The organism is Paraburkholderia sp. SIMBA_030 (assembly GCF_046535245.1).
In the GTDB taxonomy this organism is placed as follows: Bacteria; Pseudomonadota; Gammaproteobacteria; order Burkholderiales; family Burkholderiaceae; genus Paraburkholderia.
On record NZ_JAWRXB010000034.1, the window covers coordinates 1 to 42,915 of the forward strand.

The following is a 42,915-nucleotide window of genomic DNA, read 5'->3' on the forward strand; positions in this document are numbered from 1 at the left end:
GCAGTTGAAACCGCACCATCGTGGGTGGTCCAACAGCTAAGCACGCTTGTTGGACTGCAAGTGACGCAAACCGACCCTCAACAGACGGTGGACTAAGCACCAGCTAGTCGGCAGCTTCCTAGGCTACAGCGGCCATTCACTCTTCGAGTCCTTCGACAGGTCATCGGCCAATGCCGACGTTCGCAAAACGGCATATCGAACAGCCGCGAATGTGGTTTTGGAGAATGAAATGCTCACTCCCAACCCGTCCCAAATCTCCGAGTGACCTCTCGACCGTCGGCTTTTCGATCCGGTAGACAACAGCGTTCGGCCGCAGCCGCAGCCGCACTGGGACTGGCGGCCAGATGGAAGGGCGGGTGTCTTCTACTAAGAGAAGAGGCCGCGCGTCTTTTCCGAAAAGGGGCAAGTCTCCGCCAATGCAGCATCCTACAAGGAGATTGGGCTGTATTCAGCAGTGCATTTGCTCAGAAACTTCAAAAGCAATTGACTTACTATTTCAGGCTGTTCTTGTTGTACCCAATGTCCAGAGTTATCGACTAAATGGCAATCCAACATCCGTGTGCACGCGGTGTCCTGCATTTTCGTCAATTCCCCAGGCTTTTGGTATACTCCCCAGTCGCTTTTGCCAGCTATAAAGCATGAAGGCACGTCGATCGTGCGACCAGAAAATAGCCGAAGCTCTGCCATATATTTTCCCTCAGTCAAACAGCGATACCATTGAAGCGCCCCCTGAAATCCTGTTCTTTCGTATTCTGAGCTATACACCCGCAGCTCATCTTCCGGGAGCCATCTGCATGCAGCGATAGCAGCCGCGGTTGGCATATCCAGTGCCACGATTTCTGCCATGCCCTTATCTTTATCCATAATATAGTAGGTTGGCAGTTTCGCGAGTTCAGCTGCCGTCCATGACGTCAGCGGGAATGGCTGATTTTCCTCGAAATCTGCGCTTTTAACATGATAATAGGCGCGAAGGAAGGAATGTAGTCCCTGTATGCAGTTGCGCATATCATTTTCGGCTTCGCGCGTTGAGTAATACCACTGGTAATGCTTTCGCGGAGGCTGTTGCGCGGATAATTCATCGTGAATGCTGGCGCCTGCGTATGTCGCTACTTTGCTGGTTTCCCGCGTATCGTGATCCGTATTGAAAGGCATCAATGGAGCGCCGCCAAACGGAGCTCCCATCAAGACCACCGAGCGAAAAATATCTGGTCGCGTAAGTGCACAAAAAGCGGCGACAGGTGATCCAAAATCATGACCAACTACTGCCGCGATCGACTGATAGCCAAGCGCCGAGATAAGTCCGACGACATCTATAACCAAATTAAGTAGCCGGAAAGAACCAACATCGCCGTCGTAATTGCCATCCCAACCGGTAGTGCGTCCATAACCTCTTTGATCAGGAGCGATCACATGAAACCCCGCAGCTGCCAAGGGCAACATGATCTTTCTCCAACTATAGGCAAGTTCGGGAAATCCATGTAGCAGAACAATAGCAGGCCGCCCCTTCGTTTCAAAACCAGCTTCCAGGATATGCATCGTAAGGCCATTGAAATTGTTCACAACGCTTGAACGTATGCCAGGAGGAAGCATTGTTTCAATACGATCAGGAATTTTTGTCATTGCTCGCTTTGCGTTTGGGTTGCACAGTTCGGAAGTCAAACAACTACGTTGATAAACACAAACTCCAATTTAACATCGAATCTGCCCGATTAGCCGCCGTCCGTCGTGGCACAACCTTTGTGCCCCTTCAAGCGACGGGTGTCCAAGGCTTGTGAGGATTCCGCAACGATCTGACGAGATTTTCGAAAGTGCACCTCTATTGCGTATGGCGGAGGCTTTGTCAAGTTGAGGGAAATGGTTTGTGAGTTTCCGATGACGTAAGGTTTCCTCATTAATTTGCAGGGGAAAATCGCACGCCTGCCCAGTCATGCCATTCGAGCAAACGCGCCTTGAGTTGCGCACGATGGCAGGCCGCCTTCATCCGGTGCCGGGGCAAGGCGAAGTGCTGACGGATCGGACCAAAACGCGAGAGAAACGCCTGCGTGCGCCGTGAATCGCGGAAACCCTGCATCTGACGTTCACGCCGGCGCGTGGGCTGGTGGCTGTTTTCAGCGCGGTTATTCACCCGGGCCGCTGCCTTCACGAATACGTGCCTGACGCTCGCCAGTTCTGGGATTTCGGCCTTCGCCGCCGGGTAGCTGCGCAGTTGATCGGTGACGATCTTCGAGGGCACCGGGTGTGAGCGCAGCACCCGCTTGAAGAAGCGTTTGGCCGCCCCTTTGTCGCGGCGCTTTTGCAGCAGCACGTCCAGTTCGGTACCCTGTTCGTCCACCGCGCGCCACAAGACATAGGGCTCGCCGCGCAGGTTCACGAACATTTCGTCCAGATGCCAGGTCGAACCCGGTTTGCCGCGCGCGGCCTTCGCGCGCCGCGCAAACTGGGCACCGAACCGGTCGCACCAGTTGCGCACCGACTCGTAGGTGACGCTCACGCCTCGCTCCAGCAGCAACTCCTCCACCTCCCGTAGGATGGAAGGACGCCGGGTATCGTCAGCGTCAGCGGAGTCAGTAATGAATCACTTGATCAATCGTCGTCTCTCAAAGTGACAACAAATGCGTTGGTCCATGAAGGGGGCTCACTATCTGCTGCAGACCCGCGTCGAGCTGCTCGATGGAAGACTGCACTTCAGGTCGCCTGAGGCCGTTCGACGTTGAACGAACACTCCCCCACTTTTCGTCCACTCCCGGCAATTGTGAACACCAACAGCAACCGGTGCTTTACCGCCCTGAGAACGTCGCGCTGCGTACGTTCCAGGTAGAAGGCCAGCTCAGCAATGAAGGGGCTCAAGTGGACGACCACGCGTTACGCACGTGGGCGGCCCGTTTTCTGCAGCGCTTTCCGCAGATCCTGAGCCGTTTCCCGGCCGTCTATCTCGCGGTTTTCGATCCCCACATGCGGCTTTCCGCGGACCTGCCCGGCTCGCGGCTGGTCGCGACATTGCCGGAACACCGCCTCTACGAACTCGATCGCTAACGCGGCGGGACAGCCGCGTCAGTGCATTCCGGGGCGCCCGTTGATCGCCCTTCGCCTTTACCGTCCCTCGGTACTGACCGCAACCGCACGACGTCCGGCCAGGTTCTGCTGACGCAACTGTTCCGTCGTTTCGCCAGAACCGTCCGGGCGCCAGCCCGGCGGCAGGATGACGTAGCTGATCGCAGTCCACACGCTGCCCGCCGATGCGATATCGCGCGCAAGGCTGACCCAGTGCTCGAACTCGACGACAAGCGGATTGTGCGAGCGCGTCGGCGTCACAAGGCCGTAGCGGCACGGTTCGTCAGCACGTTCCTCGACGTAGGTGCCGAACAGGCGGTCGAAAATCACGAGAACGCCGCCATAGTTCGCATCGAGATAATCGACGTTCGACGCGTGGTGCACGCGATGTGCGGAAGGCGTATTGAACACGTATTCGAGCCAGCCGAGGTTCGGCGTCCACGTGTTATGCAGCCAGAACTGATAAAGCAGATTGAACGTCAGCGTCGCAAGCACGATTTCAGGGCGCACGCCGAGCCACACGAGGGGCGTGAAAAATAACGCCGAGCCGGTCAGTTTGCCGGTCAGGCCGAGCCGGTACGCAGACGAAAGTGTCAACTGGTTCGGCGAATGGTGAACCGCGTGCGTCGCCCAGAAAAAGCGCATACGGTGCGACGCGCGATGATACCAGTAGTAGCAGAACTCCTGGCCGATAAAGAGCAGGAACACCATCAGCGCGCTATCAAGCGTGACGGTAAAAATGCGGTGATCCCAGGCGAATGCGAAAACCGGTGTCGCGAGCGAAAGCGGCAGCAGTGCGAGCAACTTGCGGCCGACCAGATCCGCGAGCGAAATCCAGACCTCATACCAGTCGAATGGCGTGGCGCTGTCGCGCTGTTTGCGGGTGAGCACGCACGCCTCGATCAGCGAGACGACGACGACGAACAAGGTGACACAAAGCGCGATTTTTCCAGTGGTCAACATGATGGGCAGATAACGGGTTGGAGTGGGACGCGTCGTCTGCGGAAAGAAGCCGCTATCGCGTCGGGGTGACGCTAATGTAGTGGGCCGCCCGGTTAAAAACCATGCGGAAACCATGTCGCCAGATGTCACGGAAATCCGGCCGGAACGTCCGGCTGGCGCCGCGGGGCGGCCGCTGACGGAAACCGGCGGCGGTGTAACACCGCGACATCTTTTGCAGCGCGATTATTTCGCGCACTCCTTCTATAGTTCGTCCCGTTGCCACGCCGCAGTGCGTGACTGAACCGAACCTGGAAGGACATCTGATGAAACTCCGTTACCTCGCCGCAGCCACCGCCTCGCTGCTCATCGCCGTCAGCACGCCCGCCTTCGCCGGGTGGTCAGGTCACGGCACTGCGTACACGCCGCACGGCACCTACAACGGCGCGCATTACGGCTCATGCTCCGACGGCAGCTGCTCGCACGCCGGCGGCGTCGCGAATCCGTACGGCGGCATCGCCACCAACAGCGGCACGGTGACCCGCACTGCACCTGGCCAGTTCTCGAATTCGGGCACGGCCACCGGCCCGAACGGACGTCAGGTCCAGCACTCGGGCGACACGAGTTGCGCAGGCGGCACATGTGACCACACCGGCAGTCTGACCGGCTCCGACGGCCACAGCGCAACGACTTCAGGCAGCGTGATGCGCAGCGCGCCGGGACAGTATTCGTCCTCGGGCACGGTGACCGCCGCGAACGGCAACACCACCAGCCACTCGGCGTCGACGAACTGCGCCGGTTCCACCTGCGCACGATCCGGAACCGTGACGGGCACCGACGGCGGAACCGTCACGCATTCCGGCAGCGCGACACGCGTGGCCCCCGGCGTGGTGACGACAGGCAGCGGCACAACAGTTGTGCACGGCGGCACGGTGACCACCGGCGGCACGGTCACGACAGTGGGCGCCACGGTCGCCGTGGGCACCACGCCGGTCGTGATCGCACCGGCACCCGTCGTGGTGACACCTCCGCCTGCGGTCGTGGTCGCGCCTCCGCCGGCCGTGTATGTCCCGCCGCCCGCGCCGCCGGTCGTCTATGTCGCGCCGCCCCCGCCGAAGGTCGTCTATGTCGCGCCACCTCCGCCACGTGTCGTGTTCATCGCACCGCAGGCCCGCACGTTGTATGTCGCGCCCCACCCTGTGTACGTCGCACCCGCGCCGCACGCCGCGGTGATGGTGCCGGGCCACTGGGTCGGCCGCGTCTGGGTGCCCCCGCACTGGGCGTAACGGCAAACGTCAGATCAATGCATTAACCCTGCCGGCGACGAGCGTCGGCTGAACCACGGAGTAGATGATGAAAAAGATGATCGCAGTTCTTGTCTTGTGTATTGTTTCTGCAGCGGCTTCGGCTCAGGGTGCGCTGCCGCCGGGCGACACCACGCGCAGTGAGCGTGCAATGCAGCAATTGCAGTCGCGCTTCGCCAGCGCGAACACCACGCGCGACGGCAAGCTGACGCGCGAACAGGCGGCTGCCGGCATGCCGATGGTCGCGAAGCACTTCGACGAAATCGACACGCAGCACGTCGGTTATGTCACGCTGCCGCAGATCGAGGACCTGATGAAGCAAAGATCAATGGCACGCTGAATGCCGACGAGCGCGGGAGACGCGTCATGGACCAGGTGAACAGGATTATCGTGCTGGACGACGAAGCCGAATTGCGCAACATGCTGCAACGGTTCCTGACAGGTCACGGGTTCTACGTGCGCGTCGTCGCCGATGGCAAGCAGCTCGACCGCTACCTGCAGCGCGAACCGTATGACCTGCTCGTACTGGACCTGATGATGGAACCGGAAGACGGCCTGACAGTGTGCCGCCGGCTGCGCGCCGAAGGACAGACGCTGCCCATCCTCATGCTGACCGCGAAGGGCGATCCAGTCGACCGCGTCGTCGGCCTCGAAACGGGCGCCGACGATTACCTCGCGAAACCATTCCTTCCCGACGAACTTGTCGCGCGCATCCGCGCGCTGCTGCGGCGCCAGAAGATGGCGGCCGGCGGGCCGACCGTGACCTCGCAGACGCTGCGCTTCGGCGAATACCAGTTCGATGTCGCCACGCAGACGCTGCGGCATCGCGGCGAGGCCGTCGAGGTGCACTCCGCGCAGATGTTGCTGCTGCACGCGCTCGGCTCGTCGCCGAACCGGCCGGTGAGCCGCGAAAACCTGCTCGCGCGGGCACGTGGTCGCGACCACGATGCGCTCGATCGCAGCATCGATGTGCAAATCCTCCGGCTTCGTCAGATCATTGAAGACGATCCGTCGAAGCCACGCTTCATCAAAACCGTATGGGGTGTCGGCTACATGCTCGTGGCGGGCATCGAGTCGTGACCTCTTCTTCGCGCACCAGGTGGCTGCCGCGTTCGCTGCTCGCGCGCAATATCGCGCTGCTGGTGGCGCTCGTCGCGCTGACCCAGGTGTGCTCGTTTTCGGTACTGTTGCACTACGTGCAGCGCCCGCGCATCGACCGCGCCGCGATCATCTTCTCGGATTACATAAAGACGCTCGACGGCGTGCTCGCCGGCATGCCACCCGACGAAGGCCGTGCGGCGGCCGCGCGCCTCGGCGGCCAGTCGCAGCCACCCGACGATCTCGAACCTGAACCGCGGCGCAGCCCAACGCGTATTTTTCGCACCTGGCAGCGCGACGTTTTTGTTCGCGCGATGCAACACGATCTGCCGCCGGACATGCAGGTGCGCTGGCAGACCGGCGACGGCGAGCGCCTCTGGATTCGCGTGCATGTCGCCGGTGAGCCCTGCTGGATTGCGCTGCCGATGACCGAAGACGCGCAGGCGAGCGGCATCACCACGACGCTCGTGCTCTCCGTGGGCCTCGCGCTCCTGGCCGCGCTGACGGGTTACCTGATCCAGCTGCACATCAACCGGCCGCTGAAGGATCTGGCGCGCGCCGCGCGGCACGTCAGCGCGGGCGAAGCGCCCGTCGCGCTGCCCACTGACGGTCCGACGGAAATCGCCCAGGTCAGCACCGCGTTCAACCAGATGACGCAGGCGTTGCAACAGGCCGAAGCGACACGCGCGCTGATGCTCGCGGGCGTGTCGCACGATATCCGCACACCGCTCACCAAGTTGCGTCTCGCGATGGCGATGGCGATTCCGCGCGGCGCAGACGATACGTTCGTGGCGTCAGCGGAAAGCTATCTCGACCACATCGACACGATTCTCCAGCAGTTCATGGACTACGCCGGCAGCGGCGAGCGCGAAGTTCCGGTGCCAGGCGACCTCAACGCGCTCATCGGTCAGCTCGCTGCGGATTTTGCGGGGCTCGGGCATGAATTCGAACTGTCGTTCGCGGACATCCCCGTGTTCGCGTACCGACCTGTGAGCCTGATGCGGCTCCTCATGAACCTGATGCAAAACGCGATCGTCTACGGGCAGACCGGGCTTTGTGTACGAACCTGGATCGAAGGTGGCGCCGCGTGCATCGCCGTATGCGATCGCGGCAGCGGCATCGCCACCGAGGAACTGGAGAAGCTCAAGGCGCCCTTCAGCCGCGGCACGAACGCCCGGAGTCATTCGGGCGGCACAGGTCTCGGGCTCGCGATCGTCGAACGCATCGCTCGCCTGCATGGCGGCTCCCTCACGTTTCGCGCGCGTGAAGGTGGCGGTCTCGAGGCGCTCGTCACGTTGCCGCTCAACCGGCATTCTTCATAAAAATGCGCGTTCGGGCCGCGTGCGCGCGCTGAAAATCGCCGCGACATCAAACGACATAATTGCTGAATGGCGCGCGCTACCGGTTCCTTTCATACTCGCGTCTGCGGGTTGCGGCACGCCTCTCTCACAGACCGAACGCTCCCACGCAGATGTGATCTCCGATAGTTTGTGATCCTGTGGATCGAACGATTGTCGGTGACCTCTCCCCGACAATTGGCGGCACAACGGTGCCGAAGACAGGATCGACATGCAAACCTCTTTCAAATCCCTCGTTCGCAACGCAAAGCGTCTGGCAGGCACGGCACTCGTGGCGGGATCGATGCTTCTGGGCGGCTCTGCCTCAGCTGCCACGAACGTAACGCAAGCCAGCGCCGCGCCGCCCGCTCGCGCCGACATCATCTACGTGTACGCGTTCGTTGCCACGCCCGACCAGGTGAAAATGGACAGCGGTATGTCGCAGAAGCTGAAGATGGCAATGAGCGGCGAATCGTCTGCACAAAAGCAGGATCAGACGGCCGTCGATACACGCGTACAGGTCGCTGACGAAATCGTGCGCGAGCTGCAATCGAAGGGACTGCACGCAGTGCGCATGGACGGCCCGGCACCGGCGAACCAGAACGCGCTGATCGTCGAAGGCAACTTCCAGATAATTGACGAAGGCAATCGCCGCCGTCGCATCCTCATTGGTCTTGGCGCCGGCAAGAGCGAAGTGGGCGCATCGGTCCAGATCCTCTACAAGCCCGCCAATGGCACGCCGATGCCGCTGCAAAGCTTCTCCGCCGATGCAAATAGCGGCCACATGCCCGGCGTCGCGGAAACAGCAGGTGTCGGCGCAGCTGCTGGCCACGTCGCAACTGCTGCGGCAACGGGCGGATCGCTGCATGGCGTGTCCGAGGTGAAAGGCGACAGCGTCGCCGGCGACGCGAAAAAACTGGCTGATTCGATCGCTAAACAGGTTGCGGCAGCGAGCGCAGCGAACGGATGGATGTCGGCTGAACACACGGAGTGATGCGTGCGCGTGAAGGACAGGTGCACCTGTCCTTCACGCCGGTGAAGCAACTGGGAGCTGATCACATTTAAAAAACGCCCCGACGCGAGACTGGCTTCTTGTGAAATCCGCCTTGACGATGTACCGCGAGCAGCTGCGCGAGATTCTCGATCGCAAGCAGATCCATGTGCTCTCCAGGATGTTGCGCCGGTGGTGTACCGGCGTCATGCGTTCCAAGGTTGAACCGATGAAGGACGTCGCGCGATTGATTCGTCGACACTTCGACGGCATCGTCGCGTGGGCCCAGACGCGCCAGACCAACGGGTTCATTGAAGCGATCAACGGCCTGTTTCAAGCGGCCAAGCGCAAGGCGCGCGGATACGCCAGCTTCAAAACCATGCGAACCGTGCTGTTCCTCATCGCCGGCAAGCTCGACTTCTCGGCCCTCAATCCGCATGCCTCGTGAGCCGCATTACCCACTGCATTTTTGAAAGAGCCAAAAATTTAATCGTGCTCGCGAAGCCTGATTTGATCCGCAACGGATAGAAATCTCCAAAGGATCGGTCCGCTCGAACGCCGATTCTACGGCAAAAGCACTCTAACAGCGGAGACCGGCTGTCAACGACCTTCAACACCATTCCAACGTAATAAGCCCGCAGGGTAAGGACATAGCGTTACGCCAGCGCAGCGAAGTTCGAAGTTGGGCAGCGAGCAGGCCGGACTCTAAGGTCCGCTGCCAAGAGCTAAGCCGACTTCTGAATGTCCGAGCCGCGGACGGGCGACCGACACTTCTTGGCCGGTCACGGCCGGAAGTCACTGCGTAGCTCCGGTAAGCTGTGAGCCTGATCGGTCGACCTCAACATTCATTAAGGCGCGGACATGCGCCATCGTGCCAGTGGCCAAGGCCTCCAGGCTATAACCCCCTTCCAGAATCGAAACGATGCGCCCCTCGCACGTCGCATCGGCAATACGCATCAACTCACTGGTAATCCAACGAAAATCGCTGTCCTCGAGGTTCAGGCTTGCGAGCGGGTCCAGTCGGTGCGCGTCGAAGCCTGCCGAAATAACGATGAGTTGGGGGCTGAACTGGCGTAGCGCCGGCAACATGTCGGACTCGATCCGTGCACGGAAGAGTGCCGAATCACACCCACGGGGCAACGGGACATTGACAATGTTGTGGCTGACGCCGGTCTCGGATGCGGCGCCCGTACCGGGATACAAAGGCGACTGGTGGCTGGAGGCGTAAAACAGCTCCGGGCGATTGAAAAATGCTGCCTGGGTGCCATTGCCGTGATGGACGTCGAAGTCGACGACCGCGACGCGCTCCAGCTTGTGTACTTCATGAGCGTAAGCCGCAGCGATTGCAGCCTGATTGAAAATGCAAAAACCCATTGCCCTCGCTGGCTCGGCGTGATGACCACACGGACGCGTGGCGCAAAACGCGTTGCGCGCCTGCGCGTTCATCACCGCATCGACGCCGGCACAAGCCGCGCCGACGCAGCGCATCACGGCTTCCCAGGAGCCTGGCGACATCACTGTGTCGCCCGCATCGAGCGGCACATAACCCTGCTGCGGGGCGGTCTCCATGACTTCTTCGACGAAGGCCTGGTCGTGGATCAATTGCACCTGATCGAGTGTGCCCATCGGCGCATCGCGCCATTCCAGCGCCGCAAATTCCGGCGACTGCAACGCGCGCAACACGACCTTCAGACGTTCCGGCGATTCCGGATGGTCAGGGCCCGGGCGATGATCCAGACATGCAGCATGGGAAAAAATAATGGTGGTCGTCATTTACATTGATACGCGGCGCAGACCGCGTCGTCTCCTTATTGCCGCGCACTCGCAGCGCTGCGAGAGTGCATAACGCGGTAGTGGTGCGCCTCATCACCCCGCCCCAAGCTTTCTGACTGCAAGAAGCGAGCATAGAGCAGCACGTACTTTCACGATAATCAGACATTGCTTGCAACATCATAGACGTTCGCTTATGGATCACTCCGGTGCCCGAGCGCAATCGATTTTTCCACGCTGCGACTACTGCGGAGCCGAGCAACGGGCTTAATGGCCGAGTTCGCAAGTGCTGATCTGGCCGGGCTCCGCGATCGTCGGCCTGCACCGATTTCCGCACTCGACCCGGAGTGGTCGGTGGCGCGAGCTCGAACGCGACAGCAGCTTCCCCGAGGTACTACGGGCATTGACATGACCGCGTTGACCAACAATTGCTCGGCAAAAGCGGAAGGTGGGTATTCGTCGTTTTCCCGCCATTACCGGCGGTCGCGGCATGCAGGATGATCTGCCGTAGAGCTTGGAGGCCAGCTAAGACGCGCATGGCGTCTGCGACCCGGCACTTCAGGGAAGAGAGGGCCTCAGCATCATCCCCGGAGTGAGTCCCGGTGCCACGCAAGATATGGCAAGTATCCCGGTCGCAGCGGCTGCGTCAGCCTGCTTGCGGTCGAAATCCCCAACGTCTCTAGATCGGCTTCCGAAAGCTGACACGAAATGATAATGCTGCCATCGTCTTCGAACGAGATGAGCTTGACATCAAATGCTGCATCTATGTGCGCTGCCAGAGGCAATGCGTTATACGGATCGAGACGCTCTGCGTCCAAGGAATCTCTCCATGGCTTGATATGGGAGGCAATCAAGAGCGATGGATGCTCGATGCCGGTCAGCGCGCACCGATTTCCCCACGCGTCAAGTACAACTTCCCGGAGGAGATCCTGCCCAATGCGTTGACGGGCAATTGCTTCCCGGGTTGTATCGGCTTCGCCGCAGGCGACTCGGAAACGGTAGGCTTGCAATAGCCGAGAGGCGGCCAAACTGAGTGGGTCAGCCTGAATTGGAACCGCAGCGTGGGTAGGACCGTACGCCAACGGGGCTGCGCGCAACCTCCGGTAGCTCTCCAGAAAGGCGTCCAACTCTGTCTGGCTGCCGAAGCCAACAATCGGCCAAGGCTTACTTTGCTCGCCGTCGTGCTTGTGTATTGCACACTGACGTGCGGTAAGCGCGACCTGCCGTTCAATCCAATTGCCAACGACGTGTGAGGATGGTGAGAGTCCCATATCCGGGCTGAGCGCAGGAGGGTCTAGCGCAAGTTCCGCCCAGTTATCGCCATGATTTTCGCGCCAGTAGAAGGCGATCGTTTGCTTGCCAGAGAGCCTGAGACGGAAACCGTTCCCGCTGTCAAATTCGCTGACGTTACCGCGGAATGTTGATCGGACCAATTCAGCAATCTGTTCGTAGTGAGCAAACTTCTTCGTCAGAAAACCCATCGTCAATTCACCAAATTTTTGGGATTGCCACAGCTTAGGAGAATGGCAGGCATGCCGTTGCAAATACAAAGGCCTAGACTGCAGGACGCAAGGGGCGGTGGCGCGACTTCCTATGATGTAGTAGGGGAGCGATCGGTGGCCAACCGAGAGGAAGCCACCCACGCGAGGTCCGAGGTTCAAATGCGAAGTTCCACTTTGGCCCGAATAGTCGGCACTACCGTTCGGCGATCGAACGGCAGATTTTTGCTGCGAAAAATAAAGAAAAACTCAATTAGCGGCACAGACCGTGATCGAACCGCCGTCGACGTCGAGACACACTTGATCATTCTTGTGGAAGCCGGCGGCGGTTAGCGTATGCGCCAGCTTCCTTCGTTCGGAAAAGAGCGTCGTAATATCTGGGCAAATCCACACGTAGAGGTTATTTGGCGTGGCTCGGACACCACCCTGATACAACGTGCCGGTAATGTCCAGTAGCACGGGGATACGTGCGTTCATCGCATGCGGCAGTGGCTTGGCTTTGCCCAATTTGACATGAATTTCCATGCGTTCCGTACCGTCGGCGTAAGTGGTGCCTAGGCCTCGAATCACCCCAAGTACCTTTGCTCCCATGCTTGCTCTCCCATCTGTAGCTCTTCAGATTGCTATAAGTTACGCCGTGAATTTCGCTGGTCAAGTCAGTTAGTAGCTGCGAATGTGCGACTCCCCTCGCCGAGCGTCACATTCCCGAGCAAAGGCGACGCTTAAATGCCACGACAGAACGCCGCCGAGCGGCAGCAAGTGGCCCAGACTGTGTCAAAACGCATTTTTGGAGCGTTAAAATTTTCCATCCGATAGCGGGGGATGAGCAAGATGAAACGCTTCGTTCAAGGCGACAATCGTACTCAAAGCTTTCTCCTGCCAGAAGCGCTTGATGACTACGTGACGGACACGAATCCTGTGCGCGTAGTTGATGTCTTTGTAGATGAGCTTGATCTTCATAAACTCGGGTTTGAAGGTGTTGAGCCGGCGCTGACCGACCGGCCTTCGTATCATCCGGAGGTGATGCTCAAGATCTACATCTACGGTTACCTGAACCGTATTCAATCCAGCCGTCGTCTTGAACGCGAGGCCCAGCGCAACGTCGAACTAATGTGGCTCACGGGCCGCCTGGCGCCGGACTTCAAGACCATTGCGCGGTTCCGTAAAGACAACGGCAAAGCGATCCGCAGCGTCTGCCGTCAGTTCGTCGTGCTATGCCAGCGTCTGGACCTCTTCGCCGAAGCGATCGTTGCGATCGACGGCAGCAAGTTCAAGGCGGTGAACCATCGCGACCGCAACTTCACGAGCGCCAAGCTCGAACGACGCATGCGCGACATCGAGTCAAGTATTGCTCGCTATCTCGAGGCGATGGACACAGCGGATCGTCAGGAGCCTGCAATCGCGAAGGCCAGAACAGAGCGACTGCAGGACAAGATTGCGGCCTTGAAGAAACAGATGCAAAGCCTCAAGGAGATCGAGGCCCAACTCAACGCGGCACCCGACGGACAGGTATCGCTCACGGATCCGGATGCCCGTTCGATGAAGACACGAGGAACTGGAGTCGTGGGCTACAACGTCCAGACGGCGGTTGACACGAAGCACCATCTGATCGTCGCGCACGTCGTTACCAATGATGGCATCGATCGTGATCAGTTGACGTCGATGGCGAAGCTTGCCCGTACAGAGATGGCCGTCGACAAGCTCACCGCGGTTGCGGATCGGGGCTACTACAAGAGCGAGGAGATCCTAGCTTGCCATGAGGCCGGAATAAGCGTGTTCGTTCCGAAGTCGGTGACATCGAGCGCAACAGCTAATGGGCGCTTCGGCAAGGACGACTTCATTTTCAACGCACAGACGAACGAATATCGGTGCCCGGCAGGTGATCGCCTCATCTGGCGATTCTCAACTGTTGAGCGCGGTCTGAAGATCAGTAAGTACTGGAGTTCAAATTGCCAGCAATGCTCGCTAAAAGGGGACTGCACTCCAGGCCCTCAACGTCGCGTGGCACGCTGGGAACATGAAGCTGTTCTTGACGGGATGCAGGCGCGACTTGATCACGCCCCTGAGATGATGCGCATCCGCAGACAGACTGTCGAGCATCCGTTCGGGACGAACAAAGCATGGATGGGCGCCACTCATTTCCTGACACGGACCATCGAGCGCGTGAGCACGGAGATGAGCTTGCACGTGCTGGCGTACAACATGAAGCGAATGGTCAAGCTACTCGGTTCAGAAGCGGTCATGAAGGCGATGCGGGCGTGACGCCCGTACGGGTTTGTTCAACCGTTGCGATAGTTCCGCTGTGATTTGACGTTCGGGTTGCCGCAATCGAAAAGCCGCGACCTGCGGCGAGACAGGTTTCGTCAATTCCCGGTGGCTACGCGTTTTGACACAGTTTGGGCCGATTGCGGCCGTTGCGTTGCTCTCCTGTGAGCAACCCGCCCACCGCCCTTGCTGCCAAGGCGTTGATTTTCTAATGCTCCGTGCCGATGCCGACAAATTTGATATGGATGACAGCAATTCGGAGGCGATCGCCACGAATAGCCGGTAATCGTTCCCCTTGATGTTGAATACGATGCGATTCTTACCAACAAAGCTCGCCGTCGGATACCGAGCTTTAATGTCCTGCGGCGTCGTCCATTCGACCTTGGTGGCTTCTTCATGCCATGAGAGCAGCGCTTGTTCGACCCTTGGGTGTTTTTCGCAGAACGCCGATCCGGTCTCCCAGTAATGCGGAAATCGTGGCCGGTGGATGGTTCGGGTAGAACAGACGCATCAGCTCCATGCCGGCCCCCTCCACGCGGTTCGCCCCGGCGTCAGGCTCGAATCATCAGGGTCGGGTGATAGCGCCAGACCTTCGGATCGGCGCTCAACAGCGCGATACCTTCATGCAACGCCTGCGCGATCATGACGCGATCGAATGGATCCGCGTGGTCATCGTGCAGCGGCAGCGCGGCGACCGCCTCCGCGTGCTCACCAGCAATCGGCAGCTCGGCGAAGCCAGCCAACCGAAACGCCGAGCGAGCATCGTGCGGATGCACACGCAGGTTGCCCTTTGCATGTTTGATCGCGATCTCCCAAATGGCTGCGGCGCTCACCAGAAGCGTATTGGCCGGATCCTCGATCAGGCGAATCGCCTCCGACGACAGCTGCGGAGCGCCTTCGGCGGCCCACAGCGCGATATGCGTATCGAGCAGCACCCTCACGGCGCCAGCCCTTGCCGTGCGCTCGCGTCGAAGTCCGCGGCGATCGCCTCGTCGCCCGCGTTGAACGCTTCAACGGTGGCCGGTATGTCCAGTCCCGCGAGCAGGTGCCGAGCAGCGCCGATGCGCCGCGGTGCGGTAAACGGTACCAGCCGCGCGACAGGGGTGCCGTTGCGCGCGATGACGACTTCGCTTTCCTCGCCTAGCTCGAGCCGCTCGACCAGGCTCGACAATTTCGATTTCGCGTCATGCATGTTGACCGTGAGCATTGCACCCCCGAGGTTAGCTAATCACTGTTAGCTAGTATGCCGGCGTTGAGCGCAAAAGACAAGCAAGCCCCGCACCTTTTGCCGACCGCTGCTCGCGGAAAGTGATGCAACTCGCAATTTCCCTAATCTAAGCCGCGTTCACAGAAGCGCTAACCGGTTCGTCATTTCTGCTAGCGCGCCTTGGCTGGATCGAAGTGTCTGCAGTAGTCCTAATTAGTAACGGTTCGTCGCACGAAGGGAAGTTGGCAGTCTCACTGAACGGGTGCCGGCGCGTTCAGGAGCAGTACGTGACGTGCCTGGCAGTGAAGTGGTCTGCCCTCTTGGCATGGCATGGGGAAATCCCACACGCTACCATCGCTCCACGGCGCCGCGAACGCGTCGCCGCCCCCGAGAGCGTCTCGTGCAGGCGGTCGATCTCCGCGAGCAGCGCCACATCCTCGTCCGTGTAGCGCCGCGCAAACTGCGTGCATGTCCCGCGCTCGCGCAGCCCCAGCGTTTTCGTCTCCCGGAACTGCGCAATCAGCCCTCGAATACCCCGACACCCGCCGGATTGATCTGGTCCCCGAAAAATGGACGCCATAAGGTTGATAATCAGCCTTGTGGAGAAAGCGATGAAATCAGTACCGAGACGGAAGTACACGGAGGAGTTTCGCGCAGCAGCGGTCGAGCAGGTGATTGTAGGCCGGCGAGGATTGCGGGAGGTTGCGCGAAGTCTGGAGATGTCAGATAAGACGCTGGCGAACTGGGTTGGCGATGCGCGTAAGGGGCAGGCCCCAGTCAAGCGTGGGCAAAGGCCCCCGGTCACGGATCTGGAGGCTGAGAACGCACGCCTGAAGCAGGAGAATGCACGGCTGCGAATGGAGAAAGAAATACTGAAAAAAGCAGCGGCGTACTTCGCGAAGGAGTCGCTGTGAGGTACGCCTGGATCGAGCGACACCGAAACGCTTACCCGGTCGGATTGATGTGCGAGTCGCTGGGCGTGTCGAAGAGCGGCTGGTACGCCGCACGCAAGCGCGCGCCGTCGCAACGGGCCGTGGAAAACGCGCGTCTTGTTACACGGATGCAGTCGCTGCAGCGGCGCCATCGCGGCCGCTACGGTCGCCGGCGCATGCATCGGGCACTGCGGGATGAAGTCGGCCCCATCAACGAGAAGCGGGTTGGTCGTCTGATGCGTCAACACGGTTTGCAAAGCCGGTTGCGTCGACGCTTCCGGGTTGTGACCACCGACTCCCGGCACGCGTATCCGGTAGCGCCCAACGTGCTGGCTCGCGACTTCGAGGCGAGCGCGCCCGACCGCAAGTGGCTGGTCGACCTGACCTACGTGGCGACCGACGAAGGCTGGCTGTATCTCGCCCTGGTACTTGACCTGTTCAGTCGCAAATTTGTCGGCTGGGCGATGAGCGAGCGCATCGATGAAGACCTGGCACTGCAGGCGCTGGTCATGGCGCTGGAGTGGCGCCGCCCCACGGGCGAGCTCATGCATCATTCTGACAGGGGGTCGCAATATGCGGCCAACGAGTACCGCAAGGTGCTTGCTGCGCGTGGCATTACCGTCTCAATGAGCCGCAAGGCGAGCTGTTGGGATAACGCACCGATGGAATCGGCTAACGGCACGGTAAAGGTCGAGTGCGTGTATCCAGAGCACTACGCCACGCGCGAACAGGCCCGGTTGTCCATCACGGAGTACCTCACGTACTACAACACTGAACGCCTGCATTCATCGTTGGATTACGTGAGCCCGAGTGAATTCGAGCGGCGCTGGCGCGCCGAGAATCAACGCAAGGAGGAACCCGCGTCATAACATAACGAGTGTCGAGTTACCCACCGCCGGTCGACGTCGTGGTCGTGACAGGCGACCCGCCGACCGGCCGTGGATAACTCTCGAAGCCAGTTCATGGCGTCCACGAAATGGGTACCGCTCCAGATATACTCAGACAGCACCCCGTGATCCGCACGCGAGCGCCCGAAGTACCCAAACCACCCCCGCACGTGCTCCACGAGCCGGCGCCTCCGCCCGTCGGCCTCAAGCGCCCTCAGTTCCACCCCGGAAACCCCCGCAAGGAACTCCCGCACCTGCCCGATCGTCGCAAGCTCTGTTGTATTCATGTCGATCACCATCCCTCAACGATCGACCCGAGCCCACTCTCAGACTCCTTTGCCGTTGGAATCACGCTTTCCCGCCCAGACTCGTTTGCCATTGGACAAGGCTGAGACTTCGCATCCTTAGCGACATCCGCTACCATGCGGCAAGAGGACTGATTGGCTCTCCACCAAAACGCGCCATTGCCGCGCCCCGCTTTCGACCCCGCTTTTTTCAATCCCATGTCGCGCAAGAAAAAACCCAGCAAGGCCTCGGCCGCGCCTCCCGTCGCGAAAAAGACTGTGCTGCCAGACCAGGCAGAGGCAGCACTGGGCGCGTCGCGCTACAGGGAGGCGATTGAGCATTTCAAGGAACTGCTCAAACAGGAGCGCCGTCCCGCCTGGCTAGAAGGGCTGGCCGCTGCATATGCCGGACGTGCCGAACAATTGGCGCAAAAGGGCATGATCAACGAAGCGTTGGCACTGTGGCGCACACGCGCCGACATGTGCGGCACCCCGCTTATCGAAGGACCTTACGTGGGCTGGCTGCTAAAGGCGGGAGGGGGCGAGCAGGCCCTACGCCTGTTGGCCGGCGCAACGCAGAAGCTTTCGCCCGACGCGCAGACGCAGCTGGAAACGCAAGTGGCTGCGGCAGTCCTGGTGGCGCCTGACAGCGCCCTGACGGGATTGGCTGCGGACAGCCCCCTCCTGCGCCATCGGGCCGCGGCCCGGGCGGCGCTTGCTGCGTTTGCCCGGGGCGATGACGCCGCCATGGCCGAACACGTGCAGGCGATCCCTTTCCGCTCCCCCTATCGTGACCTGCGCACTCTCCTCAAGGCGTTCTCGCTCTACAGGACCGACCCTAAGCAAGCCGACGTCGCGCTAAACCGGATACCGGCCGATGGTCCCTTTGAACGGTTGGCCGCAGTGCTCCGAGTATGCGTGCTGCCCGGCGAGGCGTGGCTCGCGTCGCTGAACAGCCTGAACGACGAGGGCCGGGCGCTGGTGCTCGATATAAAGGGCTGGCCCGAGGAGCGGCGGCCGCTCGTGCTCGAACTGGCCAGGCTGAGCGACGGGCCAGCATCTGCGACGATGCTCTACGATCTGCTTGTGCGTCACCGCAGCGCGTTGCCTGCGGACAGGGCGGCGCAGCTTTGCCGACGCCTCTTGCCGCATGCCCCGGAGCGGCTGAAAAGCTACCCGGCGAGTTTTGGAGTGCTGTCCGCTGCCGAAAAGGACCACATCCTCGCCCTGGCAGCGGAGTTAAAGCGCGATCCGGAACAGGCCGAAGACCACTGGCTGAATCTGGTTGAGCGTCTCCGGGCAGACCCGGCCCAGCGCGCCCGCGCCGCGCTGGTGCTGCGCCGTCTCGCCGACGAACGCTCTCGCTACGACCGGGGAGGGCCACCCGACGAGGACGCCCTCGCCTGGCTAGCGCAAAGCCTGGAACTGGACCCGGAGGACCGGGCAACCCACGTCACGCTGATACGCGCCCTGCGCGTTCGTTCCGAGCCCAAGGAGTTGCGCAAGTGTCTCGAAGCGGCGCTTGCGCGCTTCCCGGACGACGCCGACGTGTTGCTTGAGGCCGTGGAAACCGCGCTGGCGAGCGGCGCGTTCAAGAAGGCGGCGACGCTGGCCAAGCGCGTGCTGGAGCTCGATCCCATCAACCCGCGGGTGCGCACCGTGGTTGGCCACGCCCATCTATCCCACGCGCGCAAACAGATCGCGGGGCGCAATCCGGTGAGTGCGCGCCGCGAGCTGGACGAAGCGGCGCAATGGCTACGCACCAACGCCGACTATGGCTCGATTAAGCTGCTGCGCGGCATCATCGACGAGCGTTGCGAGGAAGGCGATGCGCTGTTGCGCGAGGGTCTTGCCGAGATGGGTTGCGCGCTCGTGGGAAGCTTTCATCTGGTGCTTGAGGCCTCCCATACCAGACACGATCCCAAGGCGCTCTTGCGGCGCGCCGGCATTGAGCGCAACAGGGTGCCCGCGGCTTCCGAAGTCGTGGCATTGGCGCATGCGCTGAACACAGCGCGCGTCGGCGACAAAGCGGTGCAAACCGCGCTTGACCTGCTCGGCGACGCACTCCGGGGGGCCTCTGCGGCGCAGTTTGCCGAGTCCGACCAACTGGTGGTGTGTGAAGCGCTGCATCGGCACAACAAACGCGCCCTGGTGCGCCGCTATGCCGAGGCAGCGCTGCAGCGCTGGCCGGCGCGACCGGTGTTCGTCTACCTTAGGGCGTCAGCCGCCTACGGAGCGAATCCCTGGCGCATGCCGCAGCGCGAACTGCTGGCGCTGGATCGGGCGCTCGAAGTCGCCCAGGCCAGCGGCGACCAGCGTACTGTGTTGCGGCTGGACGATCTGCTCGCTGCCGCTACGGGACATATCGGGTTGCCGGGCGAGGATGACGACGACTACCTCGATGGGCTGCCCGGCGATGATGCGGGCACGGTGCTTGAGATGATGCTGGCCGCGCTCGGCGAGGATGCTTTCCTCGCGATGGTCCGCAAGCAACTGGGCAAGCCTCTGTTCGACGAGATGCGGCGAGACTTCGGGGGCAACAGGAAACAGTTCATTCGCGCTCTGATCGGACTGCTCGCTGACATCGGGCCGCCTCCTGGCCTGGGCGACACAGGAGCGTATGCCGATCCGCAGCCGATCGTGCCTCTTAAGCCGCCACCGCGCCGCAAGCGCCGCACAGCCCCGACCGACAAGCAAAAGGACCTGTTCGATGACTGATCCGTACCGCGTGCTTGGTGTTGCCAACACCGCCGACGATGAGGCGATCCGCGCCGCCTATCTTGCCGCAATCCGTGCCTGCCCGCCCGAGCGCGACCGCCTGCACTTCGAACGGGTCCGCGCCGCCTATGAATCCATTGCCACAGAGCGCGACCGGTGGGCTCACGCCTTGTTCGACGTGGCGGCGCCGACAGTTCAGGAAGTGCTCGATATCGTGAGCGCCGACATGCGCCCAGGTTGCCCCGACGAGCGGCGTCTCTACCGCCTCCTGGGGGGAAAATGAGGCTGCTCGATGTCGAAGAAAAGGAACGCCTCGTCGAAGAGTTTCGCGCGAGCCTGGAACACTGGGAGGCTGACGACGAGGACTCGAATGAGGGGCCTGGCGAGCCCGTCGACCTGCGCACGCTGCTTGCCGAGATGGCCGTGCTGAAAAACGAAGTGCGCCTGGAGTCGCGCCAGTTCAAGAGTGCGCTGGAGGAGCTGCGCAGTTTCGGCGAGACGCTGCGTGAGCACAACGAACGGCTCACGCGCGATCTCGAACGTGCGCGCGAACAGGCGGCTGTGGTCCCGCGCGAGGCCGAGCGCCGCTTGCTGCTGGGCATGCTCGATCTGCGTGACCGGCTGCAGGCCGGCGTGGATGCCGCCGCAGCGCGGCGACCTTCCCTGCTCGCCCGCATGGTGCCCGGCGACACGCGCTTCGCGCAAAGCCAGGGCCTGGGCTTGACGCTTACACTGCAGCGGCTCGACGAACTGCTCGCGACCCACCGGGTGCGGCCCATTGATGCGCTCGGCGCGCGGCTCGACCCGCAACGCATGCGCGCGGTCGGCGTCGAGTCGGCACAAGACGCGCCCGAGGGCATCGTACTGCGAGAAGTGCGGCGGGGTTTCCTGCATGGCCAGGAGCTGTTGCGCGCCGCAGAGGTCATCGTGAACAAGAAAGGAATGCAAGCATGAGTGAGGTCATTGTCGGCATCGATCTGGGCACCACCAACTCCGAGATCGCCGTGGTGCGCGACGGACGCGTGGAAGTCATACCGGTGTCCGGTGGCGTACCTATCCTGCCTTCGGTGGTGGGCATCGCCGACGACGGCACGCTGCTCGTTGGCGAAGCGGCGAAGAACCAGTATGTGTTGCACCCGGATCGCACGGTGCGTTCGATCAAACGGCGCATGGGGGAAAGCGCGCGCGTGACGATGGGCACGGCGGACTACGCGCCACAGGAAATCTCGGCGATCATTCTGCGCCAGCTGAAGAGCCTCGCCGAAACGCACCTTGGCCATGCCGTAACGCGAGCCGTGATCACGGTGCCGGCCTTCTTCTCAGACGCGCAACGTCAGGCCACCCGCGAAGCGGGTGAGATTGCCGGTCTGGAAGTCGTGCGCATCATCAACGAGCCAACCGCTGCAGCGCTTGCCTACGAGAGTCGCCACAAGGGCGCGCGCAAGGCGCTGGTGTACGATCTGGGCGGCGGCACCTTCGATGTTTCCGTCGTTAATCTCGAGAGCGACGTGGTGGAGGTGCTGGCAAGCCATGGCAACAACCATCTTGGCGGTGACGACTTCGACCGCAAGCTGGTCGATTTTGCGCTCGAGCATCTCAAAGAGACGAACGGTGTCGATGCCAGCCGGTCCGTCACCGCCATGGCCCGGCTGCAGCGCGCAGCAGAAGCGGTCAAAATCGCGTTGTCCGACCAGCCCTACGCCACCTTCGCCGAAGAATACCTGCTGGAGCAAGAAGGTGTGCCAGTGCACCTGTCGCTGGAGATCTCCCGCGACGACTACGAGGCGATGATCAAGCCCTACATTGACGAGACCCTGGACGCGGTGCACGTGGCGTTAAGCGGCGCCGCTCTTACCGTTTCCGATATCGATGAGATCCTCCTGGTGGGCGGGGCCACGCGCACGCCGCTGGTAGCGCGCCGCCTCGAACAAGATCTGGGGCTGCCACCCCGCAGCGAAGTGGATCCCGACTTGTGCGTGGCCATGGGAGCGGCGATCCAGGCGGCGCTCATCGCTGGTATCCAGACGCACACTGTACTGATTGACGTGACGCCCTACACCTTTGGCACCAGTGCCATCGCCGAGCTTAACGGGGAGCCCTACCCGTACTGCTTTGTCCCGCTCATTCGCAAGAACACGCCCATCCCGGTAACCAAGAGCGAGGTCTTCTATACGCTGTTCGATGGTCAGGAGAGGGTGGATGTGACCGTATACCAGGGAGAGGACCCGGACGCACTGAACAATATCGAGATTGGCCGTTTCACTGTCGAGGGCCTGCTGGGCAACGCTCTGGCCGGCAATCCGATCGTGCTTGGCCTCTCCCTTGATCTGAACGGGATACTGCAGGTGACGGCGCGCGAGAAGCAAAGCGGGCTCGAACGCTCGATAACCATTGCCAATGCCATCGCCCGCTTCGAGCAGGACAAGCTCGACGAGGCGCGCAATCGGGTTCACGCGCTGTTCGGTGAACACGAGCGGGGCCGCGCGCCCGAACGCGACAGCCAGAGCGATAGCCGTCGTCTGGGCGTGGAAGCGCGCGCCCTTGTCGAGAAGGCCGAGCGCTTGCTCGAGAAGGCCGGCGCGGAGGACTCAGAAGACCTGATCGACGCGATCGAGGCTGTCCAGGACGCCCTGGACGGCGACCATGCGTCATTGCGAGCGGCGGTGGCGTCTCTTGCCGACCTGCTGTACTACCTGGAGACGTGAGTTGGAACGCTGTCCTGGGTGTCGAGCCCGGCTTGCCGAGTCCGCGACGTGCCCACGCTGCGGCTGCGATCTCACGCTCGTCCGCCGCGCCGAAACTCAAGCGCGACGCCTCATTCTTCGCGCAGTGCGCGCCTCGCTGGAGGGGGATCGCCAGGAGGCGCAAGCCTGCGCAGCCGCATCTCTCGCGCTCGAGAACAGCCGCCTCGGACAAGCCGTGTTGAAAAATACATCCTAGCGAGAACCCGGTCCGCGCTCGCAACTTAAACTGACCTGTTCTTGTGGAAATTTCGCTCTGGCCTGACTGGATGCGCTTCAGGCCAGCCAATCTCGTCACGTTCGTGAGCAACTCAGTGTTCGAGAAAAACCAAAAAAACACGCACTCAGCTCAACAAGGCAATGCTGCCGAATTCCCCTCGGGAATCGGCTTCATAGAGCCGGTGCGACGTCACCGGCAACCTGGCACAACTCGAAACAGCGTACGCAGACGTCAGGCGGGCGATCCGCGGCATCGGTCGCAATCTACGCATCAAGCAGATCCTCATACATCAGTTCCCTATGCCCGCATACTCACTGATACGCTTTCCCGCGCCCGACCTGTTTACTGTCGACATCCGAATGACCGCTTGCGACCCACAAGGGACGGTGGAGCCCGAGATACTTAATCGGCAGCTTTCAGTGGCACATCGGCCATTCGTTCCAGTCTCCCCGCAGGTCATCGGCAAACGACCGTAAGCGCTAAATTGAGCACACATCGCCAGACATTCCGTTACCGGGTAACATAGTTTCAAGAATCAGTTACCGGGTAACGAGAATGGAGAGTGCGAGATGGGATTGACGACGGCACAACGGCAAGCTGCGTATCGGGCAAGGCGAGCCACGGCGGGCGAGAGCGGTAACGGAGATCGGCGGCTCGATATGTGGGTGAGTACGGAAGCCGATCTTGCCTTGGCTCGCCTGGCGCGACGCTATGCGGTGACGAAGCGTCAGATGCTGGAACGGTTGATCACGCGAGCGGACGACGCGATCGTGCGTCGGCTTGAGCCTGACTCGCCGCAATGGGACGCCTACTTCAGCGCCGAGCGATAGCTTCACTGCCCGATGTTACCGGGTAACCACGGTTCAAGTGCAAGCAATTTGTCGTTAAGTCGCTTAGGGCGGCATCGCCGCACTTTTCTGTTTGGCGAAGTTGAACGGCAGCAGATCGGTGATGTCGGCATCCGGTGCACGCTGTGGCAGCTCGGTCAGAACGTGCAGCAGATACGCATAGGGTTCAACGCCGCAGGCGCGACACGTAAGCATCAAGCTGTAGACCATCGCGCTCGCTTTCGCGCCGGCAACCGAGTCGCTAAAGAGCCACGATTTTCTGCCAGTGCAGAATGGCCTGATGTCGCGTTCGATCACGTTGTTGTCTATTGGGGCTCGACCGTCCATCGCGTAACGGCTCAGGTACGGCCATTGGTTCCGGCAGTAGCTGATTGCCTTGCCCAGCAGACTCTCGGGCAACACCTTCGGCGCCAGCTCGTCGAGCCACGCCTTGAAGGCGTTTAGCAACGGCACGCCATGCTGCTGCCGAAGGCGGTATGTGTAGCCGACGCGCGTCTCGCCGTCGGGCAGTTCGCCTTTGGCCAGCGCCTCGACCTGGTACAACGCCTGGAAGTACTCGAGCGCCTTGGCCACGCGGGGGCTGGGCTTATTCTTCTGCCCCTTGAGGACATCGGTGAATGCCCTCCTCGCGTGCGCCATGCATCCGAAGTGTGTGGCCTTCTTGAGCGTACGCCACGCGGCGTAGCCGTCACTCATCAACATGCCCTTGTAGCCGTCGAGAAACGCTTTCGGATATTCCTGACCGCGTCCGGGCTGGTACTCGAACAGCACGACAGGCTCGGCGCTGTCTTGCGCGCTGCGATAGCACCACATGTAGCTTTTGCTCTGCGCGGACTTATCGGGCTCCTTAAGTACCTGGACCGTCGTCTCGTCGCCGTGGATCAACGACTGCCCCAGCAGGACCTGCCTGAGCGCTTCGTACAGCCGGCTGTAATGCAGTTCGCCGCAGCGGATGATCCAGTTCGCCAGCGTGCCTCGTCCGATCGGGATGTTCGAGCGCCCGAGCACGTCTTCCATGCGGTACAGCGGCGTGCCGTCGACGTACTTGCCCGCCGTGACGGTGGCGATTATCGCCGGGCTCGCGTGGCTACCCGGCAGCGGCTGCGCTGGCATTGGCGCGAGGATGATCGGGGTCCGTTCGGCGTAGCTCTCACAATTCCGACAGGCGTACTTGAAGCGGACGTTCTGTCGGACCGTCACTTTGACCTCGACGTGCAACTGTTCGCTGACGTCCTCGCCGATGCGATGCAGAGGCTTGCTGCAGCATGGGCAAGCCTGCTGATCCTCGGGCAGATCGTACTCGACGCGTTCGCGCGGCAAGTTTGCCGGCAGCGGCTTGCGGCCCCGTTTGCGAGACTCGGGCGGATCGACATCGGGCAGCCCGGTCTCGGGAAGCCCGGGCAGATCGTCGTCCTCGTCGGCTGGCTCGGTTTCGGCGATCTGCTCGGCCTCGTCGAACACGCGATCCTTGCGCTTCTCGCTCTTCGGCGCGAAACGCTGAGCCAGCGCGAGGCGATACTGCTCTTCGAGCATCTCGACGCGCCTGATCAGATCCGCGATCTGCGCATCGCGCTCAGAGATGCCCGTTTCGAGATCGCGGATATAGGCCTTGGCGGCCGGCGGCAATCGGAAAAGGTTGGGTGCGCTCATGCGTTCCACAATAGCGAAGCGCAGCGCCGCATGGGTTTACGGGAATTTGTAAAAATCGCGCTCGCCGTTGTTTACCGGCAACAACTGTTCGGGCGCGATTCAGTTCGTATAGCTGTACTGCCGCTCGGGATGGCGGTGCACGGCATCGATGTTGATACCATCGAGCAGCCAATGAAGCTGCTCGGTCGTGAGTTCGATCACCGCCTGCTGCCGGTGTGGCCAGGCGAAGTGATCCGCCTCGAGTCGTTTCAACATCAGCCAGAACCCGGAGCGATCGTAAAGCAGCAGCTTGACCCGGTTACGCTTGCGGTTGTGGAAGGCGTACACGGCGCGCGCGAGCGGATCGAGCTGCATCGATCGCTCGACCAGGGTAACCAGGCTGTTGATGCCGCTGCGGAAGTCAATCGGCTCGCGGTGCAGGTAGATCCGCAGGTCAGCGTCGAGGCGGAACATCAGCGTACCCTCAGCGCGTCGATCATTGCCTTCACGAGCGCCGTGTCGTGCCCCATGCATTCGAGTTCCAGGCTCACACCATTGGGCAGTTGCGCGACCAGTCGCGACGGCAATGGCGGACGTTGCGACGCAGGCATGGATTCACGGCGTACCGGTGCGGGCAATAGTGCCCCGGGCTTCTCCGGCTGCTGCGGTACAACCACCGCAGTGGCGTCCGTGACCTCTACTACCGGAACGAATGCTGGCGGCGGGACCTCGGGCGTATCCGCCACAGCGGTGGCGCCCGCATGCCGGGCCTTATGTCTGCTGATCCAGCGCCAAAGCTGGTTTGCATTCACGCCGGCCTTGATCGCCATGCCGGCGACCGACACCCCTGGTTGCAGGCAGGCCTCGATCAGTCGTTGCTTGCCGCGTTTGTCAAAACTACGCTTGCCGTCTGCGCTTATGCCTGTTACACGCAGCGGCAAGAAATCTGCACTGTTCTCGTTCACGAGGGTGTGTCCACTGAAAAATGGGTGGACACATGCTGCGCCTTCAGCCTACGAGAAACCATGTGCGCTAGAAATCGCGCTTACAAACGACCTGATAGATCTCGCAGGCCGGGCGATGCGATGCATTAGCGCGTACCCCTTTTGTTCGAGGTTTGAGCATGAAAACCGGGTGCCAAATTGTTCACGAATGTTTTCCAACTGGATAGTGAACGACCGGCCATCGACGTCGGTGAGCAGCAAAGTGACGAGCGTCCCAGGCCACGCGTTGATGTGAGGGACAGGTGGTAGCGTGACCGTCGCCGCAGCGCCCAGTGACGCGCGAATGGGTTCTGTCGCAGTAAGGCAAGCGGGTCGAGAAAAGACAATATGAAAAGGATTGCTTATGAAGCCAACGAGTAAAATTGCTGAGCGGCAGCCAGGACAGTTTTTCCCGAGCATTGCATCTGTCCTTTCTTGATCATGTGCATCAGCTCGATGCCACCCAGAATGACGCGCGCAGTTGAAATCCTTAAACCCGAGCATCGGCCGGGTTCGGCGTTTGATGGCCCGATGGTCCCTCCACAATGTTGTTCAAGTACCTGATCTGACGAATCTTGATGGACATCTCGCGCTCGGCATTCTCTTGGATCGGAACAGAAAATCGATGGTGTTTCCCGCCTTATCCACCGCCCGGTAAAGATACTTCCACGAGCCCTTGACCTTGATATAGGTTTTGTCAACACGCCAGCTCTTGCCGACCGGACGCTTGAGCTTGCAAAATGTCTTTTCGAACAGCGGCATCATCTTGATGACCCAGCGATGCACCGTCGAATGATCGACGCCAATGTCGCGCTCAGCCAGCATTTCCTCAAGATTGCGAAGACTCAGCGAGTAGGCAACGAACCATCGCACGCACAGTAGCATCACTTCAAGCGGATAGTGCAGCCGCTTCAGAACCTTGACGATGCCCGGAGCGAGCGTCGTTCGTGGCGTCAGTGTCTTCTTCATCGCGCGGCCAAAGCGTTTTCGTCAACCTCGAGTTTTACCTTCTCCGCGTTGATGCGACAGAACCCCCAGGACGACTGCAGTCGCGCTTCGTGCGTGATCCGTGGCGGACGGCCACTACGCTCGCCCTCGCGAATGCCTTGTGCACCTTGCTGGGCAATGCGCTTGCGCCACAGGCAGACCTTTTGCACCGATACACCCAGTTCCCGCGCAATCACCGTATTGGATTGGCCCTCGTGGGCCCCACAACGCGATGCGCGCCCGCGTCACATCTCGCTGCGCAGCCGTCTTCCGCTCGATCAACGATAGCAGATCATGTCGCCAGCTTCACTGGCGTTGCATGGCGGCCTCGATTGCATGAGAGCGGTTGATCAGGGTGTCCAACGATAAACAACCACGCTAGAAGCGTTGTAGTTGTCTTTTGTAATGACGTACTCCCCGGTTGTCCGACGGTACGATCGCAGGCCGTACATCGAATCCACGTCATTGCCGACGTACACGGTATCGGGGCTGCTGTTGGTCAACGTGGCGTCCAGGCTGCCTGTGTTGAGATTAAAGGCATCGATATTGGGCACTGTGTGTACGTATCCGACAAAGAGATAGTTGCCAGTAGCCGTGATCGACTTGGGATTGGCGCTGGTAATGTTGATTACCGGATTTGCAGTGGTGGTATTGCCAGCGCGCCAGCCGTGATAAACCTCGACCCGCGATCCGATCGACGTCCAGTCTGTGCTCCCGACAATGCCTTGCGCGAGGATCATGGTGTCGCTTTCCGGCAGGTAGATGATTCGCGTCAATGGCTTGATAGTGCCCGGAATCGGAGTTGGAATGCCAGCCCCCCATGTCGGTTTGCCGCTGGCATCAAAGCCAGTGAGCGCATAGTGCCAGATGGCGTTTGTCCCGTCCAAACCGGCCCAGACGTCGCCGTTGCTGTCGAGGCAGAATCCTTCCCTGATCCTCGCGGCCGTATTGAACGCTGCACCGGGAAGCGTGGCATCCGGTATGGCGATGTAGCCATTCGCAGCGTTGAAGTGGAAGAAGTAAAAGTTATCTGGGTCCTGGCCGCCCGCCACAAGAATCCGGTTTGCGCCGACCGCGGCGAGTTGACCGAAGTGCTCACCGCGTCCCAGATCGTTGATGTTGAGTCGTGGATCGGACGGGTAATCGATCGCGTCAACGGTGTTCGCGACGAAGGTTCCGCCAGCGGAGCCTGTGTAGATGTTGGTGCCTCCATAGAAATAGGCGCCGTCTGTACCTGGGTCCGGAGCGGCGACTCCCTCAAAGTTGAGAGACTGAAGCTTCCATTGCAGGCTGCCGGAGCGGCCGTACGAATGAATGTCGGTGCCACCGTCGCGGCCGAGGTCCCAGGTGCCGCCCCAAGGGTTATTGAGCACATACAGGTTGCCGGTGGCGTCCTTGCCGATGCCCACGACGCGGGTGAACCGCTTGGCCCCTACCTGACCTTTGATCCCGGTCGTGGTGTCGAGGTATCCGCCCTGAATGCCAAACGTGCTGACAAGACATGGAGTGCCCGAGATGTTGTAGGTCTTGATGTTCATGTCGGGTCCCTCGTCGCCGGCCATGAGCTGCACAGTCGTCGCATCGAAATACAGCGCCGACGGTCGGGAGGCAGTGGACATCTGGATGGTGTTCCGCGGTCTGCCGGTTGGATCGAATTCGAGGATTGTGCCCGCACTCTTCTGAGCCACCCAGATGTTTCCTGCTCCGTCCACGGCGAGCGCGCCGGGACCTGAGACGTTGATATCCCGCTGCCACACGCCGGCAGTGGTGTAGACCCGGACGCGATTTCCGGGAAAGTCGCTCGCATAGAGGAGTGAGCCCGACGTCGCGAGTCCGGTGATGACATCAGCCCGCTTCTCAGCCGTTGTCGCGCTGACCGATATGAGCAGATCGCGGGTTTGACTGGTTCGGCCGTATCGGCCCACCGTGCCGCTGCCGTAAGCGGCGTTATATTGCAAGGCAGTGAAGATTGACGTTGCATTGCCCGTTATGGCGCCGCCCTGAAACTCGCCGTGCCCCCCTATGGACCCGATGCTTTTACCGTTCGCGTAAATTGCGACGCCCCCTTCGTTTTCGTCCCACATGGACGCCGTATAGATGACGCCCTCGGGCGCTACCCACATGGAACGGGCGACGCTACCCACGCGGGTGGTGTTGGTCCCGAATGTGTTCGCCAACCAGTCGGACGTGTACGCCGCCTGACAATGTGGCGCGATCACAGCAATCAGCATTGCTGCAACGAATATGGTAAAGATGTTTTTCTTGATCATTAGTTATGCTTTGCGTCTGCCGATCTGGCTGCGATGGTCGATAGTGAGAGATCGCCCGATGACCCTCCCAAATCGAAGCGATGTCGCAGAAACGCGAAATCCATGCGAAAGGCGCGACGTTTTCGTCCTCGAGTGAATGTGTGATCTGCCCCATGTGGTCGTCCGGTCATCCGGCGTTGCATCGTGAGGCCCCGCCGTTGCCGCCCCGTGAATGGGCTAAACCGATCCGCCGCGCGATTGATTCGCACTTCCCGGGAAACGCGGCGGGAAATGCGTGCTCGGCGAGCGGACCTGAACTGGATATCGGCGGAAACAGTAAAGACTTAAGGTTCGTCAGTGAAAAGTGTGGTAGTCGGAGGCTCGGGCTGTCGAGGAAATCGAGCGCGTGATCGGCGCAACATTGGACAGCAGTCCACACGAGCTGCGCAACCATGCCATTCTGCTGATCCTGGTGAGAATGGGATTGCGAGCCTGCGAGGTCCGGCACCTGACGCTCGACGATATCGACTAGGCAGAGGGGTACCGGGATGTTGGTGAGGCTTTATATGCTGCTCTATATCTCCATCATGAGTGTCCTGTCAGTCTCTGTCGCACCATCTTTCTGAGCACCACGGAGCCGTAGTCGCGCTGCGCGCTTTAGGGCCGCTCATGACTTTGCGTGGGATAACCACCGGCCAGAAGGCCGCATTAAGTGCATATCCGAATTATTTTTGGTTTTCGTTGCGGCGGATTTTCCGGGTATCGTGATCGGCGACATGGCTCTGCCCGGAAGGGCGACTTGTGAAGGGCCAGCCCGTATCAGCCAGTCGTACCGATGCCAGCACTCAGTCCGTGATCTCGTCGTTGCGTGCCGGTCTAGCAATCTACCCCGTGGATATACCACTTGCGAGCCGTCGGCCGCAAAATGGCTCTCGGACTGGAGGAAGACTTTGTCCCGTCTCGCATTCGCCCGAATTCTCTGCACTCTCGCCTGCCTTGCTACCTTCACCGCGTCCGCGGAAACCGCATTGAATGTGAAGACGTCGTGGATCGGCAACACCTTCGGCTACGGCGATGGCACGTGGACGCAGATCAACATTACCGCGATCGCGGTCGCGCCGGACGGTAAGGTCTACACGAATGCACCGTGGGATGAAAGCGGCGCCGAAGCGAGCGTGTATCAGAATGGCAAAATGCTCGGTTTTTCCGGTGGCACGCATGGCTGGGGCAACGGCGGCGGCAACGCGGTCGCGGTGAATCACAGGTATTTGTTTGTCGCGGTCGCGGTCGGCAATGAAAGAGGCCATCTGGTGTCGCCAGGTATCTGGCCGGAAAAGGGCAATCAGTGGTATGGCGTTTCGCGCCGCGACATCGGCGATACGAAACGCAGTGTGCCGTTCCAGCTGGCCGCCAATTCAGGGGACCCGCGTGCGCGGCTTGCGGCGAGCTTTCTGATGGTGAACGAAGTGCCGGCCGGCACGGTAGCGGATATCGGTGGTCTCGCGGCGAGCGATACGACGCTGTACGTATCGAACACCACGCGCGATCGCATCCAGATCTATGACGCCGATTCAATGATGAAAAAAGACGCATGGGACGTGCACGAACCGGGCCGCATCGCGCTTGCGCCTGACGGCACTGTGTGGGCGCTTACCGATACGCGCGGCGACCGTGCGCCCGGTGTTGCGCATTACACATCGGGCGGCCAGCGTCTGAACGACGAACTGCCGCTGCCCGCGGACACGGTCGCGGTCGATATCGCAGTCGATCAGCTGGGACGCGTGCTGATCGCGGACAACGGGCCGCGGCAGCAGGTGCTGTTCTTCAGCAAGACGAATGGGCATTACGCCGCGAGCGGCACGCTCGGCGAACGTGGCGGGATTTTCAGCGGTACACCGGGGCGGCCCGGACCGCAGCGTTTCAACGGACTAACGGGTGTGGGTGTCGACGTTCGCGGCAATGTGTATGTATCGGCCAACGGCATCGGACCGCGTTACGACTCGGCCGGCGCAACGCTCGGCGCGACGCTCGAAAGCTATGCGCCCGACAGGCGTCAACAGTGGCAGGTGCAGGGCCTGTTGTTCGTCGACGGTGCATGGATGGATCCGTCGCGTCCTGACAGCGTCTACACGGGCAACAAGCGCTTCGAACTCGATCTGTCGAAGCCAACTGGGCACGAATGGAAATATGCGGGCTTTCTATCGGACCGGTTCAGGTACCCGGACGACCCGGTACTTCATACCGACCCGTGGCCGGGTCTGCCCATCGCACGCAGGTTGAAGGGCCGTACGTTTCTGTTCCTGACCGACATGTACGCGGACCATCTGAAGATCTACCGCTTCGATCCGCCGCATGACGGCGAGGTGGCGATTCCTTCCGGCTTCATCGCGGGCAGCGGTCAGGCTGTGGCGAAGGTGCCCAACGCGCCGCCGGGTGGCGACTGGATCTGGCGCGACACGAACGGCGACGGCAGCTTCGACAGCGACGAATTCATGCCCAACACGAGCGGCGCGAAGCTGGCAGGCGGCTGGGGCTGGTGGGTCGACACCGCCGGCGATATCTGGCGCACACGCGATTCGGAGGGCGTCTACCGTTTGCACCTCGGCGGCCTCGATGCGAGCGGCAACCCGGTTTATTCGTATTCGAACATGACTGCGTACCCGGTGCCGCAGCCATTCACCGCACTTCGTCGAGCAATCTACGAACCCGTGACCGACACGCTCTATGTGACGGGTTACACGCCACAGACTCCGCTTGACCGCGGCTTCTGGAAGGAGGTGGGCCGCGTTCTGGTGCGTTACGACAAATGGTCGACAGGCAAACCCGAGCAGCGCTACGCAATCACGCTGCCGTGGAATACGAAATCGAAGCCGGTCGCGACGATCATCGGACTGACGGTGGAAGGCAAGTATGTCTTCGCCGTGGAGCCGGTGGGCGCCGTGCATGTGTACGACAAGGATTCCGGCAAGGAAGTCGGCGTGATCCGGCCCGGCCCTGAAGTGGGCCGTGCGTCCGGCTGGGTCGACGTGCCGAACGGCGTCAGCGCGTATCGGCGCAATAACGGCGAATACCTGGTGTTCGTCGAAGAAGACGCGCGCGGCAAGGTGATGATGTATCGGTGGAAGCCAGGGTGACGTGAATTTGATTGCACTCCAAGCCTGCCGACAGTTCCATGCATTGGGGCGGACGCGCTATTGCTGCGGAGTCGGCGATTTCTGCGACCGGCGCACATCACTACTTCAAACTGCTGGACCTGAAGCCGCACAAAATCCTTGAAATAAGGCGTCGGGTAGAATAGGTAAGCATTGCCTGCGTGACATCCCGGCAGCGGTGAGAATTACCGTTGCCGAATCGTAAGGTATCAGCACCGACGACCCTCCCGGACAGTCAGTCCTCGGCGCCGTCTGCGAACCTTCGCGGAACTTGGACCGGAGCCAGAGCCGGGAGCGAGAGGAAAAAATCCCATTTCAACACCCGCCTGTTGGTTAAGTCCAACAACTGCACTTCACCCGCACCTCGCCGCCCCTTTTTTTTTTTCGGTGTTTAAAGTCCGAACACGACGCAACATGCGTCGGCCACCGGCGACATGCTCAAGCCAACACAGGCGGCGATTCCAGTCCTCTTCCTGTGACGCCGGTGGATACTTTTTGAAGCGTTTATTAACATTATCGGGTTTTTTTTCGATTTAATTTCGGGCAGTTTAGTGTCCTGGATACAGTCGGGTCGATTCGGTCGGCTCTTTCCTTGGGGATGCAAGTCGGATGGACGCGACTACTAGGCCTGTTGGTGGGCACTTTACGCAGCTCGACGCTCTGCGGGGCATCGCGGCACTCACGGTGGTTTTGAACCACTTCACGATCATCGATCCGCTGCGCTGGATGTGGCGAACCCCGCTCCGTTTTCTTTTGACCGGGCACGACGCGGTCATACTTTTCTTCATCATCAGCGGATTCGTGCTGACGCTTCAGCTAACTTCGAGCCGAAAGCCCGGCTACGGGGATTACATTCTGAAGCGGATTTGCCGCATATATCTGCCGTTTGTTGCCGTCTTTTCCCTCGCCTATACAGTGATGTCGCTCGTCTACGAGGGTCCCGTTCCTTGGGCGGGGGTTTGGGCCAACCGCTCCTGGGACGGAAGTTTCTCGGCCTCGGATGTGGTCAGCCACCTGTTCTTCTTGGGACGGTATCGAGCGGACCACGTCATACCGGTGATCTGGACGCTGATCTACGAGATGCGTATTTCGCTGTTTTTCCCGGTGATTGTGTTCTTCGTCGTACGCCTGCGTGCGAGCCATTCCATCGCGGCAGCGATGATCATTTCCGCCGGCGCGTATTTGTTACTGTTTCTCGAAGGAAGGGACCCGTACAACGCCAATCTGAAGGTGGAATGGGAGCTCACAGCCCACTTCACTGGCATATTCGTCGTCGGCGCGGTGCTTGCTGTCCATCGCACTCGCTGGCAACAATGGCTCGGAACACCAATCCGGAGGGCCGTGGTCCTCATGGCGTCGCTCGGGTTTTACTTCTTCTCTCGGGTGATCCTAAACTTCGCGCCGGGCGGCCTCGCCGATTTTCTCTTCGATTGGGGCGTCGCCGTGGGCGCCTCCGGTATCATTTGTACGTCTCTCGTATCCGGGCGGATCACATCGATACTGGCATGGCGGCCGATCGTCTTTCTGGGTGCGATTTCATATAGCCTCTACCTGACGCATACGGTGCTCCTGCTATCACTGATCCATCTGATGCCCTCCCCGGACACGGCATGGATTGCGCTGGCCTTGGCGGCTCTGCTCGTCTTTCCCGTCGCAACCCTCGCCTATTTTCTTGTGGAACGGCCGTCAATGGCTATCGGACGAGCGTTGATCCTGCGCCGGCAGGCGTCAAATGCCCGGCTCTCCAAGCGTTTTGGCGAACCCATGACGACACACCTGAAAGTCTCCATCTGTCTGCCGACATGCAATCGTCCTGAACTGATCGTGCAGTGCATCGATTCATGTCTTGCACAAACGTATGCAAACATCGAGATCGTGATCGGCGACGATTCGAAAGACGAACGCACACGGCGCTTGATTGCCGAACGGTATCAGCACGACTCACGCGTTCGCTACTTGAAGAACGAACCGTCGCTCGGCCAGGCGCGCAATGTCGCGAGCCTGTTCGCACGGGCGAGCGGCGACAGGATCCTGTTGATCCACGATGACGATTACCTCGTCGACAACGGCATCGAGCGCCTGCTGTTGCCGTGGCAGACGTATCCGGATCTCGACGTCGTATTCGCCGACCAGTACGAAGTCGATGCAAAGGGCCAGGTGGATCGCGCGGCCAGCGATCGTCTGAACGCCGACTTTTATCGCACGAAGCAAGCCGAGGGACTGCAGATACCGCCCGGCCGCACAGGCCTGATCCAGATGTTCCCCAACAACGGCTGGCTTGCCGACGCACGCCTCGTCAAGCAGATCAGCTACGAAGAGCAGTACGGCATGAGCTGCGACTATGTATTCGGTGCGAAGCTCTGCCTTGCAGCGAAGCAGGTCTACTACCTGAACGAATACGTTTCGTACTATCGCAAGACAGCGGTGTCGGTCTCGGCGAATACGCGCGGTTCGATGGCGGCCGCGTCGGTCGGCGCGTATGCGTTCCTGGCCGGACTGAAGCTCGATCCGGCGCTGGAACCCGCGCGCAGGACGGCACTGCGGCGAATCGTGCCGATCGTGGTCTCGGTTCATGCGAAGAACGGTGCGCCGCTAAGCGGCTTTCGCATCGCGCTCGGGCATCCGTTCGCATACAAACACGGTTTCAGCCTGCGCCTCTACTATCATCTGATGCTGCTGGCTCGCGCGGCGCTGAAGGCCGGGCCGCGGCGCATGGGCGGTGCCTCCTGAAATGGAGCCTCGTGCGCCCGACGCGATCACCAGGTTGGACAAGCGACCCCCATGGCGCAGACGGAAACGCTGCGTGACCTGCTGCACGAGCTGGGCACGGATATTTTCGTGTCGATCAGCGCGCGCCACGCGAAGGCCCGCGCACTCGCAAGCCAGGATCTATGGCAGCCCGCCGGCACCAAGATCGGTTCATCGAACAGGACCGCTGCGCGATCAAGCGGCGCACCCTGCTCGGGTGCAAGAATTTTCGTTGCACCCGCATCCTGCTTGGCGGCATCGAACTCATGCACATGATTGTGAAAGGGCAGATGAAAGACAACGGCGTCCGACAACCCCCGCCGAGCAGTTCGACTCGCTGGCCAGCATAAGCAGTCCTTTCCATATCGAACCGTGCTTGCCCGCAATCATTATTGCGACCAATCATCAGTAAGTATGATGAATATGAATACCCGGAAGATTTTGATGATTATTGGAGGGCTCCTGCTCGGTGCAGCAGGGACCACGTACCTGATGCTCCTTCAGGCGGACCGCCGCGCAATGGCAGAAGTCACGGCCGCCATGGATGAATCCGCACGCCGTCCTGTCGTCGATTCGCGCGTCAGCGATCACGTGACGGAAGGCAGCATCGGCCAGTCGAAGCCATCCGGTGCAATCACCAAAAGCACTGCCATCGCGCAGCATCCGGTGGTTCCCACTCCGGCTCCCGCTCTGACAGTCGTACCTGCGCGCATGAAGGTCGCGCCCGCATCCAGTCCGGCCGCCGCACAAGTCATCGGGCAACCGAAACTGCAGGCACAACCAAAGCGGGCTCCATCGACGGCAGTCGCGGCGGTGAACGTGCAGGACTCGCGTGCGCCGAAGGTGGTTCCGGCGCAGCGCGCCCAGCGTGGACGAGACGGTCTGGACCGTCGCGCGATAACGACTCAAGGCGCGACACCGGAAACGGACGAACTGGTCAGGGAATCGGCGAAGCTCGATCCTTCGTTGCCGCCTCCCACGTCCTTGCCGCCCGCCAGCCTCGGTGATCGTGCGAGCACGGACCAGCGCGGCACGTATCAATCCGGGGACGCGATGACGGACCAACTGGTGCGGAATTCGGCCAAGCTCGATCCTTCGTTGCCTCCGCCGGATATGTCCGCCGCTCCCGCCAGCGTGGACCAACGTAGCTCGAAGCCAGGCACGGGCTGGAACCCGGTCGCGGCCGCGATGACGGATCAGCTCGTCAGGGATTCGGCCAAGCTCGATCCTTCGCTGCCGCCGCCCAAGTAACCGACTTTTCTGGCAGCACCGTGCGGCTGCACGAACGCTCGCCCATCAAAGCACCAACTGGTTTCGGGTTTTTTCGAGCTGCCGGAATTGGCTGAACGCCACAGCGGGCTTGGGTTTCGCACGCATCGCGGAGTCGGCCAAAATCCCGTTGCTTTGGCGGTCGAGATGGCGAAAAGCCAGCTATTTGTCTGGCCGCATCTGAGCACGGAGCGTCGCGGCCCCGTGCCGAAAACCATAAGCGACTGACAACGCGGCCTGGTGCTTCAGGTTGCCGGTGGCGGCGATCAGCCGGCCCACTTCGTCCGGGCTGAGTACAACTGTTAGCGTGCGGGGCACACACCCCGGTTGCATCCTCGCCATCAGTTCAGGCTGGTTGAGCGTGATCTCGAAAAAGAACTTCAGTCCGGTGATCGCCGAATTGAGCGAGGTCGGTGACACGCCGTCGTCGACCAGATGCAGCTGGTAGCGTCGCAGGTCCTCGACGGTGGCGGTATCAGGCGCTCGCCCGAGGAACGCGGCGAACTGCCGCACCACGCGCAGATAACCGGATTGGGCTCCGGGCGTGAGCTAGCGCATGCGCGTGTCGTCGATCATGCGCTGGCGCAGCGGACTGATACCGTGGCTGGTGTGAGTCATGACTCTGCTCCCGTTGAATGACGAGGCGGATTGCCTCGCCCTTCAACACGGAAACAGAGTCGGTTTCCTTTCCCGGACCACTACCGTTGGGCCGGAGCCCCATTACCGCGCGAGCGGACCGGGCGCACTTTCGCGAGACTGGAAAAAACGGAATTGATGAGACCGTCTCAACTCGGCGATATTGACAGGGCGGACCAGTGGACAATCAAAACTGTGCCGCATCGGATGGACTCGTTGAGCGCGGACCCTTGGATGATTTCCACCGCACGCGCCAAGGGATCACGGCCGCGATGCAACGTGCAGTTAGTACGCGCTTAGCCTGGAGTGGTTCGCATTCACCTTGGCTTCTCAGCCGGGTTGAGGCTGCTGACACTCCGTTTGGAACCAGTAGTCGACCAGGCACTGTGCCGCTTGTAGGTCATCCGGGTAGTATGGATCGTCATACCACGGTGACGGGGTCGTAGCCCGCTTTCCTCAGGGCAGCCAGTTCGCTATGGTGTTGCGCCATCTTTGGGGGGCGCGTTGGTCCTGAGTGCCGCCAGGTCGCGACACTCTGTTGGACCGAGGTGAGGCCCGGCATACGGCCTGCCGCCGGCGGTACAGCCGGCGAGCAAAAAGCACCGGCGCGGGAAGTATTGACCGTATTCCAGGCGCCTTTCTCCATCGTACGTGTCCTTCCCTGTGATGGCGGCAGCCGGCCCGGTGGCATGCCGCGGCGCCCGTCGTCTCGTCGTCAAGTCGTTTCGTCCTTCGAGTGACGATGCCGTCTTGCTGCCGGCTGATATCTACTTGTCGCCGCTGCCAGGCTCGCTGTGCTTGTGCGAGTGCGTCGCGCCGTGAACCAACTCCTAGTGCGCACCCCTGCCGCTGGGCGTTGGGGGAAAATGCTCGCCTTCGACACACGTCACTTCGAAACCGGAGCCGCCGTCGCCTTCTTTCACCTTGTAGATCCCACGTCTGAACCCTTCTCGGCGGGTTTGTGCTGTTCGGCCATGTCACGCTCCTCCGGTTGATCTGCCTTGCGACACCCCAGCATTGTTCCCGCCCCGCTATTAGCAGCGCAGGTCAGCGAAGCGCGCCGCGAATGTTCACGCGAGGTCCGCACACGCGCCTCGGCGTCGCTCCCCGAAAGTCTCTGTTCGACCCGCAGCAGCCGGTCGAACCATCGGAGTTTCAAAGGCCGGTATCAGAATCGAGCGGTCGCCCAGCACGGTCACTGACGATCCGCAATCAAGTGCCAGAAGAACGCAGCCGCAATGTTCGTGTGTGGAAGTCGTCCGGTCCCGGAATAGTCCGCGTGGGAATTTCTCGAGGTCGGCCGCCAGTCTGTGGCGAACGCACTCTTGATGGGTTCGCTCCGCAGGACGGCTACGGCAGATGTAGCCATCAGCGATTCGACCATCGCTCCCAGCAACAACTTACAAAGCCAGGACCCAATCGTGGCCAGCAATGGGACCACCGGCTTGCTGCAATCGACCACCCGAGATCAGACTGCCAAGATCGACTGATGCATAGCCAAACTCCTTGACGAGTCCGATCACCACAGCCTTTGCGTCCGCGTCGTCACCGGAGACGAAGATTGCACGCTTCCCCTCATGAAACGTCGGCCCCTTGTCGTAGTGCTCCATACGGATGGCGTTGAACGCCTTGACCACCCTAGCCCCTGGCGCATGTGCCGCGACGATCTCGCTGGCGCCAGTGCCTCCCAGGTCCGCCAGAACGAGCTCTGGCTCGACCTGCGCAAAAGGGTTGGTGGTATCCACCAGAATGCGGCCTGCCCAATTGGGCAGGCCTTCCAGGGCTGATGGGACTTGAAGCCATGGTACGGCGAGCATGACCAGCTCGAGCCGAGCCACCTCCTGAACCGTATCCGCCGATGCTTTCGGACCGAGTCCGGCCACGATATCGCGCAAAGCATTGGGCCCGCGACGCGAACTCAATACAACCTCGTGTCCTGCTTGAATAGCGCTCCTGGCGATAGACTGCGCTACAGCACCGGCTCCAATAAAACCAATCTTCATTTCGATACCTCGGTGGCAACGTAAATCGACGAGGCCATGCTCACCCGGGAGCAAGGCCCTTGGGAGAACAGCGGGGTCAGTTGGATGAGCGTAGGTCGATCAGCACCTTGCCACCCTTGATTGCGTGCGCGACAGCCTGTTGGTAGTCCGCAAGCGGATACACGGCAGCCACCGGCAGGTGGAGCTCGCCGCGAGCCATCAGTTCGGCAGACTCCCTGATGGCCTCCGCGGTGTACGGCTGGTATTCCGGAAGGTCGATGTAGATGCCCCGGACGACGATGCCGCGCAAATGCAGGTCCACGACGTTGACCGGTGTGACCAGCTCGCCGCTCGTGAACGCATAGCTCACCAGCGTACCGTTGTACGACAGCACGTCGATCAGACGCGCCGCAGCCGAGCCGCTCAGGCCATCGAGGGCCAGACGGACATTGCCCGCACCGACCGCTGCCTTGGCCTTGTCGACGGCGCCGGGCTCATCGATGAGCACGACGTCCCCGCCAGCTTTCTCCAGCTCCCTGATCAGTTCCGGGCGACGGACGAAGTTGACGGTTCGCAGGCCACGCTTCTTCGCCAGCGCGATCACCGTGCGACCGACGCCGGAGTTGGCCGCGTTTTGCACAACCCAGTCGCCTTCCTTCAGGTCAACAAAGCGCTCCATCAGCAGTACGGCGGTAGGAGGATTGATGCGCAGCATGGCCAGTTGCCGGGGGGCGACGTTGGCAGGCAACGCAAACAGCCCCTTGGCCGAAATCGTCAGCCGCTCGCGCCAGGTCAGCGCGTAAAGCGGGGGCAATACCCTGTCGCCGACCTTCACGTTGGAGACATTCGAGCCGATCTGCAACACGCGCCCGACGCCTTCGTTGCCGACGACCGAGGGCAGCGGAGTCGAGTAAGCAAAGCGATTGGCGATGACAGCCAGGTCATTGCCGTTGATCGGTGCATACTCCATCGCGATCAGGACTTCATCCGGGCCTGGGTCAGCCGGCTCCGGAAGGTCGACGAGTTTCAGTGTCTCGACGGGATTGTCGAAAGCCGTGTTCTGGATAGCACGCATGGCTTACGTCCTTTTACAAGCTACTTCTATGGAAAGCCGAAGGACTGTGCTTCGGCACGTGGGGCTCAGAACGCGAGCAATACCATGCCGGTCTTCCCTCTGCGGCCGGTGTGTTCAAGCGCTCTCAGGTACTCACCCGCCTGATAGCGTTGCGCAACCGGGAAAAGGTTCGGGAAGTTGCGCGCGAGTTCGAGCGCCTTGGCCAGATCCGCACTGCGCACCGTCGCAGGCTCGTACTGCCAACTGAACAGCGACACCCCCTTGATGGTCAGCGCACGCGGGGCGATGGAACGAATATCCGTCACTGCGCCTCCGAGCGAGCCGTAGCTGATGATCGTTCCCCCGCTGGCGAGGAAGTCAGCTACGTCGGGCAAGAGCGCGCCGCCGACGCCATCGAACGCGACGTAGACTGATCTGTTCGCCAGCGCATCGCGAACCTTGTCCTTCCAGCCTGGGTGCTCGGTGACGATGACAGGCAGGTTGGGGCGAGCGGCTCTGAGCGCTTCGGCGCTGGCGTCGGAGCCGACGAGCAGGATCGGATGGACACCCACTTCGATGAGCAATTGAGTCAGCAGCTTGCCGACGGCGGAATTGGCAGCCGTCTGAATGACAGTGACATCCTCGCGCTTGTCTTCAGGCAGCGCGTTGTGACCGGCTCGCATCGCCAGCCTGGCAGTCAATGTATTGACCAACATCTGTGCCGCGACCTCGTCGCTCACCTCATCGGGCACAGTGATCAGCAACTGCACGGGCGCAACGACCCGGGTGCTCCAGGCGCCGTTGAGGGCAAAGAAGGCCACCCGCGTGCCGACCTGAATCCGGGTCGACTGGCCGATGTCGGCGGCCAGCGCTTCGACCACGCCCACGCCCTCGACGCCGGGCATCCGCCCCCCCGCCGGGATGCGCGGAGGCGCGCCGAACGCGGGGGAAGCCGAGACGCCGAGCAGGTCGCCCGGGTGAACCGGTATGGCCGATACGCGCACGAGAGCCGTTCCGCTCATCAGGGGACCGGCATCCGAAAGCGCTTCCAGCCTGAGCACCTCGGCAGGCTCGCCATGGTTGGTGTGAACAATTCGCTGCATCGCAGACTCCTTCCTGCAAGGATTTGATTATTGGAGCAATCGCTCCGTTATGGCAGAATAGGCCCGTCTCTACAGCATGTCAATTATTTTTGGAGCTATGACTACAAAAAAAGATACGCTACGGCGCAGTCGTGGCAGGCCCTCGACCTTCGATCGCACGGAAGCGCTGAACCGGGCGATGACGCTCTTCTGGGAACAGGGGTACGAAGGCACCTCGTTCGACCAGTTGACCCAGGCGATGGGGATCAGCCCTTCGAGCTTCTACAACTCGTTCGGCAACAAGGAGCAGTTGTACAAGGAGGCGACTGACGCCTACCTGAGCATGTCGGGCGTCTGGTTCGCCGGCAGCTTGTTCGGCACGGCCGACACGCGACAGGCATTCAAGGAGCTGCTCGATGCCACCGCCGTTGAATTCACTCGTCAGAGCCGCCCGCCGGGCTGCATGATCTCTCTGGCCGGGACGCACTTGTCCCCCGAACTCGCTTCCATTCGGGAGACGATGGTCGATCACCGCGCCAACGCCGAACAGATGATGGTGCAGCGGTTGAACAAGGGCATCGAGGACGGTGACCTACCGTCCAGCACCGACGTGCCCGCTCTTGCAGCCTTCTATAGCGCCATGACTCGCGGAATGGCCGTTCAGGCACGAGACGGAGCGAGCTTGGAAAAGCTGAAAGCCATTGCAGACATCGCTATGCAGGCATGGCCGGTTCAAAGCCGTCCGGGAAGATCTGCAAGTCCTCGGGGAACTCGCGCTTGACCGGCGGAGGAGTAATAGCAAAATTGGCGACCTGCAGGCGCTAGTGACAGTGTCTCGCCGCGTGCCTCCGAGCTTGCAGACGTGGGCTGGGATAAAACACCCCGAAGAAATGCTTGCGTAGGGACATCCGGCAGGTCTCGGATGTGGAGCGGCCGTTCGAATGTCGGCATTCTGGAATGAGCGAACGGCAACTATTGGCCGCAACCGGTCCGACCGGTGCGCGATACCGGGCTCTTCACAAGAACACATATATGGTCGCTAGCATCTTGCAA

The 42,915-nt window shown here is 61.0% G+C and carries 34 protein-coding genes and 7 pseudogenes; 21 read left to right on the forward strand and 20 right to left on the reverse strand.

The genetic code is table 11. From position 1 onward, the window contains the following. Window positions 1-426 precede the first annotated feature (426 nt). Window positions 427-1,620: an alpha/beta fold hydrolase gene (locus tag SB772_RS37235; RefSeq protein WP_410838117.1), complete on the reverse strand. Its 1,194-nt coding sequence runs from the start codon at window positions 1,618-1,620 to the stop codon at window positions 427-429. 271 nt (window positions 1,621-1,891) lie between these two features. Then, a pseudogene (locus SB772_RS37240) lies at window positions 1,892-2,527 on the reverse strand (IS6 family transposase); the annotation flags it as partial. On the opposite strand from SB772_RS37240, the pseudogene SB772_RS37245 reads away from it, so the two are divergent. Further along, window positions 2,526-2,714: pseudogene (locus SB772_RS37245) on the forward strand (ISKra4 family transposase); the annotation flags it as partial. The pseudogenes SB772_RS37240 and SB772_RS37245 overlap by 2 nt on opposite strands. After that, window positions 2,671-3,033 carry a hypothetical protein gene (locus SB772_RS37250; RefSeq protein WP_410838149.1) on the forward strand — a complete coding sequence of 121 codons (363 nt, stop codon included), beginning with the start codon at window positions 2,671-2,673 and terminating at the stop codon, window positions 3,031-3,033. The pseudogene SB772_RS37245 and the gene SB772_RS37250, both read left to right, overlap by 44 nt. A 57-nt stretch (window positions 3,034-3,090) precedes the next feature. On the opposite strand, the gene SB772_RS37255 is transcribed toward SB772_RS37250, so the two are convergent. After that, complete coding sequence (locus SB772_RS37255) at window positions 3,091-4,014, reverse strand: sterol desaturase family protein (RefSeq protein ID WP_410838118.1); 924 nt, start codon at window positions 4,012-4,014, stop codon at window positions 3,091-3,093. A gap of 302 nt (window positions 4,015-4,316) precedes the next feature. On the opposite strand from SB772_RS37255, the gene SB772_RS37260 reads away from it, so the two are divergent. The 6 genes and pseudogenes from SB772_RS37260 to SB772_RS37285 all read left to right on the forward strand — a co-directional run. Then, the gene (locus SB772_RS37260; protein ID WP_410838119.1) at window positions 4,317-5,276 is read left to right on the forward strand and encodes a hypothetical protein; all 960 of its coding nucleotides are present in this window, start codon (window positions 4,317-4,319) and stop codon (window positions 5,274-5,276) included. Between the two features lie 67 nt (window positions 5,277-5,343). Beyond that, a complete protein-coding gene (locus SB772_RS37265) occupies window positions 5,344-5,634 on the forward strand; it encodes an EF-hand domain-containing protein (RefSeq protein ID WP_410838145.1) in 291 nt (96 codons plus the stop codon). A 26-nt stretch (window positions 5,635-5,660) separates the two neighbouring features. Next, entirely contained in the window at window positions 5,661-6,374 is a 714-nt protein-coding gene (locus SB772_RS37270; RefSeq protein WP_410838120.1) for a response regulator, read from the forward strand. After that, a complete protein-coding gene (locus SB772_RS37275; protein WP_410838121.1) occupies window positions 6,371-7,714 on the forward strand; it encodes an ATP-binding protein in 1,344 nt (447 codons plus the stop codon). The genes SB772_RS37270 and SB772_RS37275 overlap by 4 nt, the downstream gene beginning before the upstream one ends. Window positions 7,715-7,961: 247 nt before the next feature. Then, window positions 7,962-8,723: a DUF4410 domain-containing protein gene (locus SB772_RS37280; protein WP_410838122.1), complete on the forward strand. Its 762-nt coding sequence runs from the start codon at window positions 7,962-7,964 to the stop codon at window positions 8,721-8,723. Between the two features lie 118 nt (window positions 8,724-8,841). Next, window positions 8,842-9,168, forward strand: a pseudogene (locus SB772_RS37285) (transposase); the annotation flags it as partial. A gap of 347 nt (window positions 9,169-9,515) precedes the next feature. Here the strand turns inward: SB772_RS37285 and SB772_RS37290 are convergent. The 3 genes from SB772_RS37290 to SB772_RS37300 all read right to left on the reverse strand — a co-directional run bounded on the left by SB772_RS37290 (window position 9,516) and on the right by SB772_RS37300 (window position 12,580). Beyond that, window positions 9,516-10,493 (reverse strand): histone deacetylase family protein, encoded by a 978-nt coding sequence (locus SB772_RS37290; RefSeq protein WP_410838123.1) that lies wholly within the window; start codon window positions 10,491-10,493, stop codon window positions 9,516-9,518. A 578-nt stretch (window positions 10,494-11,071) separates the two neighbouring features. Then, window positions 11,072-11,971 carry an HNH endonuclease gene (locus SB772_RS37295; protein WP_410838124.1) on the reverse strand — a complete coding sequence of 300 codons (900 nt, stop codon included), beginning with the start codon at window positions 11,969-11,971 and terminating at the stop codon, window positions 11,072-11,074. Between the two features lie 267 nt (window positions 11,972-12,238). Next, a complete protein-coding gene (locus SB772_RS37300) occupies window positions 12,239-12,580 on the reverse strand; it encodes a hypothetical protein (RefSeq protein ID WP_410838125.1) in 342 nt (113 codons plus the stop codon). A 240-nt stretch (window positions 12,581-12,820) separates the two neighbouring features. Here SB772_RS37300 and SB772_RS37305 point away from each other — a divergent pair, with 240 nt between their 5' ends. Then, window positions 12,821-14,251, forward strand: coding sequence for an IS1182 family transposase (locus tag SB772_RS37305; protein WP_410838146.1), 1,431 nt, complete (start codon window positions 12,821-12,823; stop codon window positions 14,249-14,251). On the opposite strand, the gene SB772_RS37310 is transcribed toward SB772_RS37305, so the two are convergent. From SB772_RS37310 to SB772_RS37320, 3 genes are all read right to left on the reverse strand, one after another. After that, window positions 14,219-14,743: a type II toxin-antitoxin system HigB family toxin gene (locus tag SB772_RS37310; protein WP_410838147.1), complete on the reverse strand. Its 525-nt coding sequence runs from the start codon at window positions 14,741-14,743 to the stop codon at window positions 14,219-14,221. The genes SB772_RS37305 and SB772_RS37310 overlap by 33 nt on opposite strands. A 62-nt stretch (window positions 14,744-14,805) precedes the next feature. Next, the gene (locus tag SB772_RS37315) at window positions 14,806-15,195 is read right to left on the reverse strand and encodes a type II toxin-antitoxin system VapC family toxin (protein WP_410838126.1); all 390 of its coding nucleotides are present in this window, start codon (window positions 15,193-15,195) and stop codon (window positions 14,806-14,808) included. Then, window positions 15,192-15,461: a type II toxin-antitoxin system Phd/YefM family antitoxin gene (locus SB772_RS37320; RefSeq protein WP_007742261.1), complete on the reverse strand. Its 270-nt coding sequence runs from the start codon at window positions 15,459-15,461 to the stop codon at window positions 15,192-15,194. The genes SB772_RS37315 and SB772_RS37320 overlap by 4 nt, the downstream gene beginning before the upstream one ends. A gap of 599 nt (window positions 15,462-16,060) precedes the next feature. Between SB772_RS37320 and SB772_RS37325 the strand changes: the two genes are divergently transcribed. The 6 genes from SB772_RS37325 to SB772_RS37350 all read left to right on the forward strand — a co-directional run bounded on the left by SB772_RS37325 (window position 16,061) and on the right by SB772_RS37350 (window position 24,073). Next, window positions 16,061-17,262, forward strand: a protein-coding gene (locus SB772_RS37325) for an IS3 family transposase (RefSeq protein WP_410838148.1) whose coding sequence is annotated in 2 segments (ribosomal slippage) — window positions 16,061-16,343 and window positions 16,343-17,262 — 1,203 coding nt in all. Because the reading frame shifts where the segments join, the coding sequence is not laid out codon by codon here. Between the two features lie 458 nt (window positions 17,263-17,720). Continuing rightward, entirely contained in the window at window positions 17,721-20,282 is a 2,562-nt protein-coding gene (locus SB772_RS37330) for a tetratricopeptide repeat protein (protein WP_410838127.1), read from the forward strand. Next, on the forward strand, window positions 20,275-20,565 hold the full coding sequence (locus SB772_RS37335; protein WP_410838128.1) for a hypothetical protein: 291 nt from the start codon (window positions 20,275-20,277) through the stop codon (window positions 20,563-20,565). Before SB772_RS37330 ends, SB772_RS37335 begins: the two co-directional genes overlap by 8 nt. Then, window positions 20,562-21,236, forward strand: coding sequence for a nucleotide exchange factor GrpE (locus SB772_RS37340; RefSeq protein WP_410838129.1), 675 nt, complete (start codon window positions 20,562-20,564; stop codon window positions 21,234-21,236). The genes SB772_RS37335 and SB772_RS37340 overlap by 4 nt, the downstream gene beginning before the upstream one ends. Continuing rightward, window positions 21,233-22,987, forward strand: a complete 1,755-nt coding sequence (locus SB772_RS37345) for an Hsp70 family protein (RefSeq protein WP_410838130.1) — start codon at window positions 21,233-21,235, stop codon at window positions 22,985-22,987. Before SB772_RS37340 ends, SB772_RS37345 begins: the two co-directional genes overlap by 4 nt. An 825-nt stretch (window positions 22,988-23,812) precedes the next feature. Further along, window positions 23,813-24,073: a hypothetical protein gene (locus tag SB772_RS37350; RefSeq protein WP_410838131.1), complete on the forward strand. Its 261-nt coding sequence runs from the start codon at window positions 23,813-23,815 to the stop codon at window positions 24,071-24,073. Between the two features lie 63 nt (window positions 24,074-24,136). Here the strand turns inward: SB772_RS37350 and tnpC are convergent, their stop codons facing one another. The 6 genes and pseudogenes from tnpC to SB772_RS37380 form a co-directional block, all read right to left on the reverse strand. Continuing rightward, window positions 24,137-25,741, reverse strand: a complete 1,605-nt coding sequence (tnpC, locus tag SB772_RS37355; protein WP_410838132.1) for an IS66 family transposase — start codon at window positions 25,739-25,741, stop codon at window positions 24,137-24,139. Between the two features lie 99 nt (window positions 25,742-25,840). Further along, the gene (gene tnpB, locus SB772_RS37360) at window positions 25,841-26,194 is read right to left on the reverse strand and encodes an IS66 family insertion sequence element accessory protein TnpB (RefSeq protein WP_410838133.1); all 354 of its coding nucleotides are present in this window, start codon (window positions 26,192-26,194) and stop codon (window positions 25,841-25,843) included. Next, on the reverse strand, window positions 26,194-26,685 hold the full coding sequence (tnpA, locus tag SB772_RS37365; RefSeq protein WP_410838134.1) for an IS66-like element accessory protein TnpA: 492 nt from the start codon (window positions 26,683-26,685) through the stop codon (window positions 26,194-26,196). The genes tnpB and tnpA overlap by 1 nt, the downstream gene beginning before the upstream one ends. Window positions 26,686-27,065: 380 nt before the next feature. Beyond that, a pseudogene (locus tag SB772_RS37370) lies at window positions 27,066-27,672 on the reverse strand (IS6 family transposase). Continuing rightward, window positions 27,669-27,887, reverse strand: a complete 219-nt coding sequence (locus SB772_RS37375; protein WP_410838135.1) for a helix-turn-helix domain-containing protein — start codon at window positions 27,885-27,887, stop codon at window positions 27,669-27,671. The pseudogene SB772_RS37370 and the gene SB772_RS37375 overlap by 4 nt, the downstream one beginning before the upstream one ends. A 153-nt stretch (window positions 27,888-28,040) precedes the next feature. Then, on the reverse strand, window positions 28,041-29,960 hold the full coding sequence (locus SB772_RS37380) for an SMP-30/gluconolaconase/LRE-like region family protein (protein ID WP_410838136.1): 1,920 nt from the start codon (window positions 29,958-29,960) through the stop codon (window positions 28,041-28,043). Between the two features lie 385 nt (window positions 29,961-30,345). Here SB772_RS37380 and SB772_RS37385 point away from each other — a divergent pair, with 385 nt between their 5' ends. The 5 genes and pseudogenes from SB772_RS37385 to SB772_RS37405 all read left to right on the forward strand — a co-directional run bounded on the left by SB772_RS37385 (window position 30,346) and on the right by SB772_RS37405 (window position 37,090). Beyond that, window positions 30,346-30,471, forward strand: a complete 126-nt coding sequence (locus tag SB772_RS37385) for a hypothetical protein (protein WP_410838137.1) — start codon at window positions 30,346-30,348, stop codon at window positions 30,469-30,471. Window positions 30,472-30,889: 418 nt separating this feature from the next. Next, entirely contained in the window at window positions 30,890-33,073 is a 2,184-nt protein-coding gene (locus SB772_RS37390) for a hypothetical protein (protein ID WP_410838138.1), read from the forward strand. A 627-nt stretch (window positions 33,074-33,700) separates the two neighbouring features. Beyond that, complete coding sequence (locus SB772_RS37395) at window positions 33,701-35,821, forward strand: acyltransferase family protein (RefSeq protein ID WP_410838139.1); 2,121 nt, start codon at window positions 33,701-33,703, stop codon at window positions 35,819-35,821. A gap of 191 nt (window positions 35,822-36,012) precedes the next feature. After that, window positions 36,013-36,182 (forward strand): annotated as a pseudogene (locus tag SB772_RS37400) (IS6 family transposase); the annotation flags it as partial. 101 nt (window positions 36,183-36,283) lie between these two features. Next, window positions 36,284-37,090 (forward strand): hypothetical protein, encoded by an 807-nt coding sequence (locus SB772_RS37405; RefSeq protein WP_410838140.1) that lies wholly within the window; start codon window positions 36,284-36,286, stop codon window positions 37,088-37,090. 231 nt (window positions 37,091-37,321) lie between these two features. Here SB772_RS37405 and SB772_RS37410 read toward each other — a convergent pair. The 5 genes and pseudogenes from SB772_RS37410 to SB772_RS37430 all read right to left on the reverse strand — a co-directional run. Continuing rightward, window positions 37,322-37,726, reverse strand: a pseudogene (locus SB772_RS37410) (site-specific integrase); the annotation flags it as partial. Window positions 37,727-38,074: 348 nt separating this feature from the next. After that, a pseudogene (locus SB772_RS37415) lies at window positions 38,075-38,376 on the reverse strand (DUF4148 domain-containing protein). A gap of 768 nt (window positions 38,377-39,144) precedes the next feature. Further along, window positions 39,145-39,747: an NADPH-dependent F420 reductase gene (locus SB772_RS37420; RefSeq protein ID WP_410838141.1), complete on the reverse strand. Its 603-nt coding sequence runs from the start codon at window positions 39,745-39,747 to the stop codon at window positions 39,145-39,147. A gap of 76 nt (window positions 39,748-39,823) precedes the next feature. Further along, on the reverse strand, window positions 39,824-40,801 hold the full coding sequence (locus tag SB772_RS37425; protein ID WP_410838142.1) for a zinc-dependent alcohol dehydrogenase family protein: 978 nt from the start codon (window positions 40,799-40,801) through the stop codon (window positions 39,824-39,826). A gap of 65 nt (window positions 40,802-40,866) precedes the next feature. Next, window positions 40,867-41,883, reverse strand: a complete 1,017-nt coding sequence (locus tag SB772_RS37430) for a zinc-binding dehydrogenase (protein WP_410838143.1) — start codon at window positions 41,881-41,883, stop codon at window positions 40,867-40,869. Between the two features lie 97 nt (window positions 41,884-41,980). Between SB772_RS37430 and SB772_RS37435 the strand changes: the two genes are divergently transcribed. After that, entirely contained in the window at window positions 41,981-42,643 is a 663-nt protein-coding gene (locus SB772_RS37435) for a TetR/AcrR family transcriptional regulator (RefSeq protein ID WP_410838144.1), read from the forward strand. The last annotated feature ends 272 nt before the right edge of the window (window positions 42,644-42,915 follow it).

What these genes read in the sequence shown, in the direction of transcription:
- SB772_RS37235 (WP_410838117.1), bottom strand. Translation starts at nt 1,620, where the DNA reads ATGACAAAAATTCCTGATCGTATTGAAACAATGCTTCCTCCTGGCATA.
- SB772_RS37250 (WP_410838149.1), top strand. Translation starts at nt 2,671, where the DNA reads ATGGAAGACTGCACTTCAGGTCGCCTGAGGCCGTTCGACGTTGAACGA.
- SB772_RS37255 (WP_410838118.1), bottom strand. Translation starts at nt 4,014, where the DNA reads ATGTTGACCACTGGAAAAATCGCGCTTTGTGTCACCTTGTTCGTCGTC.
- SB772_RS37260 (WP_410838119.1), top strand. Translation starts at nt 4,317, where the DNA reads ATGAAACTCCGTTACCTCGCCGCAGCCACCGCCTCGCTGCTCATCGCC.
- SB772_RS37265 (WP_410838145.1), top strand. Translation starts at nt 5,344, where the DNA reads ATGAAAAAGATGATCGCAGTTCTTGTCTTGTGTATTGTTTCTGCAGCG.
- SB772_RS37270 (WP_410838120.1), top strand. Translation starts at nt 5,661, where the DNA reads ATGGACCAGGTGAACAGGATTATCGTGCTGGACGACGAAGCCGAATTG.
- SB772_RS37280 (WP_410838122.1), top strand. Translation starts at nt 7,962, where the DNA reads ATGCAAACCTCTTTCAAATCCCTCGTTCGCAACGCAAAGCGTCTGGCA.
- SB772_RS37290 (WP_410838123.1), bottom strand. Translation starts at nt 10,493, where the DNA reads ATGACGACCACCATTATTTTTTCCCATGCTGCATGTCTGGATCATCGC.
- SB772_RS37295 (WP_410838124.1), bottom strand. Translation starts at nt 11,971, where the DNA reads ATGGGTTTTCTGACGAAGAAGTTTGCTCACTACGAACAGATTGCTGAA.
- SB772_RS37300 (WP_410838125.1), bottom strand. Translation starts at nt 12,580, where the DNA reads ATGGGAGCAAAGGTACTTGGGGTGATTCGAGGCCTAGGCACCACTTAC.
- SB772_RS37305 (WP_410838146.1), top strand. Translation starts at nt 12,821, where the DNA reads ATGAAACGCTTCGTTCAAGGCGACAATCGTACTCAAAGCTTTCTCCTG.
- SB772_RS37320 (WP_007742261.1), bottom strand. Translation starts at nt 15,461, where the DNA reads ATGCTCACGGTCAACATGCATGACGCGAAATCGAAATTGTCGAGCCTG.
- SB772_RS37335 (WP_410838128.1), top strand. Translation starts at nt 20,275, where the DNA reads ATGACTGATCCGTACCGCGTGCTTGGTGTTGCCAACACCGCCGACGAT.
- SB772_RS37340 (WP_410838129.1), top strand. Translation starts at nt 20,562, where the DNA reads ATGAGGCTGCTCGATGTCGAAGAAAAGGAACGCCTCGTCGAAGAGTTT.
- SB772_RS37345 (WP_410838130.1), top strand. Translation starts at nt 21,233, where the DNA reads ATGAGTGAGGTCATTGTCGGCATCGATCTGGGCACCACCAACTCCGAG.
- SB772_RS37350 (WP_410838131.1), top strand. Translation starts at nt 23,813, where the DNA reads ATGGGATTGACGACGGCACAACGGCAAGCTGCGTATCGGGCAAGGCGA.
- tnpC (WP_410838132.1), bottom strand. Translation starts at nt 25,741, where the DNA reads ATGAGCGCACCCAACCTTTTCCGATTGCCGCCGGCCGCCAAGGCCTAT.
- tnpB (WP_410838133.1), bottom strand. Translation starts at nt 26,194, where the DNA reads ATGTTCCGCCTCGACGCTGACCTGCGGATCTACCTGCACCGCGAGCCG.
- SB772_RS37380 (WP_410838136.1), bottom strand. Translation starts at nt 29,960, where the DNA reads ATGATCAAGAAAAACATCTTTACCATATTCGTTGCAGCAATGCTGATT.
- SB772_RS37395 (WP_410838139.1), top strand. Translation starts at nt 33,701, where the DNA reads ATGGACGCGACTACTAGGCCTGTTGGTGGGCACTTTACGCAGCTCGAC.
- SB772_RS37405 (WP_410838140.1), top strand. Translation starts at nt 36,284, where the DNA reads ATGATTATTGGAGGGCTCCTGCTCGGTGCAGCAGGGACCACGTACCTG.
- SB772_RS37420 (WP_410838141.1), bottom strand. Translation starts at nt 39,747, where the DNA reads ATGAAGATTGGTTTTATTGGAGCCGGTGCTGTAGCGCAGTCTATCGCC.
- SB772_RS37425 (WP_410838142.1), bottom strand. Translation starts at nt 40,801, where the DNA reads ATGCGTGCTATCCAGAACACGGCTTTCGACAATCCCGTCGAGACACTG.
- SB772_RS37430 (WP_410838143.1), bottom strand. Translation starts at nt 41,883, where the DNA reads ATGCAGCGAATTGTTCACACCAACCATGGCGAGCCTGCCGAGGTGCTC.
- SB772_RS37435 (WP_410838144.1), top strand. Translation starts at nt 41,981, where the DNA reads ATGACTACAAAAAAAGATACGCTACGGCGCAGTCGTGGCAGGCCCTCG.